The sequence below is a fragment of the Arthrobacter sp. SRS-W-1-2016 genome (assembly GCF_002009585.1).
Taxonomy (GTDB): Bacteria; Actinomycetota; Actinomycetes; order Actinomycetales; family Micrococcaceae; genus Arthrobacter; species Arthrobacter bambusae_A.
In genome coordinates, this window is sequence record NZ_MTPV01000062.1 from 1 (window position 1) to 56,511 (window position 56,511).

The 56,511-nt window shown below is 62.0% G+C and carries 61 protein-coding genes (1 of these 61 only partly in view); 43 read left to right on the top strand and 18 right to left on the bottom strand.

The genetic code is table 11. The features are described from left to right. Nucleotides 1-175 precede the first annotated feature (175 nt). Nucleotides 176-643 carry a YbaK/EbsC family protein gene (locus tag BMF89_RS15950; protein WP_078108085.1) on the bottom strand — a complete coding sequence of 156 codons (468 nt, stop codon included), beginning with the start codon at nt 641-643 and terminating at the stop codon, nt 176-178. Between the two features lie 52 nt (nt 644-695). Next, nucleotides 696-1,907, bottom strand: coding sequence for an acetyl-CoA C-acetyltransferase (locus BMF89_RS15955; RefSeq protein WP_078108086.1), 1,212 nt, complete (start codon nt 1,905-1,907; stop codon nt 696-698). A 397-nt stretch (nt 1,908-2,304) separates the two neighbouring features. On the opposite strand from BMF89_RS15955, the gene rpoB reads away from it, so the two are divergent. The 8 genes from rpoB to BMF89_RS22640 all read left to right on the top strand — a co-directional run bounded on the left by rpoB (nt 2,305) and on the right by BMF89_RS22640 (nt 19,172). After that, nucleotides 2,305-5,811 carry a DNA-directed RNA polymerase subunit beta gene (gene rpoB, locus BMF89_RS15960; protein ID WP_078108119.1) on the top strand — a complete coding sequence of 1,169 codons (3,507 nt, stop codon included), beginning with the start codon at nt 2,305-2,307 and terminating at the stop codon, nt 5,809-5,811. A gap of 103 nt (nt 5,812-5,914) precedes the next feature. After that, complete coding sequence (locus tag BMF89_RS15965; protein ID WP_078108087.1) at nt 5,915-9,814, top strand: DNA-directed RNA polymerase subunit beta'; 3,900 nt, start codon at nt 5,915-5,917, stop codon at nt 9,812-9,814. Nucleotides 9,815-10,264: 450 nt separating this feature from the next. Then, nucleotides 10,265-10,639, top strand: a complete 375-nt coding sequence (gene rpsL / locus BMF89_RS15970) for a 30S ribosomal protein S12 (protein WP_009358312.1) — start codon at nt 10,265-10,267, stop codon at nt 10,637-10,639. 1 nt (nt 10,640) lies between these two features. Further along, complete coding sequence (rpsG, locus tag BMF89_RS15975; protein WP_059387355.1) at nt 10,641-11,111, top strand: 30S ribosomal protein S7; 471 nt, start codon at nt 10,641-10,643, stop codon at nt 11,109-11,111. A 68-nt stretch (nt 11,112-11,179) separates the two neighbouring features. Then, the gene (fusA, locus tag BMF89_RS15980) at nt 11,180-13,294 is read left to right on the top strand and encodes an elongation factor G (protein WP_078108088.1); all 2,115 of its coding nucleotides are present in this window, start codon (nt 11,180-11,182) and stop codon (nt 13,292-13,294) included. Between the two features lie 236 nt (nt 13,295-13,530). Next, on the top strand, nt 13,531-14,721 hold the full coding sequence (gene tuf, locus BMF89_RS15985) for an elongation factor Tu (RefSeq protein WP_028265109.1): 1,191 nt from the start codon (nt 13,531-13,533) through the stop codon (nt 14,719-14,721). Nucleotides 14,722-14,917: 196 nt separating this feature from the next. Then, nucleotides 14,918-19,018, top strand: coding sequence for a hypothetical protein (locus BMF89_RS15990; protein WP_078108089.1), 4,101 nt, complete (start codon nt 14,918-14,920; stop codon nt 19,016-19,018). Nucleotides 19,019-19,046: 28 nt separating this feature from the next. Then, the gene (locus BMF89_RS22640; RefSeq protein WP_264636749.1) at nt 19,047-19,172 is read left to right on the top strand and encodes a hypothetical protein; all 126 of its coding nucleotides are present in this window, start codon (nt 19,047-19,049) and stop codon (nt 19,170-19,172) included. Between the two features lie 33 nt (nt 19,173-19,205). Here the strand turns inward: BMF89_RS22640 and BMF89_RS15995 are convergent, their stop codons facing one another. Next, nucleotides 19,206-20,633 carry a GH1 family beta-glucosidase gene (locus BMF89_RS15995; RefSeq protein WP_078108090.1) on the bottom strand — a complete coding sequence of 476 codons (1,428 nt, stop codon included), beginning with the start codon at nt 20,631-20,633 and terminating at the stop codon, nt 19,206-19,208. Between the two features lie 389 nt (nt 20,634-21,022). On the opposite strand from BMF89_RS15995, the gene rpsJ reads away from it, so the two are divergent. From rpsJ to map, 23 genes are all read left to right on the top strand, one after another. Next, a complete protein-coding gene (gene rpsJ, locus BMF89_RS16000; RefSeq protein ID WP_003803825.1) occupies nt 21,023-21,331 on the top strand; it encodes a 30S ribosomal protein S10 in 309 nt (102 codons plus the stop codon). Nucleotides 21,332-21,349: 18 nt separating this feature from the next. Beyond that, complete coding sequence (gene rplC, locus BMF89_RS16005) at nt 21,350-22,000, top strand: 50S ribosomal protein L3 (RefSeq protein WP_078108091.1); 651 nt, start codon at nt 21,350-21,352, stop codon at nt 21,998-22,000. A 4-nt stretch (nt 22,001-22,004) separates the two neighbouring features. Then, on the top strand, nt 22,005-22,622 hold the full coding sequence (rplD, locus tag BMF89_RS16010) for a 50S ribosomal protein L4 (RefSeq protein WP_059387361.1): 618 nt from the start codon (nt 22,005-22,007) through the stop codon (nt 22,620-22,622). Continuing rightward, nucleotides 22,619-22,924, top strand: a complete 306-nt coding sequence (gene rplW / locus BMF89_RS16015; RefSeq protein ID WP_059387362.1) for a 50S ribosomal protein L23 — start codon at nt 22,619-22,621, stop codon at nt 22,922-22,924. Before rplD ends, rplW begins: the two co-directional genes overlap by 4 nt. A 29-nt stretch (nt 22,925-22,953) precedes the next feature. Then, the gene (gene rplB / locus BMF89_RS16020) at nt 22,954-23,793 is read left to right on the top strand and encodes a 50S ribosomal protein L2 (RefSeq protein WP_028265104.1); all 840 of its coding nucleotides are present in this window, start codon (nt 22,954-22,956) and stop codon (nt 23,791-23,793) included. Nucleotides 23,794-23,805: 12 nt separating this feature from the next. Then, nucleotides 23,806-24,087 (top strand): 30S ribosomal protein S19, encoded by a 282-nt coding sequence (rpsS, locus tag BMF89_RS16025; protein WP_018773666.1) that lies wholly within the window; start codon nt 23,806-23,808, stop codon nt 24,085-24,087. 37 nt (nt 24,088-24,124) lie between these two features. After that, entirely contained in the window at nt 24,125-24,490 is a 366-nt protein-coding gene (gene rplV, locus BMF89_RS16030; protein WP_028265103.1) for a 50S ribosomal protein L22, read from the top strand. Further along, a complete protein-coding gene (rpsC, locus tag BMF89_RS16035) occupies nt 24,491-25,327 on the top strand; it encodes a 30S ribosomal protein S3 (protein WP_028265102.1) in 837 nt (278 codons plus the stop codon). After that, the gene (gene rplP, locus BMF89_RS16040; protein WP_028265101.1) at nt 25,328-25,744 is read left to right on the top strand and encodes a 50S ribosomal protein L16; all 417 of its coding nucleotides are present in this window, start codon (nt 25,328-25,330) and stop codon (nt 25,742-25,744) included. Nucleotides 25,745-25,746: 2 nt separating this feature from the next. Then, entirely contained in the window at nt 25,747-26,070 is a 324-nt protein-coding gene (gene rpmC, locus BMF89_RS22645) for a 50S ribosomal protein L29 (protein ID WP_059387364.1), read from the top strand. Then, nucleotides 26,067-26,366 (top strand): 30S ribosomal protein S17, encoded by a 300-nt coding sequence (gene rpsQ, locus BMF89_RS16050; protein ID WP_059387365.1) that lies wholly within the window; start codon nt 26,067-26,069, stop codon nt 26,364-26,366. The genes rpmC and rpsQ overlap by 4 nt, the downstream gene beginning before the upstream one ends. A 347-nt stretch (nt 26,367-26,713) precedes the next feature. Next, entirely contained in the window at nt 26,714-27,082 is a 369-nt protein-coding gene (gene rplN, locus BMF89_RS16055; protein ID WP_003803789.1) for a 50S ribosomal protein L14, read from the top strand. A 3-nt stretch (nt 27,083-27,085) separates the two neighbouring features. After that, entirely contained in the window at nt 27,086-27,445 is a 360-nt protein-coding gene (rplX, locus tag BMF89_RS16060) for a 50S ribosomal protein L24 (protein WP_078108092.1), read from the top strand. Then, complete coding sequence (gene rplE, locus BMF89_RS16065) at nt 27,445-28,023, top strand: 50S ribosomal protein L5 (RefSeq protein WP_059387367.1); 579 nt, start codon at nt 27,445-27,447, stop codon at nt 28,021-28,023. Before rplX ends, rplE begins: the two co-directional genes overlap by 1 nt. Nucleotides 28,024-28,100: 77 nt before the next feature. After that, nucleotides 28,101-28,499: a 30S ribosomal protein S8 gene (gene rpsH, locus BMF89_RS16070; protein ID WP_028265096.1), complete on the top strand. Its 399-nt coding sequence runs from the start codon at nt 28,101-28,103 to the stop codon at nt 28,497-28,499. Nucleotides 28,500-28,517: 18 nt separating this feature from the next. Next, on the top strand, nt 28,518-29,054 hold the full coding sequence (gene rplF, locus BMF89_RS16075; protein ID WP_078108093.1) for a 50S ribosomal protein L6: 537 nt from the start codon (nt 28,518-28,520) through the stop codon (nt 29,052-29,054). Nucleotides 29,055-29,057: 3 nt separating this feature from the next. Continuing rightward, a complete protein-coding gene (gene rplR / locus BMF89_RS16080) occupies nt 29,058-29,441 on the top strand; it encodes a 50S ribosomal protein L18 (RefSeq protein WP_059387369.1) in 384 nt (127 codons plus the stop codon). Between the two features lie 29 nt (nt 29,442-29,470). Continuing rightward, a complete protein-coding gene (gene rpsE, locus BMF89_RS16085) occupies nt 29,471-30,142 on the top strand; it encodes a 30S ribosomal protein S5 (protein WP_171983517.1) in 672 nt (223 codons plus the stop codon). A 2-nt stretch (nt 30,143-30,144) separates the two neighbouring features. After that, entirely contained in the window at nt 30,145-30,351 is a 207-nt protein-coding gene (gene rpmD / locus BMF89_RS16090; protein WP_078108095.1) for a 50S ribosomal protein L30, read from the top strand. After that, a complete protein-coding gene (rplO, locus tag BMF89_RS16095) occupies nt 30,351-30,833 on the top strand; it encodes a 50S ribosomal protein L15 (protein ID WP_078108096.1) in 483 nt (160 codons plus the stop codon). Before rpmD ends, rplO begins: the two co-directional genes overlap by 1 nt. Before the next feature lie 187 nt (nt 30,834-31,020). Next, on the top strand, nt 31,021-32,331 hold the full coding sequence (secY, locus tag BMF89_RS16100; protein ID WP_078108097.1) for a preprotein translocase subunit SecY: 1,311 nt from the start codon (nt 31,021-31,023) through the stop codon (nt 32,329-32,331). Nucleotides 32,332-32,336: 5 nt separating this feature from the next. Beyond that, nucleotides 32,337-32,906, top strand: coding sequence for an adenylate kinase (locus BMF89_RS16105; RefSeq protein WP_171983521.1), 570 nt, complete (start codon nt 32,337-32,339; stop codon nt 32,904-32,906). 222 nt (nt 32,907-33,128) lie between these two features. Next, nucleotides 33,129-33,956, top strand: a complete 828-nt coding sequence (gene map, locus BMF89_RS16110; protein WP_078108099.1) for a type I methionyl aminopeptidase — start codon at nt 33,129-33,131, stop codon at nt 33,954-33,956. A gap of 86 nt (nt 33,957-34,042) precedes the next feature. On the opposite strand, the gene BMF89_RS16115 is transcribed toward map, so the two are convergent. The 3 genes from BMF89_RS16115 to BMF89_RS16125 form a co-directional block, all read right to left on the bottom strand. Further along, nucleotides 34,043-35,389 carry an ABC transporter substrate-binding protein gene (locus BMF89_RS16115; protein ID WP_078108100.1) on the bottom strand — a complete coding sequence of 449 codons (1,347 nt, stop codon included), beginning with the start codon at nt 35,387-35,389 and terminating at the stop codon, nt 34,043-34,045. A 93-nt stretch (nt 35,390-35,482) separates the two neighbouring features. Beyond that, nucleotides 35,483-36,421: a carbohydrate ABC transporter permease gene (locus BMF89_RS16120; protein WP_078108101.1), complete on the bottom strand. Its 939-nt coding sequence runs from the start codon at nt 36,419-36,421 to the stop codon at nt 35,483-35,485. Next, nucleotides 36,418-37,368 (bottom strand): sugar ABC transporter permease, encoded by a 951-nt coding sequence (locus BMF89_RS16125; protein ID WP_216353834.1) that lies wholly within the window; start codon nt 37,366-37,368, stop codon nt 36,418-36,420. The genes BMF89_RS16120 and BMF89_RS16125 overlap by 4 nt, the downstream gene beginning before the upstream one ends. 305 nt (nt 37,369-37,673) lie before the next feature. On the opposite strand from BMF89_RS16125, the gene BMF89_RS16130 reads away from it, so the two are divergent. The 8 genes from BMF89_RS16130 (at nt 37,674) to BMF89_RS16165 (ending at nt 43,012) form a co-directional block, all read left to right on the top strand. Further along, nucleotides 37,674-38,624, top strand: coding sequence for a P1 family peptidase (locus BMF89_RS16130; RefSeq protein ID WP_078108102.1), 951 nt, complete (start codon nt 37,674-37,676; stop codon nt 38,622-38,624). 256 nt (nt 38,625-38,880) lie between these two features. Beyond that, nucleotides 38,881-39,102, top strand: a complete 222-nt coding sequence (gene infA / locus BMF89_RS16135) for a translation initiation factor IF-1 (RefSeq protein ID WP_009358723.1) — start codon at nt 38,881-38,883, stop codon at nt 39,100-39,102. 75 nt (nt 39,103-39,177) lie between these two features. Beyond that, entirely contained in the window at nt 39,178-39,291 is a 114-nt protein-coding gene (gene rpmJ, locus BMF89_RS16140) for a 50S ribosomal protein L36 (protein ID WP_011775570.1), read from the top strand. A gap of 193 nt (nt 39,292-39,484) precedes the next feature. Beyond that, on the top strand, nt 39,485-39,862 hold the full coding sequence (rpsM, locus tag BMF89_RS16145) for a 30S ribosomal protein S13 (RefSeq protein ID WP_011775569.1): 378 nt from the start codon (nt 39,485-39,487) through the stop codon (nt 39,860-39,862). Nucleotides 39,863-39,907: 45 nt separating this feature from the next. Beyond that, the gene (rpsK, locus tag BMF89_RS16150; RefSeq protein ID WP_028265083.1) at nt 39,908-40,309 is read left to right on the top strand and encodes a 30S ribosomal protein S11; all 402 of its coding nucleotides are present in this window, start codon (nt 39,908-39,910) and stop codon (nt 40,307-40,309) included. A 142-nt stretch (nt 40,310-40,451) separates the two neighbouring features. Then, on the top strand, nt 40,452-41,462 hold the full coding sequence (locus BMF89_RS16155; RefSeq protein WP_011692778.1) for a DNA-directed RNA polymerase subunit alpha: 1,011 nt from the start codon (nt 40,452-40,454) through the stop codon (nt 41,460-41,462). Nucleotides 41,463-41,528: 66 nt separating this feature from the next. Beyond that, nucleotides 41,529-42,089, top strand: a complete 561-nt coding sequence (gene rplQ, locus BMF89_RS16160; RefSeq protein ID WP_078108103.1) for a 50S ribosomal protein L17 — start codon at nt 41,529-41,531, stop codon at nt 42,087-42,089. Between the two features lie 32 nt (nt 42,090-42,121). Further along, entirely contained in the window at nt 42,122-43,012 is an 891-nt protein-coding gene (locus BMF89_RS16165; protein ID WP_171983518.1) for a tRNA pseudouridine synthase A, read from the top strand. Between the two features lie 183 nt (nt 43,013-43,195). On the opposite strand, the gene BMF89_RS16170 is transcribed toward BMF89_RS16165, so the two are convergent. The 10 genes from BMF89_RS16170 to BMF89_RS16215 form a co-directional block, all read right to left on the bottom strand. Next, nucleotides 43,196-43,387 (bottom strand): Flp family type IVb pilin, encoded by a 192-nt coding sequence (locus BMF89_RS16170; protein WP_078108105.1) that lies wholly within the window; start codon nt 43,385-43,387, stop codon nt 43,196-43,198. 34 nt (nt 43,388-43,421) lie between these two features. Beyond that, on the bottom strand, nt 43,422-44,297 hold the full coding sequence (locus BMF89_RS16175) for a type II secretion system F family protein (protein WP_078108106.1): 876 nt from the start codon (nt 44,295-44,297) through the stop codon (nt 43,422-43,424). Nucleotides 44,298-44,310: 13 nt separating this feature from the next. Then, nucleotides 44,311-45,261, bottom strand: coding sequence for a type II secretion system F family protein (locus tag BMF89_RS16180; RefSeq protein ID WP_078108107.1), 951 nt, complete (start codon nt 45,259-45,261; stop codon nt 44,311-44,313). After that, nucleotides 45,258-46,586, bottom strand: a complete 1,329-nt coding sequence (locus BMF89_RS16185; protein ID WP_078108121.1) for a CpaF family protein — start codon at nt 46,584-46,586, stop codon at nt 45,258-45,260. Before BMF89_RS16185 ends, BMF89_RS16180 begins: the two co-directional genes overlap by 4 nt. Nucleotides 46,587-46,732: 146 nt before the next feature. After that, the gene (locus BMF89_RS16190; protein ID WP_078108108.1) at nt 46,733-47,938 is read right to left on the bottom strand and encodes an AAA family ATPase; all 1,206 of its coding nucleotides are present in this window, start codon (nt 47,936-47,938) and stop codon (nt 46,733-46,735) included. After that, nucleotides 47,935-48,702: an RcpC/CpaB family pilus assembly protein gene (locus BMF89_RS16195; protein WP_253190849.1), complete on the bottom strand. Its 768-nt coding sequence runs from the start codon at nt 48,700-48,702 to the stop codon at nt 47,935-47,937. Before BMF89_RS16195 ends, BMF89_RS16190 begins: the two co-directional genes overlap by 4 nt. A gap of 40 nt (nt 48,703-48,742) precedes the next feature. After that, a complete protein-coding gene (locus BMF89_RS16200) occupies nt 48,743-49,774 on the bottom strand; it encodes a pilus assembly protein TadG-related protein (RefSeq protein WP_078108109.1) in 1,032 nt (343 codons plus the stop codon). Then, nucleotides 49,762-50,103, bottom strand: a complete 342-nt coding sequence (locus BMF89_RS16205; RefSeq protein WP_253190851.1) for a TadE/TadG family type IV pilus assembly protein — start codon at nt 50,101-50,103, stop codon at nt 49,762-49,764. Before BMF89_RS16205 ends, BMF89_RS16200 begins: the two co-directional genes overlap by 13 nt. Before the next feature lie 184 nt (nt 50,104-50,287). After that, nucleotides 50,288-50,494 carry a Flp family type IVb pilin gene (locus BMF89_RS16210; protein WP_078108111.1) on the bottom strand — a complete coding sequence of 69 codons (207 nt, stop codon included), beginning with the start codon at nt 50,492-50,494 and terminating at the stop codon, nt 50,288-50,290. Between the two features lie 270 nt (nt 50,495-50,764). After that, on the bottom strand, nt 50,765-51,418 hold the full coding sequence (locus BMF89_RS16215; protein WP_078108112.1) for an A24 family peptidase: 654 nt from the start codon (nt 51,416-51,418) through the stop codon (nt 50,765-50,767). Between the two features lie 295 nt (nt 51,419-51,713). Here BMF89_RS16215 and rplM point away from each other — a divergent pair, with 295 nt between their 5' ends. The 3 genes from rplM (at nt 51,714) to glmM (ending at nt 54,298) form a co-directional block, all read left to right on the top strand. Beyond that, nucleotides 51,714-52,157, top strand: a complete 444-nt coding sequence (rplM, locus tag BMF89_RS16220) for a 50S ribosomal protein L13 (protein WP_024817563.1) — start codon at nt 51,714-51,716, stop codon at nt 52,155-52,157. Between the two features lie 36 nt (nt 52,158-52,193). Continuing rightward, nucleotides 52,194-52,703: a 30S ribosomal protein S9 gene (rpsI, locus tag BMF89_RS16225; RefSeq protein WP_078108113.1), complete on the top strand. Its 510-nt coding sequence runs from the start codon at nt 52,194-52,196 to the stop codon at nt 52,701-52,703. 230 nt (nt 52,704-52,933) lie between these two features. Continuing rightward, a complete protein-coding gene (glmM, locus tag BMF89_RS16230; protein ID WP_078108114.1) occupies nt 52,934-54,298 on the top strand; it encodes a phosphoglucosamine mutase in 1,365 nt (454 codons plus the stop codon). A gap of 88 nt (nt 54,299-54,386) precedes the next feature. Here glmM and BMF89_RS16235 read toward each other — a convergent pair whose 3' ends face one another. Together BMF89_RS16235 and coaA are read right to left on the bottom strand one after the other, a co-directional pair. Beyond that, a complete protein-coding gene (locus BMF89_RS16235) occupies nt 54,387-55,190 on the bottom strand; it encodes a D-alanyl-D-alanine carboxypeptidase family protein (protein WP_078108115.1) in 804 nt (267 codons plus the stop codon). A 5-nt stretch (nt 55,191-55,195) separates the two neighbouring features. After that, nucleotides 55,196-56,206 (bottom strand): type I pantothenate kinase, encoded by a 1,011-nt coding sequence (gene coaA / locus BMF89_RS16240; protein ID WP_171983519.1) that lies wholly within the window; start codon nt 56,204-56,206, stop codon nt 55,196-55,198. A 133-nt stretch (nt 56,207-56,339) separates the two neighbouring features. On the opposite strand from coaA, the gene glmS reads away from it, so the two are divergent. After that, nucleotides 56,340-56,511, top strand: the beginning of a protein-coding gene (gene glmS / locus BMF89_RS16245) for a glutamine--fructose-6-phosphate transaminase (isomerizing) (RefSeq protein ID WP_078108117.1). It continues 1,721 nt past the right edge of the window; the window shows 172 of its 1,893 coding nt (coding positions 1-172); the start codon lies at nt 56,340-56,342; its stop codon lies beyond the right edge, outside the window.

Below are 56,511 nucleotides of genomic sequence, written 5' to 3' on the forward strand. Positions count from 1 at the left end.
AGCTTAGCTATCCCGGAATTCGCCCGCCAACACTGGGAAGCAACCCCATCCCATACACACGTTTTGTCCTATAACCCGGGCTTCCTGCATTTAAGGGCAACGCGGGGTCACTTACGGCCCATTGGGGGCTGCCGGATGGGCCGTAAGTGACCCCGCCCTGCGTTTGTTGGAAGGCTCAGATGGGGTCGCTGATGTCGGCGACGACGGCCTGCAGCGCAGCGGCCAGTTCGTCGGCCTTTACGAACGCGCTGAATCCGTGTTCGCCAGCGCCCATGGAGATCCGGCGTCCCGTGATGCTGGCATCTGCATAAACCGGCCAGGGCGTCGTACTTCCCAGCGGCGTGATGGTGCCGCGCTCATAGCCGGTTGCCTCGAAGGCGACCTCGGCGGAGGGCATGGACAGCTTGTTGACGCCCAGGAGGGCGCGCAACTTGGGCCAGGAGATCTGCCGGTCACCCGGAACCAACGCGAAAAGGAACGTGCCATCCCGGTGCTTGACCACAAGCGACTTCACGATGTCCGCCGGGGTGATCCCCATGATGCGGGCCGCGTCCTCAAGGCTGCTTGCCGCCGCCCGCTCCACGAGTTGGACCTCAAGTCCGCGGTTGGCCGCGTCGGCGAGGAATCGCTCAGTGCCCCGCATTCATGCACCCTTTCCGTTCATGGCTATTCGCGCTTCGGAAGTCACCGAACAACTAGTCGCGGTAGAGAAGCAGTGCTTCACCCTGGCCGCCGCCACCACAAAGTGCCACCGCCGCCTTGCCCGTGCCGCGGCGCTTCAACTCGTGGGCCGCATGAAGGGCAAGCCGCGCTCCTGAGGCCCCAATCGGGTGCCCGATCGCAATTGCACCGCCATGGATATTGCACTTCTCCAAGGGATAGTCCAGATCCTTCAAGGACTGCACCGCCACCGAACCGAAGGCTTCGTTGATCTCGATGAAGTCCAGATCGGCCGTTGTCCACCCCGCCCGGTCCAGCGCGTGCCGTATGGCGTTGGAAGGCTGCGAATGCAGGCTGTTGTCAGGTCCCGCTACTTGGCCGGGTTTCCCGACGACGGCAAGGTATTCCAGGCCGTTCTCCTCGGCGAAGCGTCGGCTCGTGAGCACGAGTGCAGAGGCGCCGTCGGACAGGGGAGAGGAGTTGCCCGCGGTGATGGTTCCGTCGGTCGCAAAGGCGCCCTTCAAAGGGGCGAGGGTCTCGAGCGTGGTCTGTGGGCGGACGCCTTCGTCGCTTGTCAGCACCAAGGGTTCTCCCTTGCGCTGCTTGACGCTGATGGGCGTGATCTCGCCGTCGAACACTCCTTGCCCGGCAGCCGCGGCCGCACGCTGGTGCGAAGCGGCGGCCACTTCATCCTGGGACCGGCGGTCGATGCCGAGCGAGAGGTTCTTGATTTCGGTGGACAGGCCCATGGACTGGCCGTCGAACGCGTCGGTGAGGCCGTCATGGGCCGCGACGTCGAGTGCCTGGATCGCGCCGTAGCTCCACCCTTGCCTCGAACCGGGCAGCAGGTGGGGTGCGCGGCTCATCGACTCCTGGCCTCCGGCAACCACGACGGCGGCGTCGCCGCTGCGGATCATGCGAGCGGCATCGATCACGGCAGTGAGTCCGGAGAGGCATACCTTGTTGATGGTGACCGCCGGGATGTTCCAGCCGATTCCGGCGGCGATGGCGCTTTGCCGCGCCGGGTTCTGGCCGGCGCCCGCCTGCAGGACCTGCCCCATAATCACTGCGTCCACTTTGTCCGCGGTGAGTCCGCTTGCCGCAATGGCGCCTGAAATGGCGTGAGCACCGAGCTCGACGGCGGTGAACCCGGCCAGTTGCCCGTTCAACCGTCCCTGTGGGGTGCGGCTGGCGGAAAGGATGACAACGTCGTTGTTGTTGTCCGCTGTTTCTGAGGGGGTGCTCATTTTCTCTCTTCCGATCAAGGGTGGTGAGCCTAGGTTACCGTGGGGTACATCACCTCTCCATTCAACGATGGAGCCCGGAACAACATTCCACCCACCCTGCCCGCATAGGTGCCTGCAGCAACGGTGCTTGCATTCAGGCGAGATGTGGGGTAGACAGGTGGGTTGATTTGCCGTATTGTGGATATTTGCGTCTTCCCTGTTAACCTTCAGCCTTCATATAGCGGTGGGCTTTACCTCTCAGCTGCGCCATCGACGTGCCGTTTAGAACGAGCATGGTCTTGGCCAGCGGGGGTCCCGGGTCATATAGCGGAACCGGAAAGGTACACTGCGGATTCAATCTGCAGGGTGCAAGCGGGGGAGATCTGAAAACGCCTGAAGGTCTGTGGAAGGATCCCTCTTGGTCGCCTCGAGCACCTCTAATAACGAAACCGCTAATACGGCAAGCACCGATGGTGCAACTCGCCGGCTCTCATTCGCAAAGATTCACGAACCGCTGGACGTTCCGAATCTGCTTGCACTGCAGACAGACAGCTTTGACTGGCTGGTCGGAAACGAACGCTGGCAGTCGCGGGTTGCAAAGGCCGTCGAGGAAGGCGACCTGAGCGTCGCCACCACCTCTGGACTTGCCGACATCTTCGAAGAGATCTCCCCCATCGAGGACTTCCAGGGCACTATGTCCCTGAGCTTCTCCGAGCCGGAGTTCGCTGATCCGAAGTACACCATGGCCGAATGCAAAGACCGTGACGCCACTTACTCGGCCCCGCTGTATGTCAAGGCCGAGTTCATGAACAACAACACGGGTGAAATCAAGCAGCAGACCGTGTTCATGGGCGATTTCCCTCTCATGACCGAGAAGGGAACGTTCGTTGTCAACGGCACCGAGCGTGTCGTCGTCTCCCAGCTGGTCCGTTCGCCGGGCGCCTACTTTGAGCGCACCGCCGACAAGACCAGTGACAAGGACATCTTCACTGCAAAGATCATCCCGTCCCGCGGTGCATGGTTCGAGCTCGAAATCGACAAGCGCGACCAGGTCGGCGTCCGCCTCGACCGCAAGCGCAAGCAGTCGGTCACCGTTCTGCTGAAGGCCCTTGGCTGGACCGAAGGCCAGATCCTCGAAGAGTTCGGCCAGTACGACTCCATGCGCGCAACGCTGGAGAAGGACGCTACCGAAACCCGCGAAGACGCCCTGCTGGACATCTACCGCAAGCTGCGTCCGGGCGAGCCGCCCACCGTCGAGGCTGCCCAGTCGCTGCTGGACAACCTGTACTTCAATGCCAAGCGCTACGACCTGGCCAAGGTTGGCCGTTACAAGATCAACCGCAAGCTCGGCATCGACCGCTCCCTTGGCGACAAGGAAGCTTCGGTCCTGCACGTTGAAGACATCGTGGCCATGATCAAGTTCCTCGTCGCGCTTCACGCCGGCGAGAAGACCCTCATGGGCAAGCGCGATGGCGAAGACCACGAGCTCCGCGTCGAGATCGATGACATCGACCACTTCGGCAACCGTCGCATCCGCGCCGTCGGCGAACTGATCGAGAACCAGGTCCGCACCGGCCTGTCCCGCATGGAGCGCGTCGTCCGCGAACGCATGACCACGCAGGACGTCGAAGCGATCACGCCGCAGACCCTGATCAACATCCGCCCCGTCGTGGCAGCCATCAAGGAGTTCTTCGGAACCTCCCAGCTGTCGCAGTTCATGGACCAGAACAACCCGTTGTCGGGTCTGACCCACAAGCGCCGCCTGTCGGCCCTTGGCCCGGGTGGTCTGTCCCGTGACCGCGCAGGCATGGAAGTTCGAGACGTTCACCCGTCCCACTACGGACGTATGTGCCCCATCGAAACTCCTGAAGGCCCGAACATCGGTCTGATCGGTTCGCTGGCTTCCTACGGCCGCATCAACCCGTTCGGTTTCATCGAGACTCCGTACCGCCTGGTGTCCGAGGGCGTCGTTTCCGATGAGGTCCAGTACCTCACCGCCGACGACGAAGCCGAGGTCCTGATTGCGCAGGCCAACGCGCCTCTGGATGCAGACAAGAAGTTCGCGGAAGAAACCGTGCTTGTCCGTGCCCGTGGTGGTGGAGGCGAGCCCGTCCTGGTTCCGGCCGGCGAAGTCCAGTTCATGGACGTTTCCCCGCGCCAGATGGTGTCCGTAGCTACCGCTCTGATTCCGTTCCTTGAGCATGACGATGCAAACCGCGCACTCATGGGTGCCAACATGCAGCGCCAGGCTGTGCCGCTGGTCCGTTCCGAGGCCCCGTTCGTGGGTACCGGCATGGAGCGCGCCGCCGCCGTCGACGCCGGTGACGTTGTCATCGCGAAGAAGGCCGGTGTCGTCAACGAAGTTTCCGCTGACCTCGTCACCATGCTCAACGACGACGGTACGGAAACCAGCTACCGCATCAACAAGTTCGCGCGTTCAAACCAGGGCAACTGCTACAACCACCGTGTCCTGGTCAACGAAGGCCAGCGCCTCGAAGTCGGCGGCATCATTGCTGACGGCCCGGCAACGGACCAGGGTGAACTCGCCCTCGGCAAGAACCTCCTCGTGGCATTCATGTCCTGGGAAGGCCACAACTTCGAGGACGCCATCATCCTGTCGCAGCGCATCGTTGCTGAGGACGTTCTTTCTTCCATCCACATCGAGGAGCACGAGATCGATGCCCGCGACACCAAGCTTGGTGCCGAGGAAATCACCCGTGACATCCCCAACGTGTCCGAGGAAGTCCTCGCAGGACTGGACGAGCGCGGCATCATCCACATCGGTGCCGAGGTTGAAGCCGGCGACATCCTGGTCGGAAAGGTCACCCCGAAGGGTGAAACCGAACTGACTCCGGAAGAGCGCCTCCTCCGCGCGATCTTCGGCGAGAAGTCCCGCGAAGTGCGTGACACCTCCCTGAAGGTTCCCCACGGTGAGTCCGGCACGGTCATCGGCGTGCGCGTCTTCGACCGCGACAACGACGACGAGCTGCCCCCTGGCGTCAACCAGCTGGTCCGCGTCTACGTTGCTGCCAAGCGCAAGATCACCGACGGCGACAAGCTCGCCGGCCGCCACGGTAACAAGGGCGTCATTTCCAAGATCCTCCCGATCGAAGACATGCCGTTCCTCGCCGACGGTACGCCGGTGGACATCGTCCTGAACCCGCTGGGTGTTCCGGGCCGCATGAACGTCGGCCAGGTGCTTGAAACGCACCTCGGTTGGGTTGCGAAGACCGGTTGGAAGATCGAAGGCGAGCCGGAGTGGGTCAAGAACCTCCCGAACCTGCCTCGTGAATCCGGCCAGACGACCGTTGCCACCCCGGTGTTCGACGGTGCACGCGAAGAGGAAATCACAGGTCTGCTGGATTCCACCAACGTGACCCGCGACGGCGACCGCCTGATCGACTCCTCCGGCAAGACCCGTCTGTTCGACGGCCGCTCCGGCGAGCCGTTCCCGGACCCGATCTCCGTGGGCTACATGTACATCCTGAAGCTCCACCACCTGGTGGACGACAAGATCCACGCGCGCTCCACCGGCCCGTACTCCATGATCACGCAGCAGCCGCTGGGTGGTAAGGCACAGTTCGGTGGCCAGCGCTTCGGTGAAATGGAAGTGTGGGCGCTCGAAGCATACGGCGCTGCCTACACCCTCCAGGAACTGCTGACGATCAAGTCGGACGATATCCACGGCCGCGTGAAGGTCTACGAAGCCATCGTCAAGGGCGAGAACATCCCTGAGCCTGGCGTTCCGGAATCCTTCAAGGTCTTGATCAAGGAAATGCAGTCGCTGTGCCTGAACGTGGAAGTCCTTTCCACGGACGGTACGACGATCGAAATGCGTGACTCTGATGACGCAGTCTTTACGGCTGCGGAAGAACTGGGCATTGATCTGTCTCGCGCAGAGCCCAGCTCCGTAGAAGAGGTCTAAACAGCAGCTCTGGCTGGCGGTGCAGACCGCCAGCCAAGGCAGCTGCCTCTTTCCGTAAACCCAAGACTTCAGAATTTAGAGAACAAGAGAGAACAGGGACCATATGTCCAGCGAATCCTCCTTCGGCCTCATGCAGATCGGCCTCGCCACCGCGGAAGACATCCGCGGCTGGTCTTACGGTGAGGTCAAGAAGCCGGAAACCATCAACTACCGCACGCTCAAGCCCGAGAAGGACGGCCTCTTCTGCGAGAAGATCTTCGGCCCGTCCCGGGACTGGGAATGCTACTGCGGCAAGTACAAGCGCGTGCGCTTCAAGGGCATCATCTGCGAGCGTTGTGGCGTTGAAGTCACTCGCGCCAAGGTGCGCCGCGAGCGCATGGGCCACATCGAGCTGGCCGCTCCCGTCACGCACATCTGGTACTTCAAGGGTGTTCCCTCCCGTTTGGGCTACCTCCTTGACCTGGCACCGAAGGACCTCGAAAAGGTCATCTACTTCGCTGCCTACATGATCACAAGCGTCGACACCGAGAGCCGCCACGCGGAACTGCCGAACCTCCAGGTGGAGCACGACCTCGAGAAGAAGCAGCTCGTCGACAACCGCGACAGCGACATCGCCACGATTGCCCGCGACCTTGAGGACGAGCTTGCCCGCCTCGAGGGTGAAGGCGCCAAGGCTGCGGACAAGAAGAAGGCCCGCGACTCCGCGGACCGCCAGATGGCCAACGTCCGCAAGCGCGCGGATGCTGAGATCGAGCGCCTCGAGCAGGTCTGGGACCGTTTCAAGAACCTCAAGGTCGCCGACCTCGAAGGTGACGAAGGCCTGTACCGCGAACTGCGCGACCGCTACGGCATGTACTTCGAAGGCTCCATGGGTGCCGAAGCCATCAAGAAGCGTCTTGAGAACTTCGACATGCAGGCAGAGTCGGAGTCCCTGCGCGACACCATCCAGAACGGCAAGGGCCAGCGCAAGACCCGTGCCCTCAAGCGCCTGAAGGTTGTCAACGCATTCCTGACCACCAACAACAGCCCGCTTGGCATGGTGCTGGACGCCGTCCCGGTGATCCCGCCGGAACTGCGCCCGATGGTCCAGCTGGACGGTGGCCGCTTCGCGACCTCCGACCTCAACGACCTCTACCGCCGTGTGATCAACCGCAACAACCGACTCAAGCGACTGCTTGACCTCGGTGCCCCGGAGATCATCGTCAACAACGAGAAGCGCATGCTTCAGGAAGCTGTTGACAGCCTCTTCGACAACGGCCGTCGCGGCCGTCCCGTCACGGGTCCGGGCAACCGTCCGCTGAAGTCCCTGAGCGACATGCTCAAGGGCAAGCAGGGCCGTTTCCGCCAGAACCTGCTCGGCAAGCGCGTCGACTACTCCGGCCGTTCGGTCATCGTCGTCGGCCCGCAGCTGAAGCTGCACCAGTGTGGTCTGCCCAAGCAGATGGCCCTGGAGCTCTTCAAGCCGTTCGTGATGAAGCGACTGGTTGACCTCAACCACGCGCAGAACATCAAGTCGGCAAAGCGCATGGTCGAGCGTTACCGCCCGCAGGTCTGGGACGTGCTGGAAGAGATCATCACCGAACACCCGGTGCTGCTCAACCGTGCACCTACCCTGCACCGCCTCGGCATCCAGGCATTCGAGCCGCAGCTTGTTGAAGGCAAGGCCATCCAGCTTCACCCGCTGGTTTGTGGCGCCTTCAACGCCGACTTCGACGGCGACCAGATGGCAGTCCACCTGCCGCTGAGCCCCGAAGCGCAGGCTGAAGCCCGCATCCTGATGCTGTCCTCCAACAACATCTTGAAGCCGTCCGATGGCCGTCCGGTGACCCTGCCTTCGCAGGACATGATCATCGGTCTGTACCACCTGACCACCAAGCGCGTTGGTTCCGCAGGCGAAGGCCGTATCTTCTCCTCGGTTTCGGAAGCCATCATGGCCTACGACTCCCGCGAGCTGCACCTGAACTCCCAGGTCAAGATCCGCCTTGAGGGCTTTGTCCCTTACGCGGGCTGGGAAGCTCCGGAAGGTTGGGAGCCGGGTCAGACCGCACTGGTCCAGACCTCCCTCGGCCAGGTTCTCTTCAACGAGACCCTGCCGGAGGACTACCCGTGGGTTGAGGCTGTCGCAGACAAGGGCGAGCTTTCCCGGATCGTCAACGACCTCGCAGAGCGCTACCCGAAGGTTGTCACGGCCGCAACGCTGGACAACCTGAAGGATGCCGGTTTCTACTGGGCAACCCGCTCGGGCGTCACCGTGGCAATCTCCGACATCGAGGTGCCTACCTCCAAGCCGGCCATCCTGGCCGGTTACGAGACCATGGCTGCCAAGATCCAGGGCCAGTACGACAAGGGCCTGATCGACGACGACGAGCGTCGCCAGGAACTGATCGAGATCTGGAACAAGGCCACCAACGAAATCGCCCAGGCGATGCGTGACAGCCTGTCCCCGATGAACACCATCAACCGCATGGTGTCCTCCGGTGCACGTGGTAACTGGATGCAGGTACGCCAGATCGCGGGTATCCGTGGTCTTGTGGCCAACCCGAAGGGTGAGATCATCCCGCGTCCGATCAAGTCCTCGTACCGCGAGGGCCTGTCGGTGCTGGAATACTTCATCGCCACGCACGGTGCCCGTAAGGGTCTGGCCGACACCGCGCTGCGTACCGCTAACTCGGGTTACCTGACCCGTCGTCTGGTGGACGTTTCGCAGGACGTCATCGTCCGTGAAGAGGACTGTGGCACCGAGCGTGGTCTCATGACCGCGATCGCCGTGCCGGACTCCAACGGCGAGCTGGTCCTTGACGAGAACGTCGAGAACAGCGCCTACGCACGTACCCTCGCCGTCGACGTCGTCGACTCCAAGGGTGCGGTGCTGGCAGCTGCCGGCACCGACTGCGGCGACGTCGTCATTGCCGAGCTGCTCGCAGCCGGCATCACCGAGGTCAAGGTCCGTTCCGTGCTCACGTGTGAGTCCAAGGTCGGTACCTGTGCGCTCTGCTACGGCCGTTCGCTGGCCACCGGCAAGACCGTGGACATCGGAGAGGCCGTCGGCATCATCGCCGCACAGTCCATCGGTGAACCCGGTACCCAGCTGACCATGCGTACGTTCCACACAGGTGGTGCTGTTTCCGCCAGCGGTGGCGACGATATCACCCAGGGTCTGCCCCGTATCCAGGAGCTCTTCGAAGCCCGTACTCCGAAGGGTGTCGCACCGATTGCTGAAGCAGCCGGCCGCATCGCCATCGAAGAGTCCGAGCGCCAGATGCGCCTCATCATCACCCCGGACGATGGTTCCGAGGAGATCGCCTACCCGGTGCTGCGCCGTTCCCGCCTCCTCATCGAGGATGGCGAGCACGTCAGCGTCGGCCAGAAGCTGATCAACGGTCCTGTGGACCCGAAGCAGGTTCTGCGCATCATGGGTCCGCGTGCCGCCCAGAAGTTCCTGGTGGACGAGGTCCAGGGCGTTTACCGCAGCCAGGGCATCGGCATCCACGACAAGCACGTGGAAGTCATCGTCCGTCAGATGCTGCGCCGCGTGACCGTCATCGAATCCGGCGACTCGGATCTGCTTCCGGGTGAGCTCGCCGAGCGCAGCCGCTTCGAGGACGAGAACCGTCGCGTGGTGTCCGAGGGCCGTACCCCGGCTTCCGGTCGTCCGGAACTGATGGGCATCACCAAGGCATCTCTGGCAACCGAGTCCTGGCTGTCGGCCGCTTCCTTCCAGGAGACCACCCGCGTTCTGACGCAGGCGGCCATGGAAGGCAAGAGCGACCCGCTGCTTGGCCTCAAGGAGAACGTCATCATCGGTAAGCTCATCCCGGCCGGTACGGGCCTGCCCCGTTACACCGAGGTCACCGTGGAGCCGACTGAAGAAGCAAAGGCAAGCCTGTTCACAGGCCCCAGCGCCTTCACCGACTTCTCGTATGACGCATTGGGCGGCGACGGAGCTCCCGAGTTCCACGCCATCCCACTGGATGACTACGATCTCGGCAACGACTTCCGCTGACGCCGATCAGGGCGGGCCCTTTCGTGTCGCGTTCCGCGCCACGTAGGGACCCTGCCGCCCTGCTCTTAGTGTGCAAGTCAAGGTAAGGACCCCGTACTCAGCGAGTGCGGGGTCCTTCCCGTTTGGCGCCCGACGACGGCAGGCGGCACCCGCCGTCGTGGTTCGCTCCTTTACACCCGATTAAGGCTCTAGATCAAGCCATGCTAGAATTTTGGTAATTGTTCTGTGTGGCAGTGGATGAAGGCCGCCGCAGCATCATTTCGGTTTTGTTCTCATGATGCTGGGTGGAGCCTGTTTCCGGGTTGCGGGCTACGTGCGCAACGAATGCCGCACTTTTGCACGCCCACCGGGTCTTCGGGCCAGGGCCGCATGGACAACGCCAAAGCTCTCACGCAAACACAGGCCAACGCCTGGGCGCGGAGCAGAGATCAACCAACGGAGAACACGAAAGTGCCTACGATTAACCAGCTGGTCCGCAAGGGCCGCACGCCGAAGGTCTCCAAGACCAAGGCTCCCGCGCTTAAGGGCAGCCCGATGCGCCGCGGTGTTTGCACCCGCGTTTACACGACCACCCCGAAGAAGCCGAACTCGGCTCTCCGTAAGGTTGCACGTGTGCGCCTCAACGGTGGCGTTGAAGTTACCGCCTACATCCCCGGTGTTGGCCACAACCTCCAGGAGCACTCCATCGTGCTGGTCCGTGGTGGTCGTGTGAAGGACCTCCCGGGTGTCCGTTACAAGATCGTCCGTGGTGCCCTCGATACCCAGGGTGTCAAGAACCGCAAGCAGGCCCGCAGCCGCTACGGCGCAAAGATGGAGAAGAAGTAATATGCCTCGCAAGGGTCCGGCCCCGAAGCGGCCGCTAGTTTCCGATCCCGTTTACGGTTCCCCGTTGGTCACCCAGCTGATCAACAAGGTTCTGATCGACGGCAAGAAGTCCACCGCAGAGCGCATCGTTTACGGCGCACTCGAAGGTGCACGCGCCAAGTCCGGTGGCGACCCCGTCGCCGCCCTCAAGAAGGCAATGGACAACGTCAAGCCTTCCCTCGAAGTTCGCTCCCGCCGTGTCGGTGGCGCAACCTACCAGGTTCCCGTTGAGGTCAAGCCGGGCCGCTCCACCGCCCTCGCTCTCCGCTGGCTGGTCGGCTACTCCAAGGCCCGCCGCGAGAAGACGATGACCGAGCGCCTCCAGAACGAAATCCTGGATGCGTCCAACGGTCTCGGTGCCGCTGTGAAGCGTCGCGAAGACACCCACAAGATGGCCGAGTCGAACAAGGCCTTCGCACACTACCGCTGGTAAAACTTCCCGTACGCCGCCGGCTCCTTGAGCTGGCGGCGAACGTGTAGTCCATCCGAAAGGGAGACACCGTGGCACAGGACGTGCTTACCGACCTTAGCAAGGTCCGCAACATCGGCATCATGGCCCACATCGATGCCGGCAAGACCACCACCACCGAGCGCATCCTGTTCTACACGGGTGTGAACCACAAGATCGGCGAAACGCACGACGGCGCTTCGACGACCGACTGGATGGAACAGGAAAAGGAACGCGGCATCACCATCACGTCTGCCGCCGTGACCTGCTTCTGGGACAAGAACCAGATCAACATCATCGACACCCCGGGCCACGTGGACTTCACGGTCGAGGTCGAGCGCTCGCTGCGCGTCCTCGACGGCGCCGTTGCTGTCTTCGATGGCAAGGAAGGCGTTGAGCCGCAGTCCGAGACTGTTTGGCGCCAGGCCGACAAGTACAACGTGCCGCGTATCTGCTTCGTCAACAAGATGGACAAGCTCGGCGCTGACTTCTACTTCACCGTAGACACCATCATCAGCCGCCTCGGCGCCAAGCCGCTGGTTCTCCAGCTGCCGATCGGTTCAGAGAACGACTTCATCGGCGTCGTGGATCTCCTTGAGATGCGCGCACTGGTGTGGCCGGGCGATGCCAAGGGTGACGTCACCATGGGTGCCAAGTACGAGGTCCAGGAGATCCCCGCCGATCTCCAGGCCAAGGCTGAGGAATACCGTGCACAGCTCGTTGAGACTGTTGCCGAGGCTTCCGAAGAACTCATGGAGAAGTACCTCGACGGTGAAGAACTCACTGTCGAGGAGCTCAAGGCCGGCATCCGCAAGATGACCATCAACTCCGAGCTCTACCCGGTTCTCTGTGGTTCTGCGTTCAAGAACCGCGGCGTACAGCCGATGCTGGATGCTGTTGTCGACTTCCTGCCGAACCCGCTCGACGTCCCGCCCATGGTCGGTCACGACCCGCGCGACGAAGAGAAGGAGCTCACCCGCAAGCCTTCCGCCGAAGAGCCGTTCTCGGCCCTGGCGTTCAAGATTGCGGCGCACCCCTTCTTCGGCCAGCTCACCTTCATCCGCGTGTACTCCGGTCACGTGGAAGCAGGCGCCCAGGTGGTCAACTCCACCAAGGGCAAGAAGGAGCGCATCGGCAAGCTGTTCCAGATGCACGCCAACAAGGAAATGCCTGTTGAAGGCGCTACCGCTGGCCACATCTACGCAGCGATCGGTCTGAAGGACACCACCACGGGCGACACCCTGTGCGACGCGAACAACCAGATCGTCCTCGAGTCCATGAGCTTCCCGGAGCCCGTGATCTCGGTTGCCATCGAGCCGAACACCAAGGGTGACCAGGAGAAGCTCTCCACGGCCATCCAGAAGCTCTCCGCTGAGGACCCGACCTTCCAGGTCTCCCTCAACGAGGACACCGGTCAGACCATCATCGCCGGCATGGGCGAGCTCCACCTGGACATCCTGGTGGACCGCATGCGCCGCGAATTCAAGGTCGAGGCAAACGTCGGCAAGCCGCAGGTTGCTTACCGCGAAACCATCAAGCGCGCTGTAGAGCGTCACGACTACACGCACAAGAAGCAGACCGGTGGTTCGGGTCAGTTCGCAAAGATCCAGATCGCCATCGAGCCGATGGACACCGCCGACGGCGAGCTCTACGCGTTCGAGAACAAGGTCACCGGTGGCCGCGTGCCCCGCGAGTACATCCCGTCCGTTGACGCGGGCATCCAGGATGCACTCAACGACGGCGTTCTGGCCGGCTACCCGGTTGTCGGCATCAAGGCCACGCTGATTGACGGCGCGTACCACGATGTTGACTCCTCGGAAATGGCGTTCAAGATCGCCGGCCGTATGGCTTTCAAGGAAGCCGCACGCAAGGCGAACCCCGTTCTGCTCGAACCGCTGATGGATGTTGAGGTCCGCACCCCTGAGGAATACATGGGTGAAGTTATCGGTGACCTGAACTCCCGCCGTGGCCAGATGCAGTCCATGGAAGATGCCGCTGGCGTCAAGGTGATCCGTGCGCACGTTCCGCTGTCCGGCATGTTCGGCTACATCGGTGACCTGCGTTCGAAGACCCAGGGCCGCGCTGTGTACTCCATGACGTTCAACAGCTACGCCGAGGTCCCGAAGGCAGTTGCCGACGAGATCATCCAGAAGACCCGCGGCGAGTAATCACCGACGGATAAACCAGGATGCTGGCCCGTTCCCGGGAAAGCATTCAGTGCAGGCGCCGGGCTGTAGCCCAGGCCGCAGTCCTGCTCCTGCGCGAACAGACTCCAGGTACCAGCATTGGTCCCTGAATCTGCAATTTCACCAAATCCAAAGCCCCCAAGTAGACTTGCTGGAGTTTCTGCCGCGAAAAGCGCGGCCGAGAAGCAACTCACTTGAAATCGTTCTAGGAGGAACCTGTGGCAAAGGCAAAGTTCGAGCGGACTAAGCCGCACGTCAACATCGGCACCATTGGTCACGTTGACCACGGTAAGACGACGCTGACTGCCGCCATTTCCAAGGTGCTGTACGACAAGTACCCCACTCTCAACGAGCAGCGCGACTTCGCGTCGATTGACTCTGCTCCGGAAGAGCGCCAGCGTGGTATTACCATCAACATCTCCCACGTTGAGTACCAGACCGAGAAGCGCCACTACGCACACGTAGACGCTCCGGGTCACGCTGACTACATCAAGAACATGATCACCGGTGCTGCCCAGATGGACGGTGCGATCCTCGTGGTTGCCGCCACTGACGGCCCGATGGCTCAGACCCGCGAGCACGTTCTGCTCGCCCGCCAGGTTGGTGTTCCCTACCTGCTGGTCGCGCTGAACAAGTCCGACATGGTTGACGACGAAGAGCTTCTCGACCTCGTTGAAATGGAAGTTCGTGAGCTGCTCAGCGCTCAGGGCTTCGACGGCGACGACGCTCCGGTTGTGCGTGTTTCCGGCCTCAAGGCACTCGAAGGCGACCCGGTTTGGGTCAAGTCCGTCGAGGACCTCATGGAAGCAGTCGACAACTCGGTTCCGGACCCCGTTCGTGACCGCGACAAGCCGTTCCTGATGCCGATCGAAGACGTCTTCACGATCACCGGCCGTGGCACCGTTGTTACGGGTCGCGCCGAGCGCGGTACCCTCGCGATCAACTCTGAAGTTGAAATCGTTGGTATCCGTCCGGTCCAGAAGACCACCGTTACCGGTATCGAGATGTTCCACAAGCAGCTCGACGAAGCATGGGCCGGCGAGAACTGTGGCCTCCTGCTCCGCGGTCTGAAGCGCGACGACGTCGAGCGTGGCCAGGTTGTCGTCAAGCCGGGTTCCATCACCCCGCACACCGACTTCGAGGCCAACGTCTACATCCTTTCCAAGGACGAAGGCGGACGTCACAACCCGTTCTACTCGAACTACCGCCCGCAGTTCTACTTCCGTACCACGGACGTAACCGGCGTTATCACCCTGCCGGAAGGCACGGAAATGGTTATGCCTGGCGACAACACTGAGATGACCGTTGAGCTCATCCAGCCGATCGCTATGGAAGAGGGCCTCGGCTTCGCAATCCGTGAAGGTGGCCGCACCGTTGGTTCGGGACGTGTCACCAAGATCCTCAAGTAGTTTCTACTTGTAGATCGGTGGAGCACCGGCCGCCTGGCGTCCGGTAGCAAAGCAAAAAAGGACCCCGTCACTATCGTGGCGGGGTTCTTTTTTGTTATCGTTTATCTATCGAATGGATTAATGGCGGATTGTGGATCCGTAACTTTGCGGATCCGCAGCCCGTGCCGCTTCGTCGCCCCTGGACAGGAGATCAGGAATGTCTGGCTTCTTCGGCACCATCCTCGTTCTGTTTGCCGTCTTCGTCACCTCGTTGGTGTCCTACTCCGTAGGGAAATCGAAGGGGCGTTCGCTTTCCGAAAGGGCTGCACAGCGGGTGGTTGACGATTCCGGCGGGCAGTATCGCGCCGGCTATCTGGCCGGGCACCTGGCGGGGTGGCGCGACGCCGAGGCCCGCCGCGCAGTTGCTCTAGTGGAGGCACGGGATTTCCGCCCGCCGCATCCGGAGGGCAGCCAAACGTTCGCACCCGTCCCCGTTGAGCCCTTGCCCCCCTTCCATTGGCAGATGCCGCAGATACCGCAAGCTGCCCAGATCCCGCCAGAGGCCCAGATCCCGCAGCGTGCACAGATCTCGCCGGAGGCCCTGCGTGCGGAGCAAACGGCGCGGAAACAGAAGCGGGATCGGCAGAACATCAACGTCACGCTGTACGTGGCGAGCCTGCTGCTGGTCGCGGCTTCGGCCCTGTTCATCGGCACCAGCCTTCCGTCCGTCCTCCGATTTGCCGGCGTCTGGACCATCACGGCTGCCTTCTATGCGGCGGGTTTCATCCTCCATGCGAGGGCTCCCAGGCTTCGGCCCGCCGCGATCGCTTTCGCGGGCACGGGCCTTGCGTTGATCCCGGTGACCAGTCTGGCGATGTACAACTTCGCGTTGCATAACGGCCCCGCCGCCTGGCTGGTTACATCCGTTGTCGGGACCGTGGCCTATGTAGTCGCCGCGGTGCGGCTCGACAACAGGGTCCTCGCCTTCCTGTCCTTGAGCTTCGTTGTCTCCGCGGCGTGGTCCGGCGTGTCCATGCTGGGCGGTGCGCTCGTCTGGTATTTCGCTTGCCTGATCGGATTCGCCGTACTCCTGACCCTGATCGCCATGCGCAAACCGCGCTGGCTGCCGCCGGTCTATGTCCGGCCATTGATGTCCCTCCACCCCTATGTCGTGCCGTTCGTCGCACTCGCAGCCACTTTCGTGCCCCAACATCTGGGCAACGGCGAGTACGCGATCATCATGATGGCGTGTGGCCTGTATTTCGCCGTGATGGCGGCCCATCCCCGGGGCGCGTTCCGGCTTCAACAGTTCTATGCCGCGAGGCTCTCATTCACCGTGGCCTTCCTCGTGTTCCTTTCAGACACCGGGCTTGGGTTGCCTGAAGTGCTGCTGGCCGCTGTCGTGCTCCTTGCCCTGCAGTCGCTGTGGTCGGCATTCGACATCGGTAGGCTCGTCCGTTGGTTCCCGGGGCCCGGCACAGCCCAGGCGATCCGGCGCTGTTGGATTGATGCCGTGGTGTGCTTTGGACTCCAACTCGCGGCGGCTTTCATGGGGGCGGTCGCCATCCTGGTGCGGCATTCGGAGACCCCGGTGGGGACCCCGTTGTTCGCGACCCTTCTGTGCAGCCTGGTCCTGGCGTGGAAGCTGGGACGCCAAGCCGAGTGGCTCCCTGTCGCCGCGATTATGGTCGCTGCCCCGTTCGTCGATGAGCTGGGCGGTTGGCCGACGGCGGCACTGCTGGCCATCGTCGGCGCGTTCTGGCTGCTGCGGGCAATCGGGCCGATGGAGCCCAAGCGCAGGCTCTTTGTGTTGGCAGGGCGCATTGCGCTCACTCTCTGCGTTCCGGCAGTGACCGCCGGGGTAGTGCCGGAGAGTGCCGGCCGTCATAGCGCCGTCGTGCTGGCCTTCCTTGTCGCGGTGACGTTCCAGTTGCTGCTGGAAGCCGTGCTGATCCGCTCGGGTGTCACGACGTTCGCGCCGAGCGCTTGCCTCGCAGCCTTCGCCGGAGCGGGAATGGCGGCGATTGCTTTGCTGCTTTTGCTGGAGCAAGCGCCTGACCAAGCCCTGACGAGAGCGGCCATCGTCATTCATGTCCTTGGTGTTGCGTTGCTTGGCTGGACGTTGTTCCCGCAGGCTCCGGACCTCCCCGTTGGGCGCAGGAGAGTGGCTGAGTCCATTGCGCCGGCAGCTATTGCCTGGGCGGGGGTGTTAGCCTTCGGCGCAGTCTCCGTGGCGTTGGGAAACACGGTGTTGCTCGTTGCAGTGCTGTACTTCGGCGTCCAGGCGCTCCGCCTTCCGCGTACCCTGCACCGCCGCGGCTATTGGTGGGCCGTCCGTGTGCTTGCCACCCTGCTCGCAGGCACAGGTTATCTGCAGTTGCTGCGGGACGGCGGCGGACTGGTTCTGGCGGGGGAGGGGCTTCAGCTTGGGACCGTCGTCTTCGTCGCGTTGGCACTCCAACTGCTCCCGCCGCTTGTGGAAGCGGTCCGCGGCCCTGACCGGGGCCTCGCGACACTCGACGCAGCCGTGGTGCTGCCGTTCATGGCAGGCGCGGCCGCCGTCGTGAGCATTTCCGGGAGCTACTTCGACAGCTCCTCGGCCGGAAGCTGGCAGGCGGTGGCGACCTCAATCATCATGGCGGCCTCGGCGGTGGCGGCCGGGTTCATGCTGCGCGCGGAGGGCGCCTCGGCGGTCTTCGCGCCTTCGACGTTGGTGCTCCTGTTGCTGCTTCGCGGCGGGCACGTTCACGAGGTCGAGGCGTTCCTTGCCATCTTTGCAGTGTTCAGCGCCGTCATGGTGGCCACGGCTCCCGGGCGCACGGCGAAGGGCATCTACTTCATCGCCGCCAGGATCCTCACGGCCGCCGTTGCCGCAGTCTTGGCGCACGACGTCTCGGCCTCCGTCACAGTTGTGTCGCTGACTTTCGCAGGCGTCCTCGTGCTGCAGCACGTCATCCGCTGGCTCATGCGGAACCACTTGCAGCAGATTCCCTTCCAACAGGCGGCAGTCTGGGTGACCCTCGGCGCTCAGGCCGTGCTGCCGGCAAAGTACCTTTTGTCTGTGGTTCAGCCGGAAGCCCACGACGGCGGCCGCTGGGTCCTGCTGCTCGAGCTGGCTGTCTTGGTGGTTTCCGCTTTCGTCGCGAACCGGATCTTCACTGCCCGCGGTGCTGAATATCTGGCCATTCCGGCGTCGATTGCGGTGGTGGCGTCAGCCGGACCAGAGGTGCACTTTCCGTCCGGGACGTGGCTTGCCGAGCCGCTGCTCGGAGAGTCGGTGGTGCCCGTGGTGCTGCTCGCAATGTCACTCCTGATGACTGGCGTACGGCTGCTGCTCCACCCGGGAGGCGGCGTCCCCGAACGCTGGTTCTGGCTGGCGGCGGCGCTGGCTTTCGCAGGTGCCGGAGGGGTGCTGTCAGCCGACGTGTCGGACACCACCATGGGAATGGCGGGACTGGTATTGGCACTAGTGTGCTTCGTGGCCTCCCACGTCGAGGGAATGCCCGGCTTCTACCCGCTTGCCTCCGCCGCGAGCCTGGTCGGTGCGACGGTCTTGGCCGATTCGGTCCTCGGTGGAGCTACTGGCGTGGCCGGGGCTCAATGGGCGGACTTCCTGCCGTGGCTCGTGGGTTGCGCCGGGGCGGCGGGCCTGCTCTACGCGGCTCGCTGGTCGGGGATCCCGGGCGTGGGGTCCCAGCCCGTGCGCCGGTGGTCGCTTGCGATCGTGGCTGGAGGGGGACTTGCCTGGTCCGCAGCCGCAGGCCTATCGCATGATGACACGGCCCTCGCCGGAACCGGCCTGCTCGGCGCCGCACTGGCTGTGGCTTACCTCGAGGCACCCCGGGTGATCAGGTTCGCCGTCGCAGAGCTGGGCGCGGTGTTGGTGCTTGCGGCCGCCCAGCGGGCGGTTCTTTTCGTCCATGGCGCCAGGCCCGAGCTGTTTTGGGTGGTGCAGTGGTTTGCGGTCCTTGGTGGCGTTTTGGCAGGGGGGCGCTATTACGTTGGGAACAAAATGGAGGGCCGAATCAGGTTCGGGCTCGCCTCGGGCCTGTTGTCCCTCGGCGGCTTCCTTTCGATAGTCCCGGGCAGCGACTTTCCGGGCACTGTGCCACAGCAACTATGGGTCCTCATCGGGCATGCGGTGATACTGCTTGCCGGGCTGCTCCTCGCCGAGCGGATGTTCGTGTGGTGGGGTGCCGCGGGCGTTGCCCTGAGCGTGATGTGGGCCCTTCGTTCTTACGCTTTCGCGATGCTCGCGGTGGTCGCCTTGGCATTGATTGCCCTCGCCGTCTGGCGCCTCAACAGGACCGCACCCTGATAGCGTTGCCTCAAAGGAGGAACGCGGAATGGGAACGTTGATTTTTCTCGTCTTGGCGGTTGTCGTGGTAGCCGGGGTCCTGTGGGGAAGGAAATACTTCCGCCGCGAGATCGATCGTGCCAAGCGCATCAATCGGGCGAACAGGAAAGACTGATTTAACACGTTCGGTCCACAAAAGGGACGTGAATCAGCTCCGTCGCGCCTTGCTCAAGGACTGGTACCAGTAGTACGAGTCCTTGGGGGTTCTTTCGAGGGTATCGAAGTCCACGTGCACCAGCCCGAATCGTTGCGAATATCCGGCAGCCCATTCGAAGTTGTCCAGCAGTGTCCAGACGTAGTAGCCAAGAAGTTCGACGTCGTGGGCGATCCCGCCGGGGGCCGTGGCCCTCAAGGCCTGGCCAAGGTGCGAAGCAAGGTAGCTGATGCGATCGGCGTCGTGCACCGGGCCCGGGGTGTGGTCCGGTTCCGGGAAGCTCGCGCCGCTCTCCGTGATGAACAGGGGAGGCAAGGCTGCCCCATAGCGGTCCTTCAGCTCCCGCAGCAGGATTCCGAGGTGTTCGGGAGCCACAGGCCAACCGAATCCTGTCGTCTCGTATTCGGGAAACGCCGCCAGATGGAACGGCAGCTTGGCCATCATGTCCGAGTTGCTGCCGGGTGTGCTTCCATCGCCGCGGCCCGAGGCTACCTTGACGGGGTAGTAGTAGTTCAGGCCGTAGAAATCCAAGGGCTGGTGGATGGTCTTGAGATCCTCGTCGCGGACCTTGCCCAAGGCCCTGAACCAGGGCCTCACCTGGAGCGGCGGCTTCGGATAGCGCCCCAGGAGGATGGGATCGGCGTACACCCGGTTGAAGATGAGGTCGAAGGCCTTGGCCATGAGACCGTCTGCAAGCCGCTTGCTTGCTGGCCGGACCGGAGAGTGGACGTTGGCGACGCCGACAGATCCCTCCACACCGGCGGCGCGCAGGGCCTGGACGGCGAGGCCGTGTCCGAGCAACTGGTGGTGGGCAGCCGGCAAGGCATCGAAGAGCAGCCGCCTCCCGGGAGCATGGACACCGAGCGCATATCCCTGCAACGCGACCGAGACAGGTTCGTTCAGGGTGACCCATTGCGCCACGCGGTCACCGAAGCGGTGCGCCGCCGCAGCAGAGTATTCGGCGAACCGTTCCGCCGTCGCCCGGTTCAGCCAGCCGCCGTCGTGCTCCAACGGCAGGGGAGTGTCCCAATGGAACAGCGTCACCATGGGGGAGATCCCGGCCTTCAGGAGCTTGTCGATCAGGCGGTCGTAGAAGTCCAGGCCCTGTTGGTTGATGGGTCCCTTGCCGCCGGGTTGGATCCGTGGCCAGGAGAGGGAGAAACGGTAGGAATCCACGCCCAGGGCCTGCATGAGGGCAATGTCTTCGTCCGCCCGGTTGTAATGGTCGCAGGCGACGGCGGGTGAGTGACCGTCAACGATCGCGCCGGGCTTCTCGGCAAAGGCGTCCCAACTTGACGGTCCGCGTCCGTCTGCTGTGAGCGAGCCCTCGATCTGGAAAGCGGCAGCGGCGACACCTAAGACGAAGTCCGGCCGGATGCGGCCTGCAAGATCCCCCACAGTGGCAGAATCCTGGACAGTCATGACCCAATCATCCCGAGCACGGGAGCCGATGGCAATGCTCCGCAGGGGCCCAATTGGCTTATGCCGGGGAATTCCGGCATACTAGGTGAGTTGTTCAAGCGCTTCTTCGTGTCCCGATCCGGATAATGCCGGGTGCCAGGGTCCAAGCTGAAGCCCAAACATAACCCAGATCCCCAAAGGAATTCGGACGATTTTGCGTGGAATGCGCGACACGCCCGACCGCGGGGGTCGGTTACACCGGCAAGTTGAGGAACCCGGATCCCTCCGGATTCAGCTTGTGCGGCGGGTGGTAGCACTGCTTCAAATGCTTCGGCAGCCACATGCAACACGTAAGTGAACAGGGCAGCCCTTATTCGAGGGCAGCACAGACTGAAAGAGAGTCAGGCGACATGGCGGGACAAAAAATCCGCATCCGGCTGAAGTCATATGACCACGAGGTCATTGATGTTTCAGCGCGGAAGATCGTTGAGACGGTCACGCGCGCAGGCGCAACGGTAGTGGGCCCCGTGCCGCTGCCGACGGAGAAGAACGTGTACTGCGTCATCCGCTCTCCCCACAAGTACAAGGACAGCCGCGAGCACTTTGAAATGCGTACTCACAAGCGTCTGATCGACATCATCGACCCCACGCCGAAGGCTGTTGACTCGCTTATGCGTCTCGACCTGCCGGCCGACGTGAACATCGAAATCAAGCTGTAGGGAGGTGCTGAGAAAACTATGACCGCAACCCGTAATGTAAAGGGCCTGCTGGGCACGAAGCTCGGCATGACCCAGGTCTGGGACGAGAACAACAAGCTCATCCCGGTAACTGTCGTCCAGGCTGACTCCAACGTCATCACCCAGCTGCGCAACGCAGACACTGATGGCTATGTCGCCGTTCAGATCGGCTACGGCCAGATCGATCCCCGCAAGGTCACCAAGCCGCTGGCTGGTCACTTTGAAAAGGCTGGCGTAACTCCTCGCCGCCACGTCGTCGAACTGCGCACTGCAGACGCCGCGTCTTACGAACTGGGCCAGGAGCTTTCTGTTGAGCTCTTCGAAGCCGGTCAGAAGATCGACGTCGTCGGCACCAGCAAGGGTAAGGGCTTCGCCGGTGTTATGAAGCGTCACGGCTTCCACGGTGTTGGAGCCTCCCACGGTGCGCACAAGAACCACCGCAAGCCCGGTTCCATCGGTGGCGCATCCACCCCGAGCCGCGTCTTCAAGGGTCTGAAAATGGCCGGTCGCATGGGCGCAGAACGTCACACCACGCTGAACCTCACGGTTCACGCTGTTGACGCCGAGAAGTCGCTGCTCCTTATCAAGGGTGCCGTCCCCGGCGCCCGCGGCCAGGTCGTCCTCGTACGCACCGCCGTGAAGGGAGCCTAGTTAGATGACTAGCACTGTCAAGGTAGACCTGCCTGCAGAGATCTTCGACGTCCAGACCAACGTGCCGCTGCTGCACCAGGTCGTCGTCGCACAGCTCGCTGCTGCTCGCCAGGGTACCCACAAGACCAAGACCCGCGCCGAAGTTTCCGGTGCAGGCCGCAAGCCGTTCAAGCAGAAGGGCACCGGCCGCGCCCGTCAGGGTTCCATCCGTGCTCCCCACATGACCGGTGGTGGCATCGTCCACGGCCCGACGCCGCGTGACTACAGCCAGCGGACCCCCAAGAAGATGAAGGCTGCCGCACTGCGTGGCGCCCTGTCCGACCGCGCCCGTAACGGCCGCATCCACGTCGTTTCTGAACTGGTCGCCGGCACCAAGCCGTCCTCCAAGGCAGCACTCGCCGCGTTGCGTGCAGTCTCCGAGCGTCGGAACCTGCTCGTTGTTATCGAGCGCGCCAACGACGTTGCCGCACTGTCCGTGCGCAACCTCGCAGATGTTCACGTTCTGTACGCAGACCAGCTGAACACCTACGACGTGCTGGTTTCCGACGACGTTGTCTTCACCAAGGCTGCGTTCGAGGCTTTCATCGCTGACAAGGCAAAGAACGAGGAGGATGCCAAGTGAGTGCAGCCACCATCAAAGACCCGCGCGACGTCGTCATTGCACCCGTCGTTTCGGAAAAAAGCTACGGCCTGATCGACGAGGGCAAGTACACCTTCCTGGTGGACCCCCGCTCGAACAAGACCGAGATCAAGCTGGCCGTGGAGAAGATTTTCTCCGTCAAGGTCGAATCGATCAACACCATCAACCGTGCCGGTAAGCGCAAGCGGACCAAATTCGGCTGGGGACAGCGCAAGAGCACCAAGCGTGCAATTGTCACCCTCAAAGAAGGCACAATCGACATCTTCGGCGGTCCGCTCGCGTAGCGGAGACCACTTTAACGAGGAAATGAATTATGGGAATCCGTAAATACAAGCCGACTACCCCGGGCCGTCGCGGCTCGAGTGTAGCCGACTTCTCCGAAATCACGCGATCGACTCCGGAAAAGTCGTTGCTGCGTCCGCTGCACAAGACTGGCGGCCGTAACAACACCGGTAAGATCACTACCCGTCACAAGGGTGGTGGCCACAAGCGCCAGTACCGTCTGATCGACTTCCGTCGTCACGACAAAGACGGCGTCAACGCCCGCGTTGCCGAAATCGAGTACGATCCGAACCGCACGGCTCGCATCGCCCTCCTGCACTACGTTGATGGCACCAAGCGTTACATCATCGCCCCGAACAAGCTGTCCCAGGGTGACTTCGTCGAGGCTGGCCCCGACGCTGACATCAAGCCGGGCAACAACCTGCCGCTGCGCAACATCCCGGTTGGTACCACCATCCACGCAGTTGAACTGCGTCCGGGTGGCGGCGCCAAGATGGCCCGTTCCGCAGGTGCTTCGGTTCAGCTCGTCGCCAAGGAAGGCCGTTTCGCCCAGCTGCGTCTGCCCTCCGGTGAAATCCGCAACGTTGACGTGCGCTGCCGCGCAACCGTCGGCGAGGTCGGCAACGCCGAGCAGTCGAACATCAACTGGGGCAAGGCCGGCCGTATGCGCTGGAAGGGCGTTCGCCCGACCGTCCGTGGTGTCGCCATGAACCCGGTCGACCACCCGCACGGTGGTGGTGAAGGTAAGACTTCCGGTGGACGTCACCCGGTCAACCCGAACGGTAAGCGTGAAGGCCGCACCCGCCGCCCCAACAAAGAGAGCGACAAGCTTATTGTTCGTCGCCGCCGTACTGGCAAGAACAAGCGATAGGAGCCTGGACACATGCCACGCAGCCTGAAAAAAGGTCCTTTCGTAGACCAGCACCTCTTTGTGAAGGTCGCCAGGGAAAACGAAAAGGGCACCAAGAACGTCATCAAGACCTGGTCCCGCCGTTCGATGATCGTCCCGGACATGCTGGGTCACACGATTGCCGTTCACGATGGACGCAAGCACATTCCGGTGTTTGTCACTGAGTCGATGGTCGGGCACAAGCTCGGCGAATTCGCTCCCACGCGGACATTCCGCGGCCATGTCAAGGACGACCGTAAGGGCAAGCGCCGCTAGGCGCTCGCTCTACGGCTAAGACGAGAGAAGGAAAGCAATGGAAGCCAAGGCTATTGCGCGTCACATCCGCGTAACGCCTATGAAGGCCCGGCGCGTCGTCAACCTTGTTCGTGGTAAGCAAGCGAATGAGGCTCTGGCAATTCTGAAGTTCGCCGAACAGGCAGCTTCGGAGCCGGTATTCAAGGTAGTTCAGTCGGCAATGGCAAACGCACGGGTCCTCGCGGACCGCGACGGCGTTGCCTTTGACGAAGGAGACCTCTACATCAGCGAAGCGTTTGTTGATGAAGGCCCGACCATGAAGCGGTTCCAGCCGCGTGCTCAGGGTCGCGCATTTCAGATCAAGAAGCGCACGAGCCACATCACCGTGGTAGTCGCTACCCCGGAGAAAGAGGAGGCTCGCTAAGTGGGACAGAAAGTAAACCCGCACGGGTTCCGACTCGGCATCACCACCGATCACGTATCGCACTGGTTTGCTGACAGCACCAAGGCTGGCCAGCGGTACAAGGACTTCGTTCGCGAAGACATCCGCATCCGCCAGCTCATGTCCACGGGCATGGAGCGCGCTGGCATCGCCAAGGTCGAAATCGAGCGCACCCGTGACCGTGTCCGCGTGGACATCCACACGGCTCGCCCGGGCATCGTCATCGGCCGCCGCGGCGCAGAGGCGGACCGCATTCGCGGCGAGCTCGAAAAGCTCACCGGCAAGCAGGTCCAGCTGAACATCCTCGAGGTCAAGAACCCCGAGATGGAAGCCCAGCTTGTTGCCCAGGGCGTTGCTGAGCAGCTGACTTCCCGCGTGGCTTTCCGCCGTGCGATGAAGAAGGCCATGCAGTCCGCACAGCGTGCGGGTGCCAAGGGTATCCGTATTGCTTGCTCCGGTCGACTGGGTGGCGCAGAAATGTCCCGCTCGGAGTTCTACCGCGAAGGCCGTGTGCCGCTGCACACCCTGCGTGCGAACATCGACTACGGCTTCTACGAAGCCAAGACCACCTTCGGCCGCATCGGCGTGAAGGTCTGGATCTACAAGGGCGACGTCACTGCCAAGGAACTGGCTCAGCAGGCAGCTGCTGCTCCGTCCCGCGGCCGTGGTCCGAGCGACCGCCCGGGCCGCCCGGGTGGCGCCGACCGTGGTGACCGCCGTCGTCGTACCGACCGTCCGGCAGCTGACGCAGCACCTGTTGCTGCAGAGGCTCCGGCAGCTGAAGCTGCTGCTCCCGCAGCAGAAGGAGGACAGGCTTAAATGCTTATCCCACGTCGAGTCAAGCACCGTAAGCAGCACCACCCGGGTCGTTCCGGCGCTGCAACGGGCGGCACCAAGGTCACTTTCGGTGAGTACGGCATCCAGGCGCTGAGCCCGGCCTACGTCACGAACCGTCAGATCGAGTCTGCCCGTATCGCGATGACCCGCCACATCAAGCGTGGCGGCAAGGTCTGGATCAACATTTATCCGGACCGTCCGCTGACGAAGAAGCCGGCCGAAACCCGCATGGGTTCCGGCAAGGGTTCTCCGGAATGGTGGGTCGCAAACGTCAAGCCGGGCCGCGTTCTCTTCGAGCTCGCCGGTGTCAATGAAGAGGTAGCTCGCGAGGCACTGCGCCTGGCAATCCACAAGCTGCCGTTGAAGGCACGCATTGTGCGTCGCGAAGGTGGTGAATAGAAATGGCAGTAGGGTCGAAGGATCTCGCACCCGCACAGCTGGACGGTTTCGACAACGAGCGTCTCGTTGAAGAACTCCGCAAGTCCAAGGAAGAGCTGTTCAACCTGCGTTTCCAGTCCGCCACCGGACAGCTGGAGAACCACGGTCGTCTGCGCGCGGTAAAGAAGGACATCGCACGCATCTACACCGTTCTCCGTGAGCGCGAGCTGGGCATTCGTGCCGAGGTTGCCGCACCGGTTGTGGAAGCCAAGGAAGAAAAGAAGTCCAAGAAGGCAGAAGCCAAGGCTGAAAAGGCCGAAGCCGAGGCTGGAGAGGACGCCAAGTGAGCGAACAGAAGGAAACTGTGACGGAAGCAGCAGCCAGCGCCGAACAGCGCGGTTACCGTAAGACGCGTCGCGGCTACGTTGTCTCTGACAAGATGGAAAAGACCATCGTTGTTCAGGTCGAAGACCGCGTGAAGCACGCTCTGTACGGCAAGGTCATTCGCCGCACCTCGAAGATCAAGGCTCACGACGAGCAGAACACCGCCGGCATCGGCGACCTCGTTCTGATCTCTGAGACCCGCCCGCTGTCCGCTACAAAGCGGTGGCGCCTGGTCGAGATCCTCGAAAAGGCTAAGTAATCCCGCGCCGGGCTTTGTCCGGCAGCGATATGGATTGGTGGAAGGCCCGTATTCCGGAAGGAATGCGGGCCTTTCCGCGTTTCGGTCCCTAGCATAAAACGTGCTAGGATATTGAGTTTGTATGGCGCCAGTTGTGCGTCAACAACCACCTCGTAAACAATCGTGCCGCGGCATACTGCCCCGCGCAGTTATTTCCGCAAGGGAAGCTGATGCTGGCGGCACGGGAGTTTAGGCCTGCTCTGGCAAAATCCAGGCAGGTCAAGAGACACCCCGATCAACCGTTCCGCAAGGCTCATTCCGTATGCTCCATTTCGGTCTGAGAACCGGCGCGACGCAAGGAGTAAAAATTGATTCAGCAGGAGTCGCGACTGAAGGTCGCCGACAACACGGGTGCTAAGGAAATCCTTACCATTCGCGTTCTCGGTGGATCCGGCCGTCGCTACGCAGGCATTGGCGACGTCATTGTCGCAACCGTCAAGGACGCTATCCCGGGCGGCAACGTAAAGAAGGGTGACGTCGTCAAGGCTGTCATCGTTCGTACCAAGAAGGAACGCCGCCGTGCGGATGGTTCCTACATCAAGTTTGACGAGAACGCAGCTGTGATTCTGAAGAACGACGGCGACCCCCGCGGTACCCGTATCTTCGGCCCGGTTGGTCGTGAACTCCGTGACAAGAAGTTCATGAAGATCGTCTCCCTGGCCCCGGAGGTGCTTTAGTCCATGGCTAAAATCAAGAAGGGTGACCTCGTTCAGGTCATCACCGGAGCCAAGCAGGAGCGCGGCGGCGACCGCGGCAAGCAGGGCAAGGTCTTGCGCGTTTACCCGGAGGCCAACCGCCTCCTCGTAGAAGGCATCAACCGAGTCACCAAGCACACCAAGGTCGGTCAGTCGCAGCGCGGCACCAAGACCGGTGGCATCGAGGTCGTTGAGGCCCCGATCCACGTCTCCAACGTTGCTCTTGTTGACCCCTCGACCAAGAAGCCGACCCGCGTTGGTTTCCGTCTCGAGACCGTGGAGAAGGACGGCGTCTCCAAGACCGTCCGTGTCCGCGTGTCCAAGGCATCCGGGAAGGACATCTAATGACTGAGACTCTCGAGACTCCAGCGAAGATCGTTCCGCGTCTGAAGACGAAGTACGCCGATTCCATCAAGCAGACCCTGGTTGAGGAATTCAAGTACGAGAACGTGAACCAGGTTCCCCGCCTGGTGAAGGTTGTTGTGAACATGGGTGTTGGAGATGCCGCCAAGGACTCCAAGCTGATCGACGGCGCTGTCCGCGACCTCACCCTGATCACCGGCCAGAAGCCGCAGGTAACCAAGGCCCGCAAGTCGATTGCACAGTTCAAGCTGCGCGAAGGCATGCCCATCGGTGCACACGCAACTCTGCGTGGGGACCGTATGTGGGAATTCGTGGACCGCCTCGTCACCCTCGCACTGCCCCGTATCCGCGACTTCCGCGGCCTCAACGGCAAGCAGTTCGACGGCAACGGCAACTACACCTTCGGTCTGACCGAGCAGGTTATGTTCCACGAAATCGACCAGGACTCCATCGACCGCGTTCGCGGTATGGACATCACGGTTGTCACCACTGCAAAGACCGATGACGAAGGCCGTGCGCTGCTCAAGGCACTTGGCTTCCCGTTCAAATCCGAAGACTAATAACTACGTAGTAGGTCCGGCCGCGGCTGCTTTGTAGCCCACGCGGAAACCATTACGAGGAAGGGCAAGAGCCCACAATGACTATGACAGATCCTGTCGCAGACATGCTTACGCGTCTGCGCAACGCCAACTCGGCATACCACGACACCGTGAGCATGCCGTACAGCAAGCTCAAGGCACGCGTTGCCGACATCCTGAAGGCAGAAGGCTACATCGCTGCTTGGAAGGAAGAGGAAGCCGAAGTCGGCAAGAAGCTGACCATCGACCTCAAGTTCGGTCCGAACCGCGAGCGTTCGATTGCTGGTGTCCGCCGCATTTCCAAGCCTGGTCTCCGCGTTTACGCGAAGTCCACCAACCTGCCTCACGTGCTGGGTGGCCTGGGTATCGCAATCCTGTCCACCTCTTCCGGCCTCCTGACTGACAAGCAGGCCGGCAAGAAGGGCGTGGGCGGCGAAGTCCTCGCGTACGTCTGGTAACGGGAAAGGAAGAGAATAATGTCACGTATTGGACGTCTCCCCATCACCGTTCCTGCCGGCGTTGAAGTTAAGGTTGATGGCTCTGTCATCAACGTCAAGGGCACCAAAGGCGAGCTGAGCCACATTGTAGCCAGCCCGATCGAGGTCACCCTGGACGAAAGCACCTTGACTGTCACCCGCCCGAACGACGAGCGCGCTTCGCGTTCCCTGCACGGCCTGACCCGTACCCTGATCGCCAACATGATCGAGGGCGTCACCAAGGGCTACGAAAAGAAGCTTGAAATCGTTGGTACCGGTTACCGCGTTCAGGCCAAGGGTTCTGACCTTGAGTTCGCTCTCGGCTTCAGCCACCCGGTCAATGTCTCCGCTCCGGAAGGCATCACCTTCACGGTGGAGGGGCCGACCAAGCTCTCCGTCGCTGGTATCTCAAAGCAGCAGGTCGGCGAGGTTGCTGCCAACATTCGCAAGCTGCGCAAGCCCGACCCCTACAAGGGCAAGGGTGTCCGTTACGCCGGCGAAGTTATCCGCCGCAAGGTCGGAAAGGCTGGTAAGTAAACCATGGCCATCGCAATTAACAAGAAGCGTACGAACAAGAGCAAGTCTGCTGCACGCAGCCGTCGCCAGCTTCGTATCCGCAAGCGCATCACCGGCACGGCTGTTCGTCCTCGTCTGGTCGTCAACCGCTCCGCACGCCACATCTTCGTCCAGGTTGTCGATGACAGCAAGGGTGTAACCGTGGCTTACGCTTCCACTTTGGAAGCTGACCTTCGTGCATTCGACGGCGACAAGACTGCCAAGGCCAAGCGCGTCGGCGAGCTCGTTGCCGGGCGTGCCAAGGCTGCAGGCATCGAAGCTGTTGTCTTCGACCGCGGTGGTAACAAGTACCACGGCCGGATCGCCGCCGTCGCTGACGGCGCACGTGAAGGTGGGCTGGCACTGTGACCGTTGAGAATAACGAAAAGGACATTCAGGTGACTGAAGCTGCAGCTGCTGAGGCAACTGAGACTGCTGCTGCCACCGACGACCGCCGCGGCGGCCGTCGTGGCGAGCGTGGTGACCGTGGCCAGGGCCGCGGCGACCGTGGTGGCCGTGGTGGCCGCGACGGCGGTCGCGAGGCCGAGAAGAGCCAGTTCGTAGAGCGCGTTGTAACCATCAACCGTGTTGCCAAGGTCGTCAAGGGTGGTCGTCGCTTCAGCTTCACCGCACTCGTCGTCGTCGGTGACGGCAACGGCCTGGTTGGCGTTGGCTACGGCAAGGCGAAGGAAGTTCCGGCAGCTATCGCGAAGGGCGTTGAAGAGGCTAAGAAGTCCTTCTTCCGCGTTCCCCGCGTTGGCAACACCATCCCGCACCGCGTGCAGGGTGAGGCCGCAGCAGGCGTTGTCATGCTGCGTCCGGCTTCCCCGGGTACCGGTGTTATCGCCGGTGGTCCGGTCCGCGCGGTACTGGAATGCGTCGGTATCCACGACGTTCTCTCCAAGTCGCTCGGTTCCTCGAACGCCATCAACATCGTTCACGCGACTGTTGACGCCCTGAAGCGACTGGAAGAGCCCGCTTCCGTGGCAGCCCGCCGTGGCCTGCCGCTGGACGAGGTTGCTCCTGCTGCTCTGGTGCGCGCACTCCAGAACCAGAAGGCAGGTGTCTAGTCATGGCTAAGAACCTGACTCCCTCCGACGCTCAGTTGGAGATCACCCAGATCAAGGGCGTCATCGGCGCCAAGCAGAACCAGCGTGAAACCCTGCGGTCCCTCGGCCTCAAGCGCATCGGACACACCGTTGTCCGCAGCGCCGACGCCGTGACTGTCGGAATGCTCAACACGGTTCCGCACCTCGTGAATGTAGAGGAGGCGAAGTAATGGCTGAGAACAAGACTGCCGCAGAGGCTGCCGACAAGCAGAACACTCTGAAGGTCCACCACCTGCGTCCCGCCCCCGGTGCCAAGACTGCCAAGACCCGTGTTGGTCGTGGTGAAGGCTCCAAGGGTAAGACCGCCGGTCGCGGTACCAAGGGTACGAAGGCCCGCTACCAGGTCAAGGCTGGCTTTGCCGGCGGCCAGCTGCCGCTGCACATGCGCCTGCCGAAGCTTCGCGGCTTCAAGAACCCGTTCCGGGTTGAGTTCCAGGTTGTGAACCTGGACAAGCTCAACGAGCTGTTCCCGGAAGGTGGCGCTGTCACCGTCGAGGCACTGGTTGAGAAGGGTGCCGTTCGCAAGAACCAGCCCGTCAAGGTGCTGGGCACCGGCGACATCACCGTCAAGGTTGACGTCACCGCCCACGCTTTCTCCTCCAGCGCTGCTGAGAAGATCGCAGCAGCAGGCGGAACCACCACTGCCCTCTAAGGGCTCTGGGGCTATCGCCCGCTGTGAAAGACTCCCGGTGTGGAGGGCTTCGGCCCCTCGCGCCGGGAGTTTTTTCATATGGCGCGCACCCCTCGATTGTTCGCATCGCGCATCAAACCGTTAGACTCGGGTGTTGGGTTTCAATGACCCCTTTCGACACCCTTGGACTTTTAACTCAGGAGGACGCTTGCTAAGCGCATTCGGCCGGGCATTTCGGACGCCTGATCTGCGACGCAAGTTGTTGTTCACGCTGGGAATCATCACAATCTTCCGCTTGGGAGCTTTTATCCCCTCGCCTGGTGTGAGCTACCAAAATGTTCAGCAATGTTTGTCAAGCAATCAGGACCAGGGCGGCCTCTACCAGCTCGTCAACCTGTTCAGCGGTGGTGCACTGCTGCAGGTTTCGATCTTTGCCCTGGGGATCATGCCGTACATCACGGCCAGCATCATCGTGCAGCTGCTCCGCGTGGTCATTCCGCGGTTCCAGCAGCTGTATGACGAAGGTGCCTCGGGCCAGTCGAAGCTGACGCAGTACACGCGTTATCTGACCATTGCGCTGGGCCTGCTGAACGCCACCACTTTGGTATCGCTGGCTCGCTCCGGGCAGCTGCTGCCCAACTGCCAGCTCCCGATCATCCCGGACACGAGCATCATTGCCACGATTCTTGTGGTCATCACCTTGACGGCTGGTACCGGACTCATCATGTGGATGGGCGAACTTGTGACCGAGAAGGGCGTGGGCAACGGTATGTCCCTGCTCATCTTCACGTCCATCGCAGCCGGTTTCCCGACCTCCCTTGGCGCCATCTGGAATTCCAAGGGACCGGGCACCTTCTTCACGGTGTTGGCGATCGGTCTCGTGACCGTGGCCCTCGTGGTCTTCGTGGAGCAGTCACAGCGGCGCATTCCGGTCCAGTACGCGAAGCGTATGATCGGCCGGCGCACTGTCGGCGGGACAAGCACGTACATCCCCGTCAAGGTGAACATGGCCGGCGTCGTGCCCGTCATCTTCGCTTCCTCCATGCTCTACCTGCCGGGGCTGATTGCGCAGTTCAACCAGCCGAAGGCCGGGGAGTCCATCGCCCCGTGGGTTGAGTGGATCAACAACAACCTCACCAAGGGCGACCACCCCATCTACATGGCGCTGTACTTCGTCATGATTGTGTTCTTCACCTACTTCTACGTCGCGATCACCTTCAACCCTGAAGAGGTCTCGGACAACATGAAGAAGTACGGCGGGTTCATTCCGGGCATCCGGGCGGGTAAACCGACCGCGGACTACCTGCAGTACGTGCTTTCCAGGATCACCCTCCCCGGAGCCTTCTACCTGGGCTTCGTGGCGTTGATTCCGCTGGTCGCACTTGTCCTGATCAGCGCCAACCAGAACTTCCCGTTCGGTGGCACGTCAATTCTGATCATGGTTGGTGTGGGCCTGGAAACCGTCAAGCAGATTGATGCGCAGCTACAACAACGTCACTACGAAGGGCTTTTGCGATGACGAGAATGCTGATCATTGGACCCCCGGGTTCGGGCAAGGGAACCCAAGCCGAGCGGATTTCCGGGCGCTTGGGCGTAGTCGCCATTTCCACCGGCGACATCTTCCGTGCAAACGTCAAGGGCGAAACCCCGCTGGGTATCGAAGCCAAGAAGTACATGGACGCCGGCGATTTCGTTCCGGACAGCGTCACCAACAAGATGGTCCGCGACCGGCTGAGCGAGAGCGACGTCGAGAACGGGTTCCTGCTCGACGGGTACCCGCGCACCACCGCCCAGGTGGAATACCTGGACCAGATCCTCGCCGACACCGAAGAGAAGCTCGACGTCGTGCTTCAGCTGACGGCCGACGACGAGGAACTTGTTTCACGCTTGCTGGGCCGCGCCAAGGAGACCGGGCGCTCGGACGACAACGAAGGTGTCATCCGCCACCGCCTGGACCTTTACCACGAGCAGACCGAGGCCGTCGTGGCCAAGTATGCCGACCGCGGCATCCTGACCCGAGTCGATGGCATTGGCGGCATCGACGAGGTCACGGACCGTGTGTTGCTGGCCATCGAGGCTGCCAAGGCGGTCTAGTTGCCGTATGACTCGTGAAAAGGGCGTGTCCCGCATCCGGAGTGAAATACTCCGGACGCGGGACACGCCCTTTTCTGCACCCCTCCCGGACCGCGCATCGTGAGGCCTCCGGCACGTTTGCGGCTCCGGTTTCCGGCACGGGCGCGGATGCGGGAAAATAGGGGATCAGAGGGTGATCTGCTTCTGCAGCCCACTACAAGCAGTACACGACAAGAGGAGACCATGGCGTTCGGCCAGCCCCGCATCGAATACAAGACCAACGAGCAAATGCGCAAGATGCACGAGGCCGGATTGGTCCTCAGCAGAGCGCTCGACGCGGCCGTTGAAGCTGCGAAACCAGGCGTGACCACGCGCGAGATCGACGCCGTGTTTGCGGCGGTCCTCATCGACGCTGGAGCGAAGTCGAATTTCCTCGGTTACCACGGCTTCCCGGCCACCATCTGCACGTCCGTCAACGAGGAGGTAGTCCACGGCATTCCCGGTGACCGCGTCCTCCAGGACGGGGACATCATCTCGATTGATGGCGGAGCAATCGTGGACGGTTGGCACTCCGACTCGGCGCGCACCGTGATAGTCGGTGCGGCGGATCCTGAAGACCAGCGGCTCTCGGATGTCACCCAGGCCGCCATGTGGCGTGGAATCGCTGCTTTGGCGAAGGGCAAGTTCGTGGGCGATATCGGCAACGCCGTGGATGACTACGTCTCGTCCGTACCGGGGAAACCGCTCGGCATCCTGGAAGACTACGTCGGCCACGGCATCGGTTCCGAGATGCACATGGCCCCTGACGTGTTGAACTACCGCACCACGCACCGCGGCCCGAAGATCAGGCCGGGACTGTGCCTCGCGATTGAACCCATGCTCGTCCGCGGCAGCATCGAAACGGCAACCCTCGACGACGACTGGACCGTGGTGACCACTGACGGCAAGCGTTCGTGCCAGTGGGAGCACTCGGTCGCCGTCCACGAAAAGGGCATCTGGGTGCTTTCCGCGCCCGACGGCGGTGCGGAGCAGCTGGTGCCGCTCGGCGTCGTGCCCGTTCCGATTCCCTGACGTCCGGGCCGGGAACCGATACGCAAAATCCCTGGCGACTCCGGAATTCCGGTGTCGCCAGGGATTTTGCGCATCAGGGGAGTTAGCTAGCTCTTGAGCTTGGGCTTTACGTCCTTGGTGTAAATGCCATCGAGTGTTGCCTTGAGGTCCGTCATGGTGGCCTTGACATCGCCTTGCTGGGTGAGGATCTTCGCGGCAGCCTTGGCCATTTCCTGGTCGGCGCCCGGCAGGAATACGCGGGCGTTGTCCTGCACCTTGGTCACTGCGAGCTGGTCCATGGCCGTCTTGATCTGCGGGGTCTTGGCCAGGACGGCGGTCATGTCCGCGGAGACGCGCGTAGGCATGTAGCCCGTCGCGGCGGAGAATGCTGCGGTGTTCTCCGGTTCGGTCATGAACTTCAGGAAGGTGGCAGCCGCGAGCTGGACTTCCTTGCTGACACCGCTGGGAATGCCGAGTCCGGCGCCGCCGGTGGGGCAGACGTTGGTCTCTGCCTTGGGTCCGCCCGGCAGGAAGCCGACGCCGACGTTGAACTTGGCGGACTTCAGCACGCCCAACAGGTCTCCGGTTGAGGAGATCGTGGTGGAGGTGATGCCTGCGGCGAAGTCGTCCGCGGCGTTCTTGGAGGAGACGCCGGCCCACTTGTCCTTGTAGATGGAGTCCTGGGCCCACTGCAGCGCCGCGACCGACTCGGTGGAATCGCAGTTGATGGTCCACCCGTTGGACCAGCTGCCGCCCCAGCCCCACAGGTTGTTCTGCAGGGTCCAGCCGGCGTATCCGGCGAGGGCGGGGTAGATGTAGGCGTACTTTGCGCCCGAGCTGGCCTGAAGCTTCGGGGCCCAGTCGGCGAACTCCTGCCACGTCTTCGGAGCCCGGTCCGGAAGGCCGGCGGCCTTGAAGTGGTCCTTGTTGTAGTAGAAGAGCGGCGTGGAGCGGCCGTAGGGGAGCGCCCACTGCTTGTTGGCGTATTGGTAGTCCGCAACGAGGGACTTCTGGAAGTCGTCAATCTTGACGTCCAGCTGCTTGATGAGTCCGTCCAACGGAATGATGTTGCCGTTCGTGTAGTAGCGGAACCACCAGACGTCGGAGAGCACTACGAGGCCGGGGAGGGCCGACTTTGCAGCCTGGGAGGTCTGGAACTTCTGGGCGATTTCCTCGTAGTTGGCGCCTGCCGTCACGAGGTTCACTTTGATGTCCGGGAATTTCGCTTGGAACTTGTCGATGATCGATTGCTCGACGGCCTGGGACTGCCCGGGGTGGCTGGTCCAGAAGTCGAACGAACCGGCCGGCTTGACGCCGGTGAAGTCGATGTCCGAAGGGCTGCTGCTCGCTCCGCTGCCGCTGGTCGACGGACCGCCGCATGCTGCCAGGGCTGCGGCGCCGACTCCGAGTCCTGCGAGCCCCAGGAAGTTTCTACGGTCAAGGTTCATTGCCATGGTTGGTCCTCTCAAGGATGCAAAGGTGTTGAGGTTGTGTTCGAACAGTGCGGCCGGGGTTCGGGGAGGGCCGCGGTGGATGGTGCGGTGTTGCTAGCCCGTGACGCTGCCCTGGGTGAGCCCGGCAACGATGTAGCGCTGCAACGCTGCGAAGACCAGGAGGATGGGGATGATCACCAGGACTGCGCCGGCCATCAGGATCCCCCAGCCGGCGCCGTTTCCTTCAGAGTTCTGAAGCAGGGTCAGGCCGACCGGGAGGGTCATGGTTTCCGGCCGGTCGGTGATGATGAGCGGCCAGATGTAGTCGTTCCATTCGCTGACCACCGTGACGAGGGCAACGGTGGCGATGGACGGGAGCGAGACGGGAACGACAACTTGCCACAGCCTGCGCCAATGGCCGGCGCCGTCGATTTCCGCGGCTTCGAGGATGGAGCCCGGAAGGGTCTTGAAATGCTGGCGAAGGAGGAAAGTTCCAAAGGCCGTGCCGAGTCCCGGAAGAATGATCCCCCACAGGGTGTTCTTCCCGCCGATCCCAGCGATCAGGATGTAGTTGGGGAGGATCGACACCTGCGGCGGCACCATCAGGGCCACGAGGATCACCACGAAGATGATGTTCTTGAACGGGAAGCGGACAAAAACCAGGGCGTATGCCGTCAGGATGGCCAGGATCACCTTGACCGTGGAGCCGACCGTGGTGACGATGAGGCTGTTCAGGAAGAACCGCGCGAACGGCACCGTGGTCATGGCCGTGTGGTAGTTCTCGAGGTTCAGGCCTTGCGGCAGGATCTTGAGATCAGTGGTGACGATTTCGCCCGGCTGCTTGAAAGAACTCAATACCATCCACAACAGCGGCAGGACCACCACGAGCGTGGCCACGATCAGCGGGATGTAGCCTCCGGCCAGTGTCTGGACCAGGTTTGCGCGGGAGAAGGGCTTGTCGCGCCGCGCTGGGAGATCCGGACCGCCGTCGGGAGCTTTCAGGGCCCCGACGCCGCTAGCGGGGTTTGGGCTGACGGGAGAGAGCGTGCTCATGAGTAGTGCACCTTCCGTTCGACGAACCGCAACTGGAGCACGGTGATGATGAGCAGGATGGCGAAGAGCACCACTGAGATGGCGGCGGAGTAGCCGGCGCGGTTGTAGGCGCCGAAGGCTTGCAGATACGCCTCGTAGATCAGCGTGCTGGTGCCGTTGCCCAGCGGTGTCATGATCCGGATCAGGTCAAAGGCCTGAAGCGAGCTGATCATCGTGGTGATCAGGAGGAAGAAGGTGGTGGGCGAGAGCAGCGGAACGGAAATGCTCATGAAGCGGCGGACGCCGTTGGCTCCATCAAGGGATGCTGCCTCCATGACGTCCTTCGGGAGTGACTGGAGCCCGGCAAGGTAGACGACCGCGCAATAGCCGAGGTTCTTCCAGACGTAGACGATGATGACCATCACGAGGGAGAGCTGTGGATCGTTGATCCACTGCGGGCTTTGCTGGCCGATGCCGCGGAGCATCCAAGACAGCACGCCGTATCCGGGGTCGAAGATGAACAGCCACACGAGGCCGACACCCACGCCGCTGAGGACGTAGGGGGCGAAGACCGCTGAACGCGCAAATGTGGTGCCGCGGACCTTCGCGTTCAAGGCGAGGGCCACCAAGAGGCCCAGCACCATGGAACCGCCGACGGTGACCGCGGTGAAGACGAGGGTGGTGCCAAGTACTTGCGGAGCGTCGGAGCTGGTGAAGAAGGCGACATAGTTGTCAAGGCCCACGACGGTGGCTGAGGTGGAGCCCAAGGTCCAGTCGAGGGTTGAGTAGTACATGTTGTTGATCAAGGGCAGATACGTGAACACCGCGATCAGCGCCAAGTTCGGCAGGGCCAGTGCCAGGAACACAAAGAAGTCTCGTCGGGTTCGGCCGGACCAGCGTCCCCGGCGCTGAGGGGCCGGGACAGCCTGCGCGGTGGCCGCGGGGCTGCCTGTGAGTTGTCTTGTCATGGGAGGTCTCTAACGGTTTGCAGATATCGGGGCGCGCCGGACCCGAACTATCGGGTCAAAGGGGGGCGGCTAGTTTTACCTCACCACACGGAAACACCTGTCAAGTCAAAAAGAGGGCTGTTCGCGGGATTGTTGGACAAGGCTTTTGCGCTTGTTTACTCAATGTTTCGTGGCGGATGGGCCCGTGTTTACATTCGAGGCACGACTACCGCTTGCGCCCAACTGGCTCGCAGTTGTTGTCGTTTAGACGGCTCATAACGACAACAACTGCGAGCTAGTTGGGTGGCGGGGAGCAGAATGGGCACATGACTTCCAAGATCACTGATGTGCCTGGAATCCGGGTGGGACATGTCCAACGGACCGGCGATGGCTGGCTGAGCGGGGTGACCGTTGTCCTTCCGCCTCCGGGGACGGTGGGTTCGGTGGACGTACGCGGCGGCGGGCCGGGCACACACGAGACGGACGCGCTCGACCCCACCACCCTGGTGCCCACGGTCGACGCCGTCGTGCTCACCGGCGGGAGTGCCTTTGGTTTGGTCACGGCCCACGGTGCCCAGCGATGGTGCGAAGAACAAGGACGCGGATTCGCGGTGCCCGGGGGAGTGGTGCCGATCGTTCCGGCCGCGGCAATCTTCGACCTGGGCCGCGGCGGCGACTTTGCCGCCCGCCCCGACGAAGCCATGGGATACGAAGCGGCCGGTGCGGCCGCGGCGTCGGGCGAGCACGCCGACGTCGGGCGCGGAAACGTCGGCGCCGGTACCGGTGCCGTGATCGGGCGGGGCGCGTTCAAAGGGGGAGTGGGCACCTCGTCGGTCACCTTGGACAGCGGCGTGGTGGTGGGTGCGCTCGCAGTGGTAAACGCGCTGGGGATGCCTATCGGCGCATCGTCCGGGCCGGGGGAACCCGCCAACTCCGAACCGGCTGGACCCCCGGCACTGAACACCACACTCGTCGTCGTCGCCACGAACGCGGTCCTCGACCCCGCCGAATGCAAGCGCACTGCGAGTGCCGCGCACGCCGGCCTCGCCCGGGCGCTGAGTCCTTCCCATACCCTCGCCGACGGCGACACTGTGTTCGCGCTGGCAACGGGCGCCGTCGCGCTTGACCGCAGTTCGGAACAAGCAAGGCAGGTTTCGCTCATTACCCTGCAAAGCGCGGCAGCGGACGCCGTCCGCCTTGCTGTCCTCGATGGTGTCGCGGCTGCGGAATCGATCACGACGGCGGCAGGCACCTTCCCTGCCTACGGCGCGGTTTAGCGGGATTCGCAGGGCTCCGCGGCACGGTGAAGGGTGACACCGTGCCGCTGTCTGCGCTAGCATGGGCGGATTTAACTTTCGCGCCGTCTTGGCGTAGAGTTGTCTGTTGGTTGTCTGCACAGCCACGCCCATTTAACAGGTCGCGAGTCCTGCTTCGTGGAGTGGCAGGAGCCGGACGGCCAAACAAACAAAAAACGTCCGCAGATTTTCCGGTGCCTAACCGGAGGATTGCGGCAAACAACAGTTAGCGGAGGATATGGCCAAGAAGGACGGGGTCATTGAGATCGAGGGCGTTGTGACTGAGGCGCTGCCCAATGCGATGTTTCGCGTTGAGCTCACCAACAAGCACATCGTTCTTGCACATATCTCGGGGAAGATGCGACAGCACTACATCAGGATTCTCCCTGAGGACCGCGTAGTGGTGGAGCTAAGCCCTTACGACCTCACACGTGGTCGCATCGTCTACCGCTACAAGTAATTGCTGGGCGGCAGCCTTGGGAAACCGGGGTAGTTGCCGCGACAGCTGACCAACTGCAACACGCAAAGGAACGCCATGAAGGTCAAGCCGAGCGTTAAGCAGATCTGCGACAAGTGCAAAGTGATCCGCCGTAATGGCCGGGTCATGGTGATCTGCGAGAACCCGCGCCACAAGCAGCGCCAGGGCTAATTCCCCGCAAGGGAACTAGCGCCCGAGAGGGCAAACCTGGGTTGCTAACCCACGCAAGTAAATAAAGGCAGCACAAGCTGAATCGGGACGTATTAGAGCCTGGACAGCTAACCCCCGGTCGGAGGCTGGGGCCGCACTGAAAGTGCGGGTGTACTGCCTACGACCTCCGGTTTATTCAAGGAGTACTGCCACTATGGCTCGTCTCGCTGGCGTAGACATTCCCCGCGAAAAGCGGTTGGAAATTGCGCTTACTTACATCTACGGCGTGGGCAAGACCCGTGCACACGAAACCCTGGCTGCCACCGGCATCAGCGCTGACGTTCGCGTCAAGGACCTGACTGACGCCGAGCTGGTCCAGCTGCGTGACTACATTGAAGGCAACTACAAGGTTGAGGGTGACCTTCGCCGCGAAGTAGCAGCAGATATCCGCCGCAAGGTTGAAATCGGCAGCTACGAAGGCCTGCGTCACCGCAAGGGCCTGCCCGTACGCGGTCAGCGTACGAAGACCAACGCTCGTACCCGCAAGGGCCCGAAGCGTACCGTCGCCGGCAAGAAGAAAGCCGGCCGCTAGAAATAGCAGCTGACTTTCCCCCGATAACTTTCTGTAGGAGAAATAATGCCCCCGAAGACTCGTGGCGCGGTTCGCAAGCCGCGTAAGAAGGACAAGAAGAATATCGCGCTTGGCCAGGCGCACATCAAGAGCACCTTTAACAACACCATCGTGTCCATCACGGACCCGAACGGTGCTGTAATCTCCTGGGCTTCCGCCGGTGAGGTTGGATTCAAGGGCTCCCGCAAGTCCACCCCGTTCGCTGCCCAGATGGCTGCCGAGGCTGCTGCAAAGCGCGCCCAGGAGCACGGTCTGCGCAAGGTTGACGTGTTCGTCAAGGGACCGGGATCCGGACGCGAGACCGCAATCCGTTCGCTGCAGGCCGCTGGCCTCGAGGTCGGCTCCATCCAGGACGTCACCCCCAGCGCCCACAACGGTTGCCGCCCGCCGAAGCGCCGCCGCGTCTAATTGGATTCTTGGCCTTGCCGGCCGGGTTCGCCACGGAACAGCCTGACTGTTCCGTGGCGCCCGGCCGGCAAAGCCGGAACCAAGCCGATTTCCACCACCTGTGTTGCGTCATATAGCGGATGCTCGCCGAAAGGAAACCTAAGTGCTTATTGCACAGCGCCCCACTCTGTCTGAAGAAGTAGTCTCCGAGAACCGCTCGCGTTTCATCATTGAACCGCTGGAACCGGGCTTTGGTTATACCCTCGGAAACTCCCTCCGCCGTACCCTGCTCTCCTCCATCCCCGGTGCTGCTGTAACCAGCATCCGGATCGATGGCGTGCTGCACGAGTTCACCACGGTTCCGGGTGTCAAGGAAGATGTCACTGAGATCATCCTGAACATCAAGAACCTCTCGGTGTCCTCCGAGCACGATGAGCCGGTTGTTGCATACCTGCGCAAGCAGGGCCCCGGAGTCGTCACGGCCGCGGACATCGCTCCACCGGCCGGCGTCGAATTCCACAACCCGGATCTGCACATTGCCACGCTGAACTCGAAGGGCAAGTTCGAACTCGAACTGACCATCGAACGCGGCCGCGGCTACGTTTCGGCAGCTCAGAACAAGTCCGGCGACTCCGAGATCGGCCGTATCCCGGTCGACTCGATCTACTCGCCGGTCTTGAAGGTTACCTTCCGCGTGGAAGCTACCCGTGTTGAGCAGCGCACTGACTTCGACAAGCTGATTGTCGACGTCGAGACCAAGCAGGCTATCGCCCCGCGCGACGCCGTTGCTTCGGCAGGCACCACCTTGGTGGAACTGTTCGGTCTTGCACGTGAGCTGAACACCGCAGCTGAAGGTATCGAGATTGGCCCGTCGCCGACGGACGCTGCCCTGGCAGCTGACATGGCACTGCCGATCGAGGATCTGGACCTCACCGTCCGTTCCTACAACTGCCTCAAGCGTGAGGGCATCCACACCGTGGGTGAACTCGTTGCCCGCTCCGAGGCTGACCTGATGGACATTCGTAACTTCGGTGCGAAGTCCATCGATGAGGTCAAGGCAAAGCTGGTTGAACTGGGTCTGTCCCTCAAGGATTCCCCTCCCGGTTTCGATCTTGCAGCCCGCGCCGCAGCCATCGAAGAGGACGACGCCGCGTTCAGCGACGACGAGCTCTAACAAGCAGATCTTGGCCACCGAGTCCACGTTCGGACCCGGACGGCCTTCATTACAGGAGAAATTACTATGCCTACCCCCACTAAGGGTCCGCGCCTCGGAGGCGGTCCGGCTCACGAGCGCCTGATGCTCGCGAACCTGGCAGCAGCCTTGTTCGAGCACAAGCGCATCACCACGACGGTCACCAAGGCCAAGCGCCTGAAGCCGTACGCGGAGCGCCTCGTGACCTTCGCCAAGCGCGGCGACCTGTCCTCCCGCCGTCGCGTGCTCGGCCTGATCAGCGACAAGGGCGTTGTCCACGAGCTGTTCACCGACATCGCCGGCGCCGTTGCCAACCGCGATGGTGGATACACCCGCATCACGAAGATCGGCAACCGCAAGGGCGACAACGCTCCCATGGCTGTCATCGAGCTGGTTCTTGAGCCGGTTTCCCCGAAGCAGGCTGTAGTTGCCGAGGCAACTGCTGCTGCCAAGAAGGACGCTGAGAAGGCTGCTCCGGCCGCCGAAGAAGCCGCTCCGGTTGCTGAGGAAGAGGTCGTTGAGGCTGAAGCCCCCGAGACCGAAGCCGAAGCTCCCGAAGCTGAAGCTGCTGAAACCGAAGAGGCTCCGGCCGCTGAGGAAAAGAAGTAATTCACTGAATTCTTCACAGTAGACTTAAGTCTATGAACGAACGAAAACCCGCTGCCCCCGTTTTGGGGGGCGGCGGGTTTTTACGTGTCCGGATGGATCTCTCGTACGACGGGTGCCCTTTCAACGGGTGGGCCGTTCAGCCCGGTCTCCGGACCGTGCAGGGTTCGTTGGAAGAGGCGTTGGCGCTGATCGTGCGGCGTCCTGTGCGGGTCACCGTGGCGGGGCGGACCGACGCCGGTGTCCACGCGCGAGGACAAGTGGCGCACTTTGATCTGTCCGAGGCCGAGTGGGGCGGACTGCCGAGGGGCCACGAGATCGACCCCTCTGCAGCGCTGCTGCGGCGGCTTCGCGGAGCCTTGAGCCGGGTCCTGCTGGATGAGACCGGCGCCATTGAAGTCCACGACGTCGGACTGGCGCCTGATGGTTTCGATGCTCGCTTCTCAGCGTTGTGGCGCCGCTACAGCTACCGGATCGCCGATGGCGCCGAGCGCTGGGATCCTGTCCTGCGCAGGCTGACCCTTTGGCACAAGACTGAGTTGGACGAGGACGCGATGAACGGGGGAGCCGCGGCGCTGCTCGGGCTCCAGGATTTCCGCGCGTACTGCAAGCCGCGTGAGGGAGCCACCACCATCCGCGAGCTGCAGCGGTTTGAGTTCGTCCGCGGCAGTGACGGTGTGCTGGTGGCCAACGTCCAGGCGGATGCCTTTTGCCACAACATGGTGCGCGCCCTGGTGGGATCGGCATTGCGGGTGGGGGAGGGACTGGAGAGTCCTGAGTGGTTGCATGAACGTTTGCTTGCCGGCGTGAGGGATGCCAAGTCGGTGTTGGCCGCGCCGCACCCCTTGGTGCTTGAGGAAGTGGCCTATCCCTCCGACGACGAACTATTCGCGCGAGCTGAGCTGACGCGGGCTCGGCGGGAGTAGGTTTGGGGCCGGATGGTCGCTTCCGGGACGGCCCGGCGGTTGGCCGGGGCTTGGACGTTGGACGGCCCCCTCCCGGCTCTGGGCACCGTGGAGGGGGCCTGCGATGACCGCCTGCGGTTCTGGGTTCGCGGGTGGTCGGTCAATAGCGCCCCAGATGCGCTGGTCCTAGGAGTTCAGAGATGCCTAGGGTACTCCGAGTGCCACTTTCACGGCGTTGGCCAGGCCACCGATGAATCCGTTGAGGGCGAGACCAAAGGCACCAACGCCCACGACGATGACTACAGCGATGAATCCGACCAACATCGAGTACTCGGTGGCTGTGGCTCCGCGTTCCTTTGCGAAGAACGAGATGAGGCACTTGAGCTTCCTTTTCATGATGACCGATCTTTCAGACGATGTGCGCCGGTGCTTAGGAGAAGGCTGCGATAATCTTCATGACCGCTGGACCCAAAAGGATGATGAACAGCGTGGGGAAGATGCAGAAGATTAGTGGAAACAGGATCTTCACCGGGATCTTCATGGCATGCTCCTCCGCCGCCTGCCTGCGCTTGGTTCGCATCTCTTGTGCCTGGGACTTAAGGACTTTGGCGATTGCGATACCGTAGGCATCCGCCTGGACGACCGCCCTGATGAAGCTCCGAACGTCGGGTACATCCACGCGCTGGGACATATCCAGGTAGGCGTCCTTGCGGCTCCGTCCCACTTGGATGTCCTGCAGTGTCCGGATGAATTCATCGGCCAGGGGACCCCGCCCATTTTCGGCAGCACGGGCCATCGCCGCCTCAAAACCGAGCCCCGCCTGGACAGCAATCAGCATCTGGTCCAGTGTGTTTGGCAGTTCCAGGCGGATGGCAGCCCGACGTTTTTGAGCATTGGACCTGATCAGTAGATCCGGTACGAAGTAGGCCAGCGCAATGACGCCGAGGCCAAGGAGGAGACGGCCGACTGATCGATCTCCGAGGAACAGGACGAGACCGAGCACGGCGCCGCCGAGTGCCAAGAGCGGTTTGACCATCAGGATCCGCCCCAGCGGCCAATCCTTCGGCCGTCCCGCGCCGGCCAATTGCATGTCGAGCCAGGCCACGTAACCGTTCGGCGCAAGTTGTCGTGAAAATGCCGTCAATCGATCCCGTGCGTTGGCAGACTGCGGCGCGGCTGCCGCGCGGGCCCCCAGATTGGTGCGGATATTGCGAAGGCCTGCCCTGTCGCCGGTGACGACGAGCCAGACCATCCAGGATACGGGCGCCACAATGGCCAACATGGCCGCATAAGCGATGGGTTGCATGGTGAAATCCTCCCTAGTACTTCGGCTTGATGAGCCGGTTCAACCACAGCGCACCCAAGCTGAGCATGATGATCGCGACGGCAAGCATGATGTAGCCGGGCAGTGTTGACGTAAAGACATGGGCGTAACCCGGGTTGAGGAACTGCAGCAGGATGAACATCAAAACCGGCAGCGCGAGCAGCACCAGCGCTGACATCCGGCCCTCAGCGCTCAGCGCCTTGACCTGCCGGCGGATTTGGTTGCGGTCACGAATTGTTTCACCGACGTGGTCCAAGACTTCGGCCAAATCCCCGCCGACTTCCCTGTGAATTTCGATCGCTTGGGCTATCCAGCCGAAGTCTTCGCTCCTCGTCCTCATTGCGACGTCGCCCAGCGAACCTCCTAGATCCCGGCCGAGTCGGGTTTCGTTGACGATCCTGCTCATCTCTTCCGCCATGGGTGCTTCGCTCTCCTGGGCAGTGGCGTCCACTGCCCTCAAGAGGCTGTGCCCGGCCCTCATCCCGCCGCTCATCATCTGAAGGGCGTCGGGTATTTGCTCGTCGAATTTCGCCGAACGCCTGGATATCAGCAAGCTGAGAAGACAAGCGAGAGAAACGATGGCAGCGAGTGCCATGAGGAGCGCAAAAACGAGGCCACCCAACATGAACCCGATGGTGCCCGCAAAGACGGTCGCGATACCAGCTATCAGCACGTAGTCGGCTGGTTGCTTCTTCAGCCCGGCGGCATCCAGTTTCACTTGGGAGAGATAGCCGCCCGAGCTTGGGTGAATGTGGGTTTGGATGGCATCTCGCGCGCCGTCAGTAATCCGCGTCAATGTGGACGTGTGAAGCGCCGAATCGGGGCGCCGCCTCTCGACGTCGAGCCTTCTTGACTTGAGTACCACTAGCACCAGGAGAAGCAATGCGAGGTACACCAGGCCTAGCCCCGCGGCCAGCCAAATAGTCTGGATTCCTGCATCGCTCATCGCAGTCCTCCCGACAAGTGGGCCCCGAATACTGCCGGAGAAATGGAAATACCGAGTTCCGCGAAACGGTCGGTGAATCGGGGACGCACTCCGGTGGGGACCGGCTTGCCGAGGAACCGGCCGTTGGCATCCACTCCGGCCGAGTAGTCGAAGACGAAGGCGTCCTGGAGAGTGACGATATCGCCTTCCATGCCTTGGACTTCGGTGATGTGCGTAACCCTGCGGGTTCCATCGCGCAAGCGGCTGATGTGCACGATCAGGTTGACGGCGGAGGCGACTTGCTCGCGGATAGCCCGAAGAGGCAGGTCCATGCCGGCCATCAGGACCAGAGTCTCCAGGCGGGCAATTGCATCGCGGGGTGAATTGGCGTGCACCGTGGAAATGGAACCGTCGTGGCCGGTATTCATGGCCTGCAGCATGTCCAAAGACTCCCCTCCACGGACTTCGCCCACCACGATGCGGTCCGGCCGCATGCGGAGCGAGTTCCTCACGAGATCCCGGATGGTGACTTCACCACGCCCTTCGATGTTGGCGGGCCTGCTCTCAAGACGCACCACGTGCTCTTGCTGCAGTTGCAGCTCGACGGCATCTTCAATGGTGACGATTCGGTCCGTCGCCGGGATGAAGGAGGATAGGACATTCAACAGCGTGGTTTTACCAGTACCTGTACCGCCGGACACAATGATGTTCATCCGGGCTACGACACAGGCGCTGAGTAGTTCGGCCATTTCCGGAGACAGGCTGCCAAACTCGATGAGTTTATTGACTGTCAGGGCCTCGCGGCCGAATTTCCGGATGGTCAGTGAAGGACCATTTACGGCAAGCGGAGGGATAATTGCATTCACGCGGGAGCCGTCGGCCAGCCGTGCATCCACAAGCGGAGACGACTCGTCGATTCGGCGACCAACCTTGGACACAATGCGCTCAATGACCCGACGCAGGGCTTCATCCGAGGAGAACCTGGCTTCCGTTTTATACAGTTGCCCATACCGTTCCACGTAGATGCTGTTATAGCGGTTGACCATGACTTCCGTAATTTCCGGATCGTCGAGGAAACGCTGTATGGCGCCGTGCCCCAGCACGTCGTCGATGATTTCGGCCGTGAGGCGTTGCCGTTCGGCGGAAGTCAGGGGAACCTGCTCCTCGTCGACAACAACTTTCAGCTCGTCGCGGACATATTGGTGCAGTTCCGCCTCATCCAAGGAGGAATCCGAGAGCCTGGAGCCGAGTCGTTCGAACAGGGTCTTGCTGGCTCGCTCCTTGAGGTCGCTGAGAGCTTCACTGGCAAGGATCGTCGACGACGCGTTTTCCTCGGAGTGGGCCATGGCATTTGAGGACTCTGCCGCTTTCACTTCTTGGATGCGGCCGAGGGTCGTCGCTATTGGCACCCCCGCATCCGGAACCGCCGCCGCATCCGGTGCGGCGCCGGAACCGGTGCCGAACCGATGGCTTTCGAGTCTGCGTGAGAGGTTCACCGGACAACCGCCCTTCTGTGCAACTGCTTGTGTGATCGCTCATCCCAATTGGGCCTAAACCGGTTCACCAGCAGGCGCAGGCCCTTGGTGGCGGCATCTCGCGCCCCGTCCTGGAGGAGCGGGACGCCTTTGTTGGTGGAGAAGGGAAGTGTCCTGGATCGCGGAATGGCAACATCCACCGGAACTCCGATGGTCGCTTCCACGTCCGAAAGGACCAGGCCGCTCTTGGGATCGGCCATGTTCAGCACGACGTGCCGGTACTGCGGGAGCAGTTGCAATTCTTCGAGAATGTTCAAGCCCGTCCGCAAACCGCGGATGCTCGGAATATCCATCCCGCATACCCACACGGCATCCGTGGCACTTTCCAGCGCCGCGAGGACATGCTCACCCAGCCCGGGAGCGGTGTCGATCACGACGTATTGGAATTCCTGACGAAGTTGTTCGAGCAATCTAGACACGTGCTGGGCCGTGATCCGATCCATTTCCACTGGATTGCGGGGGGCACACAGAGCATAGATACTCGCGGGGTGGACACTCAAGTACGTCTTGAGCACCATGGAGTCCTGGCTGGCCGGACCAAGCACCGCGTCGGTGATGGTACGTTCAGGATGCAAAAGCAACCCGCTGGCTACGTCACCAAACTGAAGGTCCAGGTCGACGATCACCACGCCCATCGGAGCCATGGTCCCGAGACCGACCGCCAGATTTGTGGCTACCGTTGTCTTGCCCACGCCACCCTTAGGCGACATGACGGCGATGATTCGGCCGCCGGAAGCCTGGGATGGAGCCTCGATGGCGTTGGGGGCCAGCCCCCTTCGCCGGCCGGCAGCGGCGAGGCTTGCCCGCTCCACCATCACGCGGATGGAGTCTGAGTCCGCCGCAGGGGAGAGGATGTCCCGCACGCCTGAGCGCATTGCAGCAAGAACCAGCGATTCGCTCTGTTCCGCGGCCAGTACCACACTGATTTCCGGGAATTGGAGATCCAGCAGGGAAGCGTGCTTGAGGGAATCATCGATTTCCAGGCCTGGTCCCAAAATCAACACCTCGGGAGGCTCTCCGAGGAGCTGATCCAGGATCTCGTGCGGTCCAGCCGGCAAGAAGTCGGCCTGGAACCATTGGAGGCTTCCGCTCATGCCGGCAGTCGCGGACCGAACCCGCCGTTCGAAGTCAAGGTCCGGGGTGATGAGAACGAAGCGACTCATTTGAATACACTTCCCCGGTCCATGATTCCGGTTGCCCCTGCTACGGCATCCGAGGGCTCTTTGCTCAGGTAGACCGTGCCGAATTCCGCTGCATAGACGATCTTCTGGACATCGACGGCGGATCGTGCCACCGTCACGAGGTAACCGCTGTTCGCGTTGGTGTTCTTGTTGGCGTTCAGTGAACCACTGGTTCCCTGGGACGCCGTGCTGCCGCTATCTGAAATTGCTCCAGTGTCGTCCTGTACAGCGGTGACGAGGACCTTGTGGAAAGTAAAGCTCGTCTGATCGGGTGCGCCGGCTTTGTCGTCGGCTTTGAAGGACAACATCATGCCGACAGTGTCTCCAGCGGCTATATGGCCACCGACTACGCGTTCGATTGGAAGCTTGACAGTGACTTCCTGAAGCCCGGTGGGTACTTCCACCCGACCGGGACCGGCCAAGCTGTTCGGATCCACCATGCGGGATGCGAGCAATTGCTCACCTGGCATGAATTCGATTGAAGAAACCTTGGAACCCAGATCACTAAGGCTGGTGACACTATCGGCTGCAACTGCCGACTTCGGCACAGCCTTCTTGATGACGGAATCTCCGAATTTAGCGGTTGGAGTGCCGCTGGGGATCTCTTTTTGGATGACGTAGACGTCTTGAGTCTCCGTATTTGCCAGAGCGCGCTTGTCCGCACCTTGGACGTAGAACACGAGCATCACTGTTCCGATGATGGCTACGACAAGCGCAGCGATGCCTCCCAGTAGGCGAGTTTTCACTTCTTCTCCTATTCATGGTGCGACGCGGTGGAACCGTGCGCTATTTGATGAGTTGTACCTGGTAGGTGCCAAGGTTCTGACCTGCTCCACCGCTACCGCCGAAGTCGCTGACGGTTGCGAACTTGACGAATTGACCAATGACGCAGCGATCGTTTCCACCGGGACACGCAAGCTTGGCGTTGCCGCTGCCCAGAGCAGCAGCTGTGTTGTCGTATTCGTAGACACCGCCATTGCCGAACTTCCAGCCGACGATGTTGAAAGTGGCGTAGCCGACGATGTGGAAGGTTGCGTTGTTTCCGGTGCCGGAGGAAGTATCAAAGACAGGGAAAGCGACTTTGACTGTGCCGCCACTGCTCAAAACATTGATCCAGCCCTGCAAGATGGTGGTGCATTGGGTGGGTGGGTTGTTGCCAGGATCTGATCCGGCCATGTTGCCGGTGGAAGTGACCGCGTAGCAGTCCGAATCGGGATCCGTTAGCCAACCCCACCCTCCAGGAACTGTGATGCCTGAGGGGTTGGTGCAGGTGGTGCCGGGTTTCCAAGAAACCTTCTGCAGGGTCCCCGTAGCTACGGTTGCACTCAAGTCCCAGCAACTGTTGGAGAAAGCCAGCGGGAACGCCCCACCTCCGCTCGGGGGCGACCAAGAAGCGGTAGCTTTCGCTCCAACGGTGACCGGAGGTGCGTTCAACGCACTGGAAAACAACTTGCTCAAGAATCCGGCGTGTGTGGTTCCGTCGATGGTCGAGGTGGTGACTGTGACCTGATTGGCCACGCTCAAATCCACCGACTGGACGTTGGATACGCCGTCGTTTGAGTTCTTATCAGCGAGGGGCTTGGCGGCGGCGTTGGCGGCACTTTGAGTGCAGCCTCCACTGGCGGCACACAGTTGTCCAGCGGCAAGTGCCCCGGCGTCCGCTCCGTTTTGCAGCTGCGCCCGTTCTGCGTAGATCTGCCCGACGTCCACCGCCATGGCGCCGACTCCGATGAGGACAAGCATCATGAGTGCCACCATGACGCCAGCGACACCGCGCTCGTGGTTCCGACCCCTGATTCTGTGCTTTAGCCACCGCATTGCATGGCCCCTTTTCCAGTGACGGTGATCGACGGAGTGAAGAAGCCGGTGAGCGATGGCGCATTGAAGGTCACCGTGGACTGGACGGTCGTTGTGGCTCCTGGTGGACACGAACCCGAAAGGCCAACGTTGCTAGGCGAGAGGCTGATGCTCGGCGCTCCGGCAACAGCCGCGGATTGTGCCTTACTGGTGTTGTTCGTGATTGCCATGGTCCGGGCAGCTTCGCGGGCTGCCTGGGTGACGGAAATTTGTAGGTTGTAAAAATAGGAGAATTCGATGATCGCCGCAACCAGAAGCAGGAGGATTGGCGCAATGAGCGCAAATTCCACAGCGACGGCCCCGCGTTCTCCCTTTTTTCTTTCTTTTCGGCGGATCATGTTATCCCCCAGAGGATTAAGCAGCTTCAGGATTCAACGTAGTGGGGAACAATAACTTCCCTGAAACGGCGGTGCCGCGCCCGCGTTGAGCGGACGCGGCACCACAAAGGTTTGGCCTTGAACCGGAATGGGACTGCTAGGAGTGCCATCCACCTACGGTGCCGGCCAGGTTGTTGTACCACGTGTTCAGTGCGCCGCCGAAGGCGGTGACGCCCACGATGATGACGAGTGCGATGAAGGCTACAAGCAGCGAATATTCAGTTGCTGTTGCACCCTTTTCGGAGGTGAGCCGGTCTTTGACGCCGGCGACGAAAGCAATGACGGAAACCATGAGAGATGACATTGGAAAACCCTTCCCAGATAAGTGAATTTGTCTACGAGTACCCACCGCTCACATATCCCGTTTAGCGGTTCGGATTTCGATAGGACAAGAATTGCCCCTGGGAGGGTTAACAAACAATGCGTAGAGGTACTCGTCTTTTTCAGTGCGGCTAGCCCTGACTACTCGAAGCGCGATCCTCGGGTACTCGGTTTTCCTGCCTAAGTACTACTCAGGCGCCGGCACGGACGGGGTTCCAGTGAACTGAGGGGAACCTGGGAAGATTGCCGAGCCTTACACGGCGAGTAACACCACTCCAATTGCTGCGGCGAGCATGGCAGGTCCGTGAGCTACTTCAGCTGGCTTGATTCCGCGCTTCAGGCGCAACATCAACACCGTCATCACCCCGCCCACCACGAACCCCAGCAGGCTCCCGTAGACCAGCTGGGTCCAACCCAAGTAGCCCAAGTACATTCCGAGTGGTGCTGCGAGCTTCACATCGCCCATTCCGAGGCCTCCCGGAGAAATTAATCCAAGAATTAAGTACCCGAGGAACAAAATGACACCGCCGGCGGCCGCGCGGAGGAGCCCAGGCCAGTCCGGAAGCAGCGCGGCGGACGTAGTTAACAGCACTAAACCTCCTGCGAGGAGGGACAGTACCAGTGGGTTCGGGAGTAAATGGTGGGCGACGTCCAAGCGTGACAGCTGTACTGCAAGCACCGCTAAGAGGAGATAGGCGGGGAGCGTCGGGGAGAGACCGAACCGGAGCGCCAAGAGGACGAACAACACCGCGGTGACCACCGCCGTCGTGATCCTCACGGTGCGGGAGGAGAGCTGGCCAAGCCGCGGCAGGGATCGGGCTATCAGAACCTCTGCCAAGGGGCTCGTGAGCAGCCCCAGGAGCCCGAAGGCGGCCACAAGCAAGGGCTCGGCGGCAGTTGCTGGCATGGCATCTCCTGGGGGCTCAGAATGGGTCTCGGCTGTTCACGCTGGTTGCCAGCCTATTTTGACCCGGGAGCTCCTAGCCGCTATTGTTGATAGTCGTTGTGCGTGTCCTTTCTCGATGACACATGCCCGCTTGGGGATCCAGTTGCAGGATCGTTAACTCGACAGGCATATCGAGACTTCGGGATGACTGGTACATAGAGCCCTCACCTCTGCTCCGGTAGCGCATACCTAGTAGGCACACGCTTCAAGCGTGCCGCCTAAAACATGAACGCCAGAACAAGAACGAGGCAAAACCGTGCGTACGTACACCCCGAAGCCCGGCGATATCAACCGCCAGTGGCACGTCATCGATGCCACCGACGTTGTCCTTGGTCGTCTTGCCAGCCAGACCGCAACACTGCTGCGCGGAAAGCACAAGCCGACCTTTGCGTCCCACATGGACATGGGCGACTTCGTCATCATTATCAACGCTGAAAAGGTTGCCCTGACCGGCGCCAAGCTGGAGCAGAAGCGCGCATACCGCCACTCCGGCTACCCGGGCGGCCTGACCTCCGTCAACTACGCGGAGCTCTTGGAATCCAACCCGGTCCGCGCCGTGGAGAAGGCCATCAAGGGCATGCTCCCGAAGAACTCCCTCGCTGCACAACAGCTGGGCAAGCTCAAGGTTTACCGTGGTGCAGAGCACCCCCACGCAGCCCAGCAGCCCAAGACTTTCGAAATCACCCAGGTCGCCCAGTAGTCCTGGCCACCAACCAACTTTTAATCAAGGAGAATCGTGGCTCAGAACGAAGAACTGACCACCGAGGCCGTTGTGGCTGAGGAAAACCTGACCAGCTACACCTCGGAGAGCGGTCCTGCAGAAGCAGAAGCGCCGAAGAAAGAGCGTCCGGCACTGACCGTTTCCGGCGCCGCAGTTGGCCGTCGTAAGGAAGCCGTTGCACGTGTTCGCATCGTGCCCGGAACCGGCAAGTGGATCATCAACGGTCGCGAGCTGGCCAACTACTTCCCGAACAAGCTGCACCAGCAGGACGTCAACGAGCCCTTCAAGATCCTTGATCTTGACGGCGCTTACGACGTCTTTGCACGCATCCACGGTGGCGGCATTTCCGGTCAGGCCGGCGCACTGCGTCTCGGCATCGCCCGTTCACTGAACGAGATCGACACCGAGAACAACCGCGCCACCCTGAAGAAGGCCGGCTTCCTGCGTCGTGACGCACGCGTCATCGAGCGCAAGAAGGCTGGTCTCAAGAAGGCGCGCAAGGCTCAGCAGTACTCCAAGCGCTAAAAATGCGCTTACCCGTGGTGTTGCCGCTGGCGCGACATCACCACGGGGCCCTGAGCGCGTTTTAGCGCTCGGATCCACAAGCGCTAAAACCGCTTGCACGCAAGCCCGTCCCGCCATTTGGCAGGACGGGCTTTCGTCGTTAAACAACCGGGTTTCGTTGGTCACTAAGAGCGCCGAAAACGGAGCAGTCCGGCCTCGCCCCCGACAGCCGTCGTCTAGACTGGGACGCGATGGCTAGATTATTTGGAACAGATGGCGTGCGTGGTCTCGCCAATGGATTGCTCACCGCGGAGCTTGCTCTTCAGTTGGCCCAAGCAGCAGCAGTGGTCCTTGGCCACGAGCGTGCGGCCAACGGAACGCGGCCCCGTGCCGTGGTCGCCCGGGATCCGCGCGCCAGCGGGGAGTTTATCGCCGCAGCTGTGGAAGCCGGGCTTTCGAGTTCCGGCATCGACGTGTACGACGCCGGTGTACTGCCCACACCCGCGGCGGCCTACCTCATCGCCGACCTCGACGCCGATTTCGGGGTCATGATCTCGGCCTCGCACAACCCGGCACCGGACAACGGCATCAAGTTCTTCGCCCGAGGCGGCCAGAAGCTCCCGGACGAAGTGGAGGACGCCATCGAGGCCCAGCTCGGCAAGGAACCCGCGCGTCCAGTGGCCGGCGACGTCGGCCGCATCCAGCGTTTCTCGGACGCCGAGGACCGTTACATCGTCCACTTGCTCGGCACCCTGCCGCACCGCCTCGAGGGTCTCAAGGTTGTGCTGGACTGCGCCCACGGGGCGGCAAGCGGCTGTTCCCCGCAGGTCTTCGCCAGCGCCGGCGCCGAAGTTGTGGTGATCGGCGCGGAACCCGACGGCCTGAACATCAACGACGGCGTCGGGTCCACCCACCTTGGCCAGCTCAAGGAAGCGGTGGTCAAGCACGGTGCCGATTTCGGCATTGCCCACGACGGCGACGCCGACCGCTGCCTCGCCGTGGACCACGAAGGCAACGAGGTTGACGGTGACCAGATCATGGCGATCCTGGCCCTCGCACTCAAGAAGTCCGGAAAGCTGAAGGACGACGTCCTGGTAGCCACCGTGATGAGCAACCTCGGACTCAAGATCGCTCTGCGGGATGCTGGAATCACCCTCCGCGAGACCGCGGTGGGGGACCGGTACGTCCTGGAAGCAATGCGCGACGGCGGCTTCAGCCTTGGTGGAGAACAGTCCGGCCATGTGATCTTCTCGGATTACGCCACCACGGGAGACGGCGTCCTGACCGGTCTGCAGATTGCCGCCCAAGTGGCCGGTACCGGCCGAACCCTCAAAGACCTTGCCCGTGCCATGACCAAGCTGCCGCAGCTCATGATCAACGTGAAGGGCGTGGACAAATCGCGCGCCGCCACCGACGAAGGCGTTGCCGCCGCGGTGGCTGCCGCCGAACTCGAACTTGGTGATACTGGCCGGGTGCTCCTGCGGCCCTCGGGTACCGAAGCGCTCGTGCGCGTGATGGTGGAGGCAGCGGACATGGAAACCGCCACCCGCATATGCACCGAACTCGCCGGCGTCGTCGAAGACCGCCTCGCCATTCCGCACGAACTGGCGCTCTAGCCCCAACGCCGCAAGACCAAACAACTGTGGCCCGTCTCCCTGGGGAGACGGGCCACAGTTGTTCACGTGCCCGATGGTCAATCAACCGCTAGAGATAGCCCGGCGCCGCTTCGAGTCCGAAGTACTCCTCGAGGGTGCCGATGCCCCGCTTGCTCATATCCGTAGCAGCCTCGACCCCGATAAAGCGCAAATGCCACGGCTCGTAGTAGTAGCCGGTGACGTCATTGAGCATCCAGGGGTACCTGACAACAAATCCGAACTTGTACGCGTTGGCCTTGGCCCACACGGCGGCAGGTTGATCAGCGAAGCAGGGCTCGAAGCTGCACGCCCCGCCGCCGTCGCCGATATCGAACGCCCAGCCAGTCTGGTGCTCCGAGAAGCCGGGACGTGCCGAGGCCGTGTCCGCCGAGGCCTGTCCGCGGGTGCTTGCATAGCCGTTGTACGTGGCGGTCTGGGTCTGAAAGGAACGGTAGCCGGACGCCAGGGTCAGGGTCACCCCGGCCGAGGTGGCTGCGGCAAAGAGCTTTTCGGCCGCTGCCGCGGTGGTGCTGTTGAGCAGGGACGCCTCTCCGCTGACTGCGAGTTGCACGCGGGGCTGCACCAAGTCGGCAGGGACAAACTGCAATGGGGTCAGCGGTCGGTGCTTGTTGACGATGACCCATTGGCTCGCGGGGTCGCTGTGGGAAAACTGTTGGGACAGGGCCGCCGACGGAGCCTTCGACGGCGGTGCGCCCGACGACGGCTGATCGCTGGGCGCTGCGGAGGGGGCCGCCGTCGACGTGGGAGTGGCGACCCGGTTATCCGGGGTACAGGCCGCCAAGGAGGCCATACCCACCCCTGCGGCGAGGAGCGTCGCGAAGGACCTTCGGCTGGGGCCGCAGTTGTAGCACATCCGTGCTAGACCTTTCGGAGCAGCATGCGGCGGATCGAATGGTCGGCATCCTTGGTGAGGACAAGTTGAGCCCTGCCGCGGGTAGGGAGCACGTTTTCCTCAAGGTTGGGTTCGTTGATGCGCTTCCAAATGCGGCGCGCCGTCGCTTCCGCCTCGGCGTCGGAGAGCGTCGCGTAACGGTGGAAGTAGGATTCGGGCTGGGCGAACGCGGTGTTTCGAAGCTTGCGGAAACGGTCCACGTACCAGTCTTCGATGTACGACGTCTTGGCGTCAACATAAATGGAGAAATCGAAGAAGTCGCTCAGCGCCAAGCCCTGCCGGCCGTCCTGCCGGGGACGGGCGGGCGCCAACACATTGAGGCCCTCGACGATGAGGACGTCGGGACGCCGGACCACCACTTCCTTGTCCGGGACGATGTCGTAGGTGACGTGCGAATACCAAGGAGCGCGGACCTCTTCGGCGCCCCCCTTGATGGCACTCACGAAACGAAGCAACGCCCGGCGGTCGTAGGATTCCGGGAAGCCCTTGCGCTCGAGCAAATGCCTGCGCTTCAACTCGGCGAGGGGATACAAGAACCCGTCGGTCGTGATGAGTTCGACGTTCGGAGTGCCGGGCCAACGGCGGAGCATTTCGCGCAGCACGCGGGCAATGGTGGACTTGCCGACCGCCACCGAACCCGCGACGCCGATCACGAAGGGCGTGCGCTGGGTCTGCTCGCCAAGGAAGGTGGTCGTGGCGGCATGAAGCTGCTGTGATGCCTGGACGTAGAGGTGCAACAAGCGGGAGAGCGGAAGGTAGACCTCTCGGATTTCCTTCATGTCCAGGGGATCGCCGAGGCCGCGAAGCCGGATGATGTCCTCTTCGTTAAGCGGCTGCTCCATTTGCGCACCGAGCCGGGACCACGTCTGCCTGTCCAGCTCCACGAACGGAGAGGAGCTGTCGCCGTTCGCTTCATTGCGTTGCAAAGTCACTTTAGAGATTCTGCCCCTCCGCTGGCTGATCCGGAAATACAGCATGAACGGCGGGCAGATTTTGTGTGAGCATGCTCTCCGCAAAAGGTACGTGATCCGGCATATTCCGCGGCGTGGCCTGCCCCCGGGCCTGGATATCCTACGTCCATTTCGCGGGGCAACCGCTAGTCTTGTAGGCATGTGTGGAATCGTAGGTTACGTTGGCAATTCATCCCGCCGGGCAGATGCCGGGCACTCGGCTCTCGACGTCGTGCTTGAAGGACTCCGGCGGCTTGAATACCGGGGCTATGATTCAGCCGGAGTTGCAGTGGTGGCTGATGGAACCATCTCAGCCCGGAAGAAGTCCGGAA

Bases quoted from the DNA above. Each gene is read 5' to 3' on its own strand.
- BMF89_RS15950 (WP_078108085.1), bottom strand. From the start codon at position 643: ATGCGGGGCACTGAGCGATTCCTCGCCGACGCGGCCAACCGCGGACTT.
- BMF89_RS15955 (WP_078108086.1), bottom strand. From the start codon at position 1,907: ATGAGCACCCCCTCAGAAACAGCGGACAACAACAACGACGTTGTCATC.
- BMF89_RS15965 (WP_078108087.1), top strand. From the start codon at position 5,915: ATGTCCAGCGAATCCTCCTTCGGCCTCATGCAGATCGGCCTCGCCACC.
- rpsG (WP_059387355.1), top strand. From the start codon at position 10,641: ATGCCTCGCAAGGGTCCGGCCCCGAAGCGGCCGCTAGTTTCCGATCCC.
- BMF89_RS15990 (WP_078108089.1), top strand. From the start codon at position 14,918: ATGTCTGGCTTCTTCGGCACCATCCTCGTTCTGTTTGCCGTCTTCGTC.
- BMF89_RS22640 (WP_264636749.1), top strand. From the start codon at position 19,047: ATGGGAACGTTGATTTTTCTCGTCTTGGCGGTTGTCGTGGTAGCCGGG.
- BMF89_RS15995 (WP_078108090.1), bottom strand. From the start codon at position 20,633: ATGACTGTCCAGGATTCTGCCACTGTGGGGGATCTTGCAGGCCGCATC.
- rpsJ (WP_003803825.1), top strand. From the start codon at position 21,023: ATGGCGGGACAAAAAATCCGCATCCGGCTGAAGTCATATGACCACGAG.
- rplC (WP_078108091.1), top strand. From the start codon at position 21,350: ATGACCGCAACCCGTAATGTAAAGGGCCTGCTGGGCACGAAGCTCGGC.
- rplD (WP_059387361.1), top strand. From the start codon at position 22,005: ATGACTAGCACTGTCAAGGTAGACCTGCCTGCAGAGATCTTCGACGTC.
- rplB (WP_028265104.1), top strand. From the start codon at position 22,954: ATGGGAATCCGTAAATACAAGCCGACTACCCCGGGCCGTCGCGGCTCG.
- rpsS (WP_018773666.1), top strand. From the start codon at position 23,806: ATGCCACGCAGCCTGAAAAAAGGTCCTTTCGTAGACCAGCACCTCTTT.
- rplV (WP_028265103.1), top strand. From the start codon at position 24,125: ATGGAAGCCAAGGCTATTGCGCGTCACATCCGCGTAACGCCTATGAAG.
- rplP (WP_028265101.1), top strand. From the start codon at position 25,328: ATGCTTATCCCACGTCGAGTCAAGCACCGTAAGCAGCACCACCCGGGT.
- rpmC (WP_059387364.1), top strand. From the start codon at position 25,747: ATGGCAGTAGGGTCGAAGGATCTCGCACCCGCACAGCTGGACGGTTTC.
- rplX (WP_078108092.1), top strand. From the start codon at position 27,086: ATGGCTAAAATCAAGAAGGGTGACCTCGTTCAGGTCATCACCGGAGCC.
- rplE (WP_059387367.1), top strand. From the start codon at position 27,445: ATGACTGAGACTCTCGAGACTCCAGCGAAGATCGTTCCGCGTCTGAAG.
- rpsH (WP_028265096.1), top strand. From the start codon at position 28,101: ATGACTATGACAGATCCTGTCGCAGACATGCTTACGCGTCTGCGCAAC.
- rplF (WP_078108093.1), top strand. From the start codon at position 28,518: ATGTCACGTATTGGACGTCTCCCCATCACCGTTCCTGCCGGCGTTGAA.
- rplR (WP_059387369.1), top strand. From the start codon at position 29,058: ATGGCCATCGCAATTAACAAGAAGCGTACGAACAAGAGCAAGTCTGCT.
- rpmD (WP_078108095.1), top strand. From the start codon at position 30,145: ATGGCTAAGAACCTGACTCCCTCCGACGCTCAGTTGGAGATCACCCAG.
- rplO (WP_078108096.1), top strand. From the start codon at position 30,351: ATGGCTGAGAACAAGACTGCCGCAGAGGCTGCCGACAAGCAGAACACT.
- BMF89_RS16105 (WP_171983521.1), top strand. From the start codon at position 32,337: ATGCTGATCATTGGACCCCCGGGTTCGGGCAAGGGAACCCAAGCCGAG.
- map (WP_078108099.1), top strand. From the start codon at position 33,129: ATGGCGTTCGGCCAGCCCCGCATCGAATACAAGACCAACGAGCAAATG.
- BMF89_RS16115 (WP_078108100.1), bottom strand. From the start codon at position 35,389: ATGGCAATGAACCTTGACCGTAGAAACTTCCTGGGGCTCGCAGGACTC.
- BMF89_RS16120 (WP_078108101.1), bottom strand. From the start codon at position 36,421: ATGAGCACGCTCTCTCCCGTCAGCCCAAACCCCGCTAGCGGCGTCGGG.
- BMF89_RS16125 (WP_216353834.1), bottom strand. From the start codon at position 37,368: ATGACAAGACAACTCACAGGCAGCCCCGCGGCCACCGCGCAGGCTGTC.
- BMF89_RS16130 (WP_078108102.1), top strand. From the start codon at position 37,674: ATGACTTCCAAGATCACTGATGTGCCTGGAATCCGGGTGGGACATGTC.
- infA (WP_009358723.1), top strand. From the start codon at position 38,881: ATGGCCAAGAAGGACGGGGTCATTGAGATCGAGGGCGTTGTGACTGAG.
- rpmJ (WP_011775570.1), top strand. From the start codon at position 39,178: ATGAAGGTCAAGCCGAGCGTTAAGCAGATCTGCGACAAGTGCAAAGTG.
- rpsM (WP_011775569.1), top strand. From the start codon at position 39,485: ATGGCTCGTCTCGCTGGCGTAGACATTCCCCGCGAAAAGCGGTTGGAA.
- rpsK (WP_028265083.1), top strand. From the start codon at position 39,908: ATGCCCCCGAAGACTCGTGGCGCGGTTCGCAAGCCGCGTAAGAAGGAC.
- rplQ (WP_078108103.1), top strand. From the start codon at position 41,529: ATGCCTACCCCCACTAAGGGTCCGCGCCTCGGAGGCGGTCCGGCTCAC.
- BMF89_RS16165 (WP_171983518.1), top strand. From the start codon at position 42,122: ATGAACGAACGAAAACCCGCTGCCCCCGTTTTGGGGGGCGGCGGGTTT.
- BMF89_RS16170 (WP_078108105.1), bottom strand. From the start codon at position 43,387: ATGAAAAGGAAGCTCAAGTGCCTCATCTCGTTCTTCGCAAAGGAACGC.
- BMF89_RS16175 (WP_078108106.1), bottom strand. From the start codon at position 44,297: ATGCAACCCATCGCTTATGCGGCCATGTTGGCCATTGTGGCGCCCGTA.
- BMF89_RS16180 (WP_078108107.1), bottom strand. From the start codon at position 45,261: ATGAGCGATGCAGGAATCCAGACTATTTGGCTGGCCGCGGGGCTAGGC.
- BMF89_RS16185 (WP_078108121.1), bottom strand. From the start codon at position 46,586: ATGGCCCACTCCGAGGAAAACGCGTCGTCGACGATCCTTGCCAGTGAA.
- BMF89_RS16190 (WP_078108108.1), bottom strand. From the start codon at position 47,938: ATGAGTCGCTTCGTTCTCATCACCCCGGACCTTGACTTCGAACGGCGG.
- BMF89_RS16200 (WP_078108109.1), bottom strand. From the start codon at position 49,774: ATGCGGTGGCTAAAGCACAGAATCAGGGGTCGGAACCACGAGCGCGGT.
- BMF89_RS16210 (WP_078108111.1), bottom strand. From the start codon at position 50,494: ATGTCATCTCTCATGGTTTCCGTCATTGCTTTCGTCGCCGGCGTCAAA.
- BMF89_RS16215 (WP_078108112.1), bottom strand. From the start codon at position 51,418: ATGCCAGCAACTGCCGCCGAGCCCTTGCTTGTGGCCGCCTTCGGGCTC.
- glmM (WP_078108114.1), top strand. From the start codon at position 52,934: ATGGCTAGATTATTTGGAACAGATGGCGTGCGTGGTCTCGCCAATGGA.
- BMF89_RS16235 (WP_078108115.1), bottom strand. From the start codon at position 55,190: ATGTGCTACAACTGCGGCCCCAGCCGAAGGTCCTTCGCGACGCTCCTC.
- coaA (WP_171983519.1), bottom strand. From the start codon at position 56,206: ATGCTGTATTTCCGGATCAGCCAGCGGAGGGGCAGAATCTCTAAAGTG.